Source organism: Novispirillum itersonii subsp. itersonii ATCC 12639 (genome assembly GCF_000381985.1).
Taxonomy (GTDB): Bacteria; Pseudomonadota; Alphaproteobacteria; order Rhodospirillales; family Rhodospirillaceae; genus Novispirillum; species Novispirillum itersonii.
In genome coordinates this window covers 590437-646787 of the sequence record NZ_KB907337.1, presented here as the reverse complement: position 1 = coordinate 646787, position 56351 = coordinate 590437, and the positions used below count along the sequence as shown (strand labels likewise).

53 protein-coding genes and 1 pseudogene (1 of these 54 running past the window's edge) are annotated in these 56351 nt (G+C 63.5%); 30 read left to right on the top strand and 24 right to left on the bottom strand.

Features of this window, described 5'->3' with window-relative positions:
• Positions 1-26 precede the first annotated feature (26 nt).
• The 3 genes from G365_RS22625 (at position 27) to G365_RS20040 (ending at position 2173) form a co-directional block, all read left to right on the top strand.
• Positions 27-737, top strand: coding sequence for a gamma-glutamylcyclotransferase family protein (locus tag G365_RS22625; RefSeq protein ID WP_019644022.1), 711 nt, complete (start codon positions 27-29; stop codon positions 735-737).
• A gap of 120 nt (positions 738-857) precedes the next feature.
• Positions 858-1424 carry a GNAT family N-acetyltransferase gene (locus G365_RS0102990; protein ID WP_019644021.1) on the top strand — a complete coding sequence of 189 codons (567 nt, stop codon included), beginning with the start codon at positions 858-860 and terminating at the stop codon, positions 1422-1424.
• A gap of 95 nt (positions 1425-1519) precedes the next feature.
• Positions 1520-2173: a CHAP domain-containing protein gene (locus G365_RS20040; RefSeq protein ID WP_019644020.1), complete on the top strand. Its 654-nt coding sequence runs from the start codon at positions 1520-1522 to the stop codon at positions 2171-2173.
• Between the two features lie 181 nt (positions 2174-2354).
• Here G365_RS20040 and G365_RS20035 read toward each other — a convergent pair whose 3' ends face one another.
• The gene (locus G365_RS20035) at positions 2355-2726 is read right to left on the bottom strand and encodes a hypothetical protein (protein ID WP_019644019.1); all 372 of its coding nucleotides are present in this window, start codon (positions 2724-2726) and stop codon (positions 2355-2357) included.
• Between the two features lie 14 nt (positions 2727-2740).
• Between G365_RS20035 and G365_RS24440 the strand changes: the two genes are divergently transcribed.
• On the top strand, positions 2741-2869 hold the full coding sequence (locus G365_RS24440) for a hypothetical protein (protein ID WP_281163835.1): 129 nt from the start codon (positions 2741-2743) through the stop codon (positions 2867-2869).
• 196 nt (positions 2870-3065) lie between these two features.
• Here G365_RS24440 and G365_RS0102975 read toward each other — a convergent pair whose 3' ends face one another.
• From G365_RS0102975 to rpsF, 8 genes are all read right to left on the bottom strand, one after another.
• Entirely contained in the window at positions 3066-3497 is a 432-nt protein-coding gene (locus tag G365_RS0102975) for a hypothetical protein (protein ID WP_019644018.1), read from the bottom strand.
• A 32-nt stretch (positions 3498-3529) separates the two neighbouring features.
• Positions 3530-4333, bottom strand: coding sequence for an ABC transporter ATP-binding protein (locus G365_RS0102970; RefSeq protein WP_019644017.1), 804 nt, complete (start codon positions 4331-4333; stop codon positions 3530-3532).
• Positions 4330-5133: an MlaE family ABC transporter permease gene (locus G365_RS0102965; RefSeq protein ID WP_019644016.1), complete on the bottom strand. Its 804-nt coding sequence runs from the start codon at positions 5131-5133 to the stop codon at positions 4330-4332. The genes G365_RS0102970 and G365_RS0102965 overlap by 4 nt, the downstream gene beginning before the upstream one ends.
• Before the next feature lie 30 nt (positions 5134-5163).
• Positions 5164-6246 carry an alanine racemase gene (alr, locus tag G365_RS0102960; RefSeq protein ID WP_019644015.1) on the bottom strand — a complete coding sequence of 361 codons (1083 nt, stop codon included), beginning with the start codon at positions 6244-6246 and terminating at the stop codon, positions 5164-5166.
• Positions 6239-7768, bottom strand: a complete 1530-nt coding sequence (locus G365_RS0102955; protein ID WP_019644014.1) for a replicative DNA helicase — start codon at positions 7766-7768, stop codon at positions 6239-6241. The genes alr and G365_RS0102955 overlap by 8 nt, the downstream gene beginning before the upstream one ends.
• Positions 7769-8159: 391 nt before the next feature.
• Positions 8160-8696: a 50S ribosomal protein L9 gene (rplI, locus tag G365_RS0102950; RefSeq protein WP_019644013.1), complete on the bottom strand. Its 537-nt coding sequence runs from the start codon at positions 8694-8696 to the stop codon at positions 8160-8162.
• 13 nt (positions 8697-8709) lie between these two features.
• Entirely contained in the window at positions 8710-8943 is a 234-nt protein-coding gene (rpsR, locus tag G365_RS0102945; RefSeq protein WP_019644012.1) for a 30S ribosomal protein S18, read from the bottom strand.
• Positions 8943-9413: a 30S ribosomal protein S6 gene (gene rpsF, locus G365_RS0102940; RefSeq protein ID WP_019644011.1), complete on the bottom strand. Its 471-nt coding sequence runs from the start codon at positions 9411-9413 to the stop codon at positions 8943-8945. Before rpsF ends, rpsR begins: the two co-directional genes overlap by 1 nt.
• Positions 9414-9685: 272 nt before the next feature.
• Between rpsF and fabD the strand changes: the two genes are divergently transcribed.
• The 5 genes from fabD to mltG all read left to right on the top strand — a co-directional run bounded on the left by fabD (position 9686) and on the right by mltG (position 14559).
• Positions 9686-10630, top strand: a complete 945-nt coding sequence (gene fabD, locus G365_RS0102935) for an ACP S-malonyltransferase (protein ID WP_026345046.1) — start codon at positions 9686-9688, stop codon at positions 10628-10630.
• A 25-nt stretch (positions 10631-10655) separates the two neighbouring features.
• Positions 10656-11393: a 3-oxoacyl-[acyl-carrier-protein] reductase gene (gene fabG / locus G365_RS0102930; RefSeq protein WP_019644009.1), complete on the top strand. Its 738-nt coding sequence runs from the start codon at positions 10656-10658 to the stop codon at positions 11391-11393.
• A 244-nt stretch (positions 11394-11637) separates the two neighbouring features.
• The gene (locus G365_RS0102925; protein WP_019644008.1) at positions 11638-11874 is read left to right on the top strand and encodes an acyl carrier protein; all 237 of its coding nucleotides are present in this window, start codon (positions 11638-11640) and stop codon (positions 11872-11874) included.
• A 162-nt stretch (positions 11875-12036) separates the two neighbouring features.
• Positions 12037-13296, top strand: a complete 1260-nt coding sequence (fabF, locus tag G365_RS0102920) for a beta-ketoacyl-ACP synthase II (protein WP_026345045.1) — start codon at positions 12037-12039, stop codon at positions 13294-13296.
• A 273-nt stretch (positions 13297-13569) separates the two neighbouring features.
• Positions 13570-14559, top strand: coding sequence for an endolytic transglycosylase MltG (gene mltG, locus G365_RS0102910; protein ID WP_026345044.1), 990 nt, complete (start codon positions 13570-13572; stop codon positions 14557-14559).
• A gap of 244 nt (positions 14560-14803) precedes the next feature.
• On the opposite strand, the gene G365_RS0102905 is transcribed toward mltG, so the two are convergent.
• Both G365_RS0102905 and G365_RS20030 read right to left on the bottom strand, forming a co-directional pair.
• On the bottom strand, positions 14804-15034 hold the full coding sequence (locus G365_RS0102905) for a hypothetical protein (RefSeq protein WP_019644004.1): 231 nt from the start codon (positions 15032-15034) through the stop codon (positions 14804-14806).
• A 242-nt stretch (positions 15035-15276) separates the two neighbouring features.
• Positions 15277-17460 carry a YgiQ family radical SAM protein gene (locus G365_RS20030; RefSeq protein ID WP_019644003.1) on the bottom strand — a complete coding sequence of 728 codons (2184 nt, stop codon included), beginning with the start codon at positions 17458-17460 and terminating at the stop codon, positions 15277-15279.
• Between the two features lie 421 nt (positions 17461-17881).
• Between G365_RS20030 and G365_RS0102895 the strand changes: the two genes are divergently transcribed.
• From G365_RS0102895 to G365_RS0102885, 3 genes are all read left to right on the top strand, one after another.
• Positions 17882-18433, top strand: a complete 552-nt coding sequence (locus G365_RS0102895; protein ID WP_019644002.1) for a hypothetical protein — start codon at positions 17882-17884, stop codon at positions 18431-18433.
• 139 nt (positions 18434-18572) lie between these two features.
• Positions 18573-21227: a hybrid sensor histidine kinase/response regulator gene (locus G365_RS22620; protein ID WP_245554681.1), complete on the top strand. Its 2655-nt coding sequence runs from the start codon at positions 18573-18575 to the stop codon at positions 21225-21227.
• Positions 21228-21323: 96 nt separating this feature from the next.
• Entirely contained in the window at positions 21324-22685 is a 1362-nt protein-coding gene (locus G365_RS0102885; RefSeq protein ID WP_019644000.1) for a TIGR03862 family flavoprotein, read from the top strand.
• A 55-nt stretch (positions 22686-22740) separates the two neighbouring features.
• Here the strand turns inward: G365_RS0102885 and G365_RS0102880 are convergent, their stop codons facing one another.
• The 5 genes from G365_RS0102880 to G365_RS20020 all read right to left on the bottom strand — a co-directional run bounded on the left by G365_RS0102880 (position 22741) and on the right by G365_RS20020 (position 26771).
• Positions 22741-23052 carry a hypothetical protein gene (locus G365_RS0102880; protein WP_019643999.1) on the bottom strand — a complete coding sequence of 104 codons (312 nt, stop codon included), beginning with the start codon at positions 23050-23052 and terminating at the stop codon, positions 22741-22743.
• 113 nt (positions 23053-23165) lie between these two features.
• Positions 23166-24122, bottom strand: coding sequence for a hypothetical protein (locus tag G365_RS0102875; RefSeq protein WP_155976087.1), 957 nt, complete (start codon positions 24120-24122; stop codon positions 23166-23168).
• A gap of 144 nt (positions 24123-24266) precedes the next feature.
• Positions 24267-24896: a nucleotidyltransferase family protein gene (locus G365_RS0102870; protein WP_019643997.1), complete on the bottom strand. Its 630-nt coding sequence runs from the start codon at positions 24894-24896 to the stop codon at positions 24267-24269.
• Complete coding sequence (locus G365_RS0102865; RefSeq protein ID WP_019643996.1) at positions 24893-25588, bottom strand: pseudouridine synthase; 696 nt, start codon at positions 25586-25588, stop codon at positions 24893-24895. Before G365_RS0102865 ends, G365_RS0102870 begins: the two co-directional genes overlap by 4 nt.
• Before the next feature lie 16 nt (positions 25589-25604).
• On the bottom strand, positions 25605-26771 hold the full coding sequence (locus G365_RS20020; protein WP_019643995.1) for an MFS transporter: 1167 nt from the start codon (positions 26769-26771) through the stop codon (positions 25605-25607).
• Positions 26772-27133: 362 nt separating this feature from the next.
• Between G365_RS20020 and G365_RS0102855 the strand changes: the two genes are divergently transcribed.
• Complete coding sequence (locus G365_RS0102855; protein ID WP_019643994.1) at positions 27134-28789, top strand: acyl-CoA synthetase; 1656 nt, start codon at positions 27134-27136, stop codon at positions 28787-28789.
• A 56-nt stretch (positions 28790-28845) separates the two neighbouring features.
• On the opposite strand, the gene G365_RS0102850 is transcribed toward G365_RS0102855, so the two are convergent.
• Positions 28846-29742, bottom strand: coding sequence for a LysR family transcriptional regulator (locus tag G365_RS0102850; RefSeq protein WP_019643993.1), 897 nt, complete (start codon positions 29740-29742; stop codon positions 28846-28848).
• Positions 29743-29865: 123 nt separating this feature from the next.
• Here G365_RS0102850 and G365_RS20015 point away from each other — a divergent pair, with 123 nt between their 5' ends.
• Together G365_RS20015 and G365_RS0102840 are read left to right on the top strand one after the other, a co-directional pair.
• The gene (locus G365_RS20015; protein WP_043741088.1) at positions 29866-31287 is read left to right on the top strand and encodes an MFS transporter; all 1422 of its coding nucleotides are present in this window, start codon (positions 29866-29868) and stop codon (positions 31285-31287) included.
• A gap of 50 nt (positions 31288-31337) precedes the next feature.
• Positions 31338-31544 (top strand): DUF1737 domain-containing protein, encoded by a 207-nt coding sequence (locus tag G365_RS0102840; protein ID WP_019643991.1) that lies wholly within the window; start codon positions 31338-31340, stop codon positions 31542-31544.
• Positions 31545-31644: 100 nt separating this feature from the next.
• Here the strand turns inward: G365_RS0102840 and G365_RS0102835 are convergent, their stop codons facing one another.
• The 4 genes from G365_RS0102835 to G365_RS0102820 form a co-directional block, all read right to left on the bottom strand.
• Positions 31645-32055: a lysozyme inhibitor LprI family protein gene (locus tag G365_RS0102835; RefSeq protein ID WP_019643990.1), complete on the bottom strand. Its 411-nt coding sequence runs from the start codon at positions 32053-32055 to the stop codon at positions 31645-31647.
• 214 nt (positions 32056-32269) lie between these two features.
• A complete protein-coding gene (locus tag G365_RS20010; RefSeq protein ID WP_019643989.1) occupies positions 32270-34918 on the bottom strand; it encodes a glycosyltransferase family 2 protein in 2649 nt (882 codons plus the stop codon).
• A gap of 174 nt (positions 34919-35092) precedes the next feature.
• The gene (locus G365_RS22615) at positions 35093-35668 is read right to left on the bottom strand and encodes a hypothetical protein (RefSeq protein WP_019643988.1); all 576 of its coding nucleotides are present in this window, start codon (positions 35666-35668) and stop codon (positions 35093-35095) included.
• A 320-nt stretch (positions 35669-35988) separates the two neighbouring features.
• Complete coding sequence (locus G365_RS0102820; protein WP_019643987.1) at positions 35989-36462, bottom strand: Lrp/AsnC family transcriptional regulator; 474 nt, start codon at positions 36460-36462, stop codon at positions 35989-35991.
• 188 nt (positions 36463-36650) lie between these two features.
• On the opposite strand from G365_RS0102820, the gene G365_RS0102815 reads away from it, so the two are divergent.
• The 4 genes from G365_RS0102815 to G365_RS0102800 all read left to right on the top strand — a co-directional run bounded on the left by G365_RS0102815 (position 36651) and on the right by G365_RS0102800 (position 44367).
• The gene (locus tag G365_RS0102815) at positions 36651-40199 is read left to right on the top strand and encodes an indolepyruvate ferredoxin oxidoreductase family protein (protein WP_019643986.1); all 3549 of its coding nucleotides are present in this window, start codon (positions 36651-36653) and stop codon (positions 40197-40199) included.
• A 169-nt stretch (positions 40200-40368) separates the two neighbouring features.
• A complete protein-coding gene (locus G365_RS22610; protein ID WP_019643985.1) occupies positions 40369-41121 on the top strand; it encodes a TetR/AcrR family transcriptional regulator in 753 nt (250 codons plus the stop codon).
• Positions 41122-41275: 154 nt separating this feature from the next.
• Positions 41276-42028, top strand: coding sequence for a molybdenum cofactor guanylyltransferase (gene mobA / locus G365_RS0102805; protein ID WP_019643984.1), 753 nt, complete (start codon positions 41276-41278; stop codon positions 42026-42028).
• Complete coding sequence (locus G365_RS0102800; protein ID WP_019643983.1) at positions 42028-44367, top strand: response regulator; 2340 nt, start codon at positions 42028-42030, stop codon at positions 44365-44367. Before mobA ends, G365_RS0102800 begins: the two co-directional genes overlap by 1 nt.
• Positions 44368-44383: 16 nt before the next feature.
• Here the strand turns inward: G365_RS0102800 and G365_RS0102795 are convergent, their stop codons facing one another.
• Positions 44384-44860 (bottom strand): Lrp/AsnC family transcriptional regulator, encoded by a 477-nt coding sequence (locus tag G365_RS0102795; RefSeq protein WP_026345041.1) that lies wholly within the window; start codon positions 44858-44860, stop codon positions 44384-44386.
• A gap of 138 nt (positions 44861-44998) precedes the next feature.
• On the opposite strand from G365_RS0102795, the gene hppD reads away from it, so the two are divergent.
• The 3 genes from hppD to G365_RS0102780 all read left to right on the top strand — a co-directional run bounded on the left by hppD (position 44999) and on the right by G365_RS0102780 (position 47706).
• Positions 44999-46084, top strand: coding sequence for a 4-hydroxyphenylpyruvate dioxygenase (hppD, locus tag G365_RS0102790; protein WP_019643981.1), 1086 nt, complete (start codon positions 44999-45001; stop codon positions 46082-46084).
• Positions 46085-46297: 213 nt separating this feature from the next.
• Entirely contained in the window at positions 46298-47242 is a 945-nt protein-coding gene (gene lhpI / locus G365_RS0102785) for a bifunctional Delta(1)-pyrroline-2-carboxylate/Delta(1)-piperideine-2-carboxylate reductase (protein ID WP_019643980.1), read from the top strand.
• Positions 47243-47382: 140 nt separating this feature from the next.
• A complete protein-coding gene (locus G365_RS0102780; protein WP_019643979.1) occupies positions 47383-47706 on the top strand; it encodes a peptidylprolyl isomerase in 324 nt (107 codons plus the stop codon).
• A gap of 93 nt (positions 47707-47799) precedes the next feature.
• On the opposite strand, the gene G365_RS0102775 is transcribed toward G365_RS0102780, so the two are convergent.
• Positions 47800-48414 carry a glutathione S-transferase family protein gene (locus G365_RS0102775; RefSeq protein ID WP_019643978.1) on the bottom strand — a complete coding sequence of 205 codons (615 nt, stop codon included), beginning with the start codon at positions 48412-48414 and terminating at the stop codon, positions 47800-47802.
• Between the two features lie 48 nt (positions 48415-48462).
• Here G365_RS0102775 and G365_RS0102770 point away from each other — a divergent pair, with 48 nt between their 5' ends.
• Positions 48463-48801 (top strand): DUF1491 family protein, encoded by a 339-nt coding sequence (locus tag G365_RS0102770; RefSeq protein WP_019643977.1) that lies wholly within the window; start codon positions 48463-48465, stop codon positions 48799-48801.
• Here G365_RS0102770 and G365_RS0102765 read toward each other — a convergent pair.
• Positions 48798-49328, bottom strand: a complete 531-nt coding sequence (locus tag G365_RS0102765; protein WP_019643976.1) for a MarR family winged helix-turn-helix transcriptional regulator — start codon at positions 49326-49328, stop codon at positions 48798-48800. The two genes, G365_RS0102770 and G365_RS0102765, sit on opposite strands and share 4 nt — an antisense overlap.
• Before the next feature lie 163 nt (positions 49329-49491).
• Between G365_RS0102765 and G365_RS0102760 the strand changes: the two genes are divergently transcribed.
• The 7 genes and pseudogenes from G365_RS0102760 to G365_RS19995 form a co-directional block, all read left to right on the top strand.
• On the top strand, positions 49492-50616 hold the full coding sequence (locus tag G365_RS0102760; RefSeq protein ID WP_019643975.1) for a homogentisate 1,2-dioxygenase: 1125 nt from the start codon (positions 49492-49494) through the stop codon (positions 50614-50616).
• A 98-nt stretch (positions 50617-50714) separates the two neighbouring features.
• Complete coding sequence (locus G365_RS0102755) at positions 50715-51728, top strand: fumarylacetoacetate hydrolase family protein (RefSeq protein ID WP_019643974.1); 1014 nt, start codon at positions 50715-50717, stop codon at positions 51726-51728.
• A gap of 18 nt (positions 51729-51746) precedes the next feature.
• Positions 51747-52391 (top strand): maleylacetoacetate isomerase, encoded by a 645-nt coding sequence (gene maiA / locus G365_RS0102750; protein ID WP_019643973.1) that lies wholly within the window; start codon positions 51747-51749, stop codon positions 52389-52391.
• 163 nt (positions 52392-52554) lie between these two features.
• Positions 52555-53214 carry a response regulator transcription factor gene (locus G365_RS0102745; RefSeq protein ID WP_019643972.1) on the top strand — a complete coding sequence of 220 codons (660 nt, stop codon included), beginning with the start codon at positions 52555-52557 and terminating at the stop codon, positions 53212-53214.
• Between the two features lie 491 nt (positions 53215-53705).
• Positions 53706-54041 (top strand): hypothetical protein, encoded by a 336-nt coding sequence (locus G365_RS24195; protein WP_211217647.1) that lies wholly within the window; start codon positions 53706-53708, stop codon positions 54039-54041.
• A 106-nt stretch (positions 54042-54147) separates the two neighbouring features.
• Positions 54148-54282 carry a hypothetical protein gene (locus G365_RS24435; RefSeq protein ID WP_019643971.1) on the top strand — a complete coding sequence of 45 codons (135 nt, stop codon included), beginning with the start codon at positions 54148-54150 and terminating at the stop codon, positions 54280-54282.
• A gap of 234 nt (positions 54283-54516) precedes the next feature.
• A pseudogene (locus G365_RS19995) lies at positions 54517-56351 on the top strand (efflux RND transporter permease subunit) (its annotated part continues 466 nt past the right edge of the window); the annotation flags it as partial.

Sequence of the window (56351 nt, the reverse complement as noted above, 5' to 3'; positions counted from 1 at the left end):
GCGCAGCAGCAGGAAAAACCGGGCTGATGCCGACGCTCCTTCCGCCGGACCCCCTTTCGACCGCAGCTCTCCACGCCGCCAACGATGACGCCACCGCACCGGTGACGCTGCCGCTGTTTGTGTTCGGCAGCCTGATGGATGCTGACATTCTGGCGCGGGTGCTGGGGCGGCGGCGGGCGGCGGCCGTGGTGCGGTGCCCGGCGTGGCTGTCGGGATACCGGCGGCAGTGCGCGCGGGAAGACGTGTTCCCGATTTTGGTCCCCGATACCCACACGGTCGCCGCCGATGAGGCCATTGCCCATCCGCCGGTGGAAGGGCGCCTGCTGCTGGGCCTGACTGCCGGGGATCTGGACCGGATTGAATATTATGAAGGGGCGGGCTATGTGCTGCGGCCCCTGACGGTCGAAATTCCGCTGACCGCCGGACAGACTGAAACCCCAGAGACGGAGGCCGGGCCCGGGGCCTGCCCCGGCGAAGGCCGGGCGGAGGCGCGACGACGAACCGGCGCGCAGGTGTTTCTGTCCACCGGCCTGTTTTCCGACAGTGGTGTGGCGTGGGACATCGGTCACTGGCAGCAGACCCAGAAGCGGTATGCCCTGCTGTTGACCGACGCCCTGATGCAGCACTACGGCGTCACGCCAAAGGAAGACATGGAAGGCCCGGTGTGGGCAGCCATCGAAGCGCGCTGCCGCGATCTTCTGGCTGAAGAAGACGCGGTGTTTCTTTCCGCCCGGTAAGGCTGGCCGCTGCCATCCTGCCCGCCGCCCGCCGCCGCCCGCCCGCTGCCCCCGGCCCTTCTGTGCCCCGCCGGGCCCGGCCCTGCTGTCCCGCCCTGTTCCGGGACCGATGAGAGACCGATGACGACCTTTACCATTTCTTCCAATCCGCCGTCTGACCAGACCCCCGCCATCACCCCGCCGCCGGGGCTGGTGATCCTGCCGGAGGAGCCGCGTCACGCCGCGATCATTGAAGCCCTGAATGATGAGGCCTTTGGCCCTGACCGGCAGAAAAAAACCGTCTACCGCTTCCGTGACGGGGTCTCGCACCTGCCGGAGCTGGCGCTGGTTGCCGAGGATGAGACCGGCGAATTCCGGGGGACCCTGCGGTTCTGGCCGGTGCAGATCGGCGGGACACCGGCGCTGCTGCTGGGGCCGCTGACGGTGGTCGGCGGGCTGCGCAAGACCGGGGTCGGCACCCGCCTGATGTGGGCCGGGCTGGAACGGGCCAGAGAGCTGGGGCACCGCATCGTGATTCTGGTGGGGGATGAGCCCTATTACAGCCGCTTCGGCTTCCGGCGTGACCTTGCGGTGCCGCTGGCATTGCCCGGGCCGGTTGATCTGGCCCGGTTTCTGGCGCTGGAACTGGTGCCCGGGGCGATGGATGGCCTGAGTGGCATGGTCGAAAAATGCTCCGGCGGGTTGTAATTCGTCAAAATTGGGGGATTTCCGGGTTGAAATCCCCCTGCACCTTGCATTACCTTGTTGCGACCTTAGAAGTTGGCGCATAGGGGAAACTTCGCATGACTCTGATGACCAGCCGTTTTCTGACCCGTGGCCTCCGGGCCTTGGTTGTGATTGCTGGCCTGTCCTGTGGCCTTTCGGTTGTGTCTTCAGGCACGGCGGAAGCAGCGGCAGGGTGGAGCTGCGTACCGTATGCCCGCTCGATCTCCACCGTTGATCTGCGCGGGGATGCCTGGCGCTGGTGGGATAACGCCAGCGGCGTGTATTCCAAGGGGCAGTCGCCGAAGGCCGGTTCGGTCCTCGTCTTCAAGAAAACCCGTCAGATGAGCCGTGGCCACGTTGCCGTGGTGCGTGAGGTTGTCAGCAGCCGCAAGATCATCATTGACCATGCGAACTGGAGCCGTGACGGCAAGGTGGAGCAGAAGGTCGGGGTGATCGACGTCTCGCCGAAAAACGACTGGAGCAAGACCCGCGTGTGGTATGGCCCGGTGTCTGATTACGGCAACACCACCTACGAAACCTATGGCTTCATTTACTCCGGTGGCGGTGACGCCCCGAAGGTTCAGCCGGATGCCAAGCTGTACCGCGCTTCGACCGGTGCGGCTGCGGTGGAAGAAGAAGCCCCGCGCAAAGGCCCCAAGGCCGGTGCCAAGACCAAGCTGTCGGAAAAAAGCCTGACCGACAAGAAGCTGAGCCGTATCAACGCCCGCTAAGGCGGACGGCTCTCTCCTCCCGACAGGTCTGAAACAGTGAAGGCAGAGCCGGATGGTTCTGCCTTTTGTTTTGCGCCGGGTGTGTCAGAGACACAATCCCTGAACGGAAAAGACCGTGCCCGCTGGTCTGCGGGCACGGCCTGTTTCTGGTGTGGGTGTGGGCTGTGATGCGGGCAAGGGGTTACTGCGCCGGGGCGGTCTTGGTGATCTCCTGACCGTGCTTTTTCTTGGCGTCATCCACCCGGTGTTCCGCCGATTTACCTGCCTTCTGCGCCGTGTCCGGCATCGCCTTGGCATCTTTCGCGGTGCCCTTCAGGTCCGTCTGATGGCCCTGAGCTTTGGCCGCAGTATCGCTGGCTTTCTGATCGGCCTTGGTCTGGCCGGTCTGGGCCGCATCCTGCACGGTCTTCTGGACGGCGTCAGCGGCTGCGCCTGCTGCCGTGGTTGCCGCTGCGGCCGGGGCCGCCGGGACAGCCGCCGGGGGAACCTGTGCCATCGCCGCACCGGCCATGACAGAGACAACAGCGGTGGCAAGGGCGGTGCGGGTCAGCATGCGGGTTAAGGGACATGACCGTAAACTCCGGCAGTGTCAGGGGGCGCGGGGTGGCCTGTGGCCGGGATCCGCTGCCCCGGGTGCCCCGGATCGGGGCGGTTGTTCCGGGAGACTTCAGCGAGGAGGCTGCCGTCGTTCCCTGAGATGTATTAAGCCCCGGTACTGTGTCAGGCCTAAGGCGATGTTTGCCGTAATCTCTGCACACTATGGCAGGTCTGTACCGTGGGGGGCAGGTCTGTACCGTGGGGGCAGCCCACGGGGAAAAAACAAACGCCCCGCAGCAGGGCGGGGCGTGTGATCAGCGGTCAGGACGCGGAAAAGAGCCGGTGCGGCAGCGGCTCAGTTCTTTTTGCCAGTCGCTTTTTTGCTGGTATCCATCCGGTGCTCCAGAGAGGTGCCGTACTTCTGGGCTTTTTCCGGGATGGCTTTGACCGCGTCTTTAGCCTTGCCGCCTTTATTCAGGGCCGCATTGACGGCGGCGTCTTTCAGGGTGCTGTCTTTGGTTGCGGCGTCAAGCGCCTTGGTCTTCGCCGTCTGTTTCAGATCGTTGACCGTGGTTGGCGTGCTGTCCTGCCCCAGACCTTTTTTCACGCTGTCTGCCGCTTTGGTGGCCTGATCGATCGTCTGGGTGGCAGAATTGACCTTTTGGGCCGTGCTGTTGATGGTGGAGGTCACACTTTCCACCGTGGCAGCGGTCTGCGCGACCGCCGCCGACAGCGGCAGCAGCGACAGGGCGACGGCAAGGGACAGGCGGGCGGGCAGGCGCAGCATCAAGGGGAAGCTCCGGGGGAGAAGAAAAAAAATCAGGCGCGGACCGCCATGGTGATCGGGCCGCTGGCCCGGCCATGGACAAACTGGTCAACATAGGGGTTGCCGGAATCAAACACCTGCGCTGCCGGGCCGGTCCAGATCAGGCGGCCCTTGTACAGCATGGCGACGCGGTCAGCGATCTTGCGCGCCGAGGCCATATCGTGGGTGATTGACAGGGCGGTGGCCCCCAGTTCCTTCACGCACTTGACGATCAGGTCATTGATGACGTCAGCCATGATCGGGTCCAGCCCGGTGGTCGGCTCGTCAAAAAAGATGATGTCCGGCTCATCGGCGATGGCACGGGCCAGACCGACGCGCTTCTGCATCCCGCCCGACAGTTCGGCGGGGAACAGATCGGCCACTTCCGGGCCAAGGCCCACCTGCGCCAGCTTTTCGACCGCTTTGTCCCGGGCCGGGCCACGGGCCATACCTTCGCCCTGAATCAGGCCGAAGGCGACATTCTCCCACACCGGCAGGGAGTCAAACAGGGCTGCCCCCTGAAACAGCATGCCGAATTTCCGCAGGACTTTATCGCGCTTGCGACCCCGCAGACCGACGGTTTCCTCGCCATCAATCAGGATCGATCCGCTGTCAGGGGTGATCAGGCCGAGGACGGACTTCAGCAGCACCGATTTACCGGTGCCGGAGCCGCCGATCACCACCACGCTTTCGCCGGGCCGGACATCAAGGGAAATACCGTCGAGGACCACCTTTGACCCAAACGCCTTATGGACGTTGGTCAGGCTGAGCTTCGGCACGGAGGGCGGGGGCTGATAGGCGGGGGTGGTGCTGATCATCGCGCGAAAAACAGTTCCGTGATGAGGTAGTTGAATACCAGGATCAGGATGGAGGCCGAGACCACCGCGTTGCGGGTGGCCTGACCGACGCCCTGCGCGCCACCGCGCGAGGTATAGCCATTGTAGCAGCCCATCAGGGCAATGATGAAGCCGAAGGTGGACGCTTTGACCAGACCGGAAATAACGTCCATCGCCTCCATGAATTCCCAGGTGCGCTGGATGTAGTTGCTGGGGTTGAAGCCCAGCTTGTAGGTGCCGATCAGATAGCCGCCGAACACCCCGATGATATCCCCGACCAGCACCAGCAGCGGCAGCATCAGTGCCCCGGCCAGCAGGCGCGGTGCGATCAGGTACTTAAACGGGTTGGTGGACAGGGTTGACAGGGCATCGACCTGTTCGGTCACCCGCATGGTGCCGATTTCGGCGGCCATCGACGCACCGACGCGCCCGGCAACCATCAACCCGGCCAGCACTGGCCCCAGTTCCCGCGTCATCGAGATCACCACCACGGTGGCGACCGCCCCTTCCGCGGCAAAGCGGGCAAAGCCGGTATGGCTCTGCAGGGCGAGAACCATGCCGGAGAACAGGGTGGTCAGGCCGACCACCGGCAGCGAGTAATAGCCGATTTCGACCATCTGACGCAGCAGGGTGCGCGGATAGAACGGCGGGGTGACGCAGTGAAACAGCGCCAGAGCCGTGAAGGTGGACAGCCGACCGACCCGGTTGAAAAATGCCAGCAGGACCCGCCCGATAAGGGCAAGAAAATCCAGAAAGGCCGTCACCGGGCTGGTGGAGTTCATGCACGGGCTCCTAAAACGAAGACCGGGATCTCAGCTCCCGGTGTAGCGGCGGGCATACCGGCGGGATAGCCCGGTCAGCAACTCATACGAAATGGTCCCGGCATTTCCGGCCTGCGCATCAAGGTCAACACCATCCCCCAGAACGGAGATCCACTGACCGGGCCGCGCAAGCTCTTCCGGCACCGCTGAAACATCGAAGGAAATCAGGTCCATCGACACGCGGCCGACGATAGGAACCGTGATGCCCCCCAGCATCCCCGTGCCGCGCCCCCCGAGTGACCGCAGCAGGCCATCAGCATAACCGGCGGAAACGGTCGCCAGACGCATGCCGGGGGTGACAGCATGGGTGGCACCATAGCCAACAGCCCCCGGAGTGTCAATTCGACGGACCTGAACAATACGGATCCGTAAGGTCGCTGCCGCCCTGACCGGATTGGCCTGACCGGGCACCGGGTTGCCGCCGTAAAGGCCGATGCCGGGGCGGATCATATCAAAATGATAGTCAGCCCCAAGGAAGATGCCGGAGGACGCCGCCAGCGACGACGGCACACCCGGCAGCCGGTCCCGTGCCACCCGGAAGGCGGCAAGCTGGGCCTGATTCATCGGGTGGTCAGGTTCATCGGCGCAGCACAGGTGCGACATCAGCAGCCGGGGGCGCAGGGTCGGGGCCAGTTCGGCGGCGGTCAGGCCCAGACGGTTCATACCGCTGTCCACCTGCAACACATAGTCCCGCCCGCCGCTGTGGGCCAGCCAGTCCGCCACCTGTTCCGGGGCGTTCAGCACCGGGGTCAGAGTGTGGGTGATAAACGGCTCCAGCGATCCAAGCGGGCCGGACAGCACATAAATGGTCTGGTCCGGCAGCGCCCGGCGCAGGGCAATCCCTTCTTCCGGCACCGCGACGAAGAAATCACGGCAGCCCGCCGCCGCCAGCGCGGGGGCAAGCTCTGCCGCGCCGAGGCCATAGGCGTCGGCCTTCATCACCGCGCCGCAGGCACCGGCTGTCGGGGCTTTATCGCGCAGCAGGCGCCAGTTGGCGACCACAGCGGCGGTATCCACGATCAGCAGGCCCCCGGCGGCGGGGTCATCGATGCAGGAAGAAGAGAGATTATTCATCGTCATAACTGCCGTAGTCTGAGGCAATCAGGTTGCCGAATTTGGTGAAGTTGCCGTCGAAGAACAGGCGGACGCTGCCGATCGGGCCATGACGCTGCTTGGCGACGATCACTTCGGCGACATTGTGGGCTTTTTCGCACCGTTCCATCCACGCCCGGTGGCGTTCCATGAACCGGCTTTCGTCTTCTTCCGGCTTGCGGCCGGGCTCGCTGCGCGACAGGTAGTATTCTTCGCGGTACACGAACATCACCACGTCGGCGTCCTGCTCGATGGAGCCGGACTCACGCAGGTCAGACAGCTGCGGCTTTTTGTCGTCGCGCTGTTCGACGGCGCGGGACAGCTGGGACAGGGCAATCACCGGCACGTTCAGTTCTTTTGCCAGTGCCTTCAGGCCACGGGTGATCGCCGACACTTCGTTGACGCGCCCGTCGGACCGGTCGCCGGGGTTGGCGGACAGCAGCTGAAGGTAATCGATGACGATCAGCCCAAGGCCATGCTGACGGGCCAGACGGCGGCACCGGGTGCGCACCGCCGACACCGACAGCGCCGGGGTATCGTCAATAAACAGCGGCATGCTGTGCAGTTCGTGGCTGACCTGCACCATGCGCGAGAAGTCTTCGTTCGCCAGTTCGCCGGTCCGGATTTTGTGAGAGCTGATCTCCGCCTCCTGCGCCAGCAGACGGGTGGCAAGCTGCTCTGCCGACATTTCGAGGGAGAAGAAGGCGACCTTGGCACCGTCCAGCACTTCCCGCTGGCCGGTGGCGTCCATCTTTTCCTTGTACAGTTTGGCGGCATTGAAGGCGATGTTGGTCGCCAGCGCGGTTTTCCCCATCGACGGACGCCCGGCGAGGATGATCAGATCTGACGGGTGAAGACCGCCGAGCTTTTTATCCAGATCGACCAGATCGGTCGGCACCCCGGCCAGCTGACCGGCGCGGCGGTGCGCGGCCTCTGCCATGTGGATGGCGGTGGTCAGCGCCATCCGGAAATCCTGAAAGCCGCCTTCCTGATGGCCGGTGGTCGCCAGATCGTACAGTTTCTGTTCGGCGATTTCGATCTGGTTGGTGGCGGAGCGGTCGAACGAGACCTCGTAGGCTTCGTTGACCATCTGCTGACCAAGGTCGATCAGCTCCCGCCGCAGGGCGAAATCATGAATCAGCCGCCCGTAATCTTCGGCATTGACCACGGTGATGACCGAGTTGGCAAGGTGGGCCAGATAGGCCGGACCACCGGCTTCCTTCAGCAACGGGTCGTTTTCCAGATAGCTTTTCAGGGTCACCGGGGTCGCCAGATGGCCCTGCTCAATCAGGCGTCCGCAGGCCGCGTAGATACGGGCGTGCAGGGCGTTGGCGAAATGATCGGCCTGCAGAAATTCGCTGACGCGTTCATAGGCGCGGTTCGACTGGAAGATCGCCCCGAGAAGGGCCTGTTCCGCCTCCAGATTATGGGGCAGTTCCCGCACCGGCATCGCGTCGCCGTGGCCACCGTCGGGCAGGGGAAGAGACATCTCGTATCCGGTCATGAACCAACCATCCTGAAAAGGCCATCCTGAAACCGGCTGCCCCTGTGTCGGGGCTGCCTGCGTCCCTGATCCCGCATCGGGTCCGGCAGTCTGCCGGGCGGGAGGGGGGAGGGGTCAGTGATAGGGCACCCCCCGGCCTTTTGCAACCATACCAACATCCGGCTGAAAGAGGCGGCGGAAATGAAGGGGGATCAGGGCTGATAATCGCAGGATATTCTTATTTAAAATAAATAAGCCGCATAAAATTATGATTTTTCAGAAAGCCCTGAAAGGGCGGGGGGCTGCCCGGCGTTCTTTGGGGCCTTCTGCCGTCTGTGAGCGGCGCGGGCAAAAACGAACAGGCCGCCCCGGGTGGGGCGGCCTGCCGTAAGGACCGAAGTCGCTGAAGATTTTATTCTTCAGTGGCTTCGTATTCGCCTTCAACGTCGTCTTCAGCCGGCTCTTCGAAGTATTCTTCGGCAGCATGCTGCTCTTCGGCTTCAGCCATGGAGCGGGCGACGATGACGCCGGCTTCGATGGCCACTTCCGGGTGCAGAGACAGACGGACGGTGTAAGAACCGAGCGACTTGATCGGGCTGTTCAGCTCGACCTGACGGCGTTCGATCTTGTAGCCAGCGTCCTTCAGGGCTTCCTGAATGTCACGGGCGGTCACGGAACCGTACAGCTGGCCACCTTCGGAGGCCTGACGGACCAGAACCACACGCACGCCGGACATCTGACCGGCAACGCCTTCGGCTTCCTGGCGGCGCTTCAGGTTCAGCGCTTCCAGTTCGGCGCGCTGACGTTCGAAGACAGCCATGTTGTCTTTGTTGGCGCGCAGGGCTTTCTTCTGCGGCAGCAGGTAGTTGCGGGCATAACCCGACTTCACCCGCACCACTTCGCCCATCTGGCCAAGCTTTTCAACGCGTTCGAGGAGGATCACTTCCATAATTGCGCGCTCCTTACTTCACGACGTAAGGCAGCAGGGCGAGGAAGCGGGCGCGCTTAATCGCGCGGGCCAGCTCACGCTGCTTCTTGGCGGACACGGCAGTGATACGGCTCGGGACGATCTTGCCACGCTCAGAGATATAACGCTGAAGCAGCTTGATGTCCTTATAGTCGATCTTCGGCGCATTGGCACCCGAGAACGGGCAGGTCTTGCGACGGCGGAAGAACGGACGACGGGGCGCGGCCATTAGTTGCCTCCCTCGGTACGGTCGTTACGGTCACGGCCACCACGCGGGCCGCGGTCTTCGCGCGGACCACGGTCTTCACGCGGGCCACGGGGGCCGCGGTCACCACGGTCGCCGCGATCACCACGCGGGGAGCGGGTGTCACGTTCGCCCTTCTGGAGGAGAATGGCCGACTGGCCTTCTTCCAGGGCATCAACGCGCACGGTCATGTAACGCAGGACGTCTTCGTTGAAACGCATGATACGTTCCATTTCGAGGACGGCGTCAGCCGGAGCGTCGATGTTGAACAGGACGTAATGGCCCTTACGGTTCTTGTTGACCCGGTAGGTCAGGTTACGGAGACCCCAGAATTCCTTCTTGGTCACTGCGCCGCCACGTTCGGTGATGATGGCGGCCAGCTCATCGGCCAGGGACTCAACCTGCTGGTTGGTGATGTCCTGGCGAGCGATGAACACGCTCTCATACAAAGACATTAGATGTAGCCCTTATGGATTCTCTCAGCCCGACAGGTCCGTTAAAACCTGTAAACAAGGCATAGCCGGACCATCCGGCAAGGGAGATGAAGGGGCGCACTATACGCATCCAGCCGGGGAATGCAACAAAAGATACGGAAAAAGCGTCTGCCGCCGCCGTCTGCCGCATACGGAATCTTGACAGGGGCGGGCTGCTTCCGCACTTTCGCCAGACTTTTTACTGTCCCGCTGACGGCACCGCGCTGTCGGCAGATTAACTTAAGAGGTCGCCGATGGCGCGCGCATTCGTATTTCCCGGTCAGGGTTCTCAGGCGGTGGGGATGGGTAAGGATCTGGGCGAGGCCTATGCCGTCGCCCGTGCCGTCTATCAGGAAGTTGACGATGCCCTCGGCCAGAACCTGTCCGGCCTGATGTTTGAAGGCCCGTCCGACGATCTGACCCTGACCGAAAATGCCCAGCCCGCGCTGATGGCGGTGTCGATGGCGGTGATCCGGGTGCTGGAGTCGCAGGGCTTTGACCTGAAGACCGCCGGTCAGTTCGTCGCCGGGCATTCACTGGGCGAATATTCCGCCCTGTGCGCCGCCGGGGCGCTGTCTGTCGCCGATACCGCCCGCCTGCTGAAGGTGCGGGGCCGCGCCATGCAGAAGGCGGTGCCGGTGGGCGAAGGGGCCATGGCCGCCCTGCTGGGGCTGGATCTGGAACAGGCGCAGGAAATCGCCGCCGCTGCGGCGCAGGGCGAGGTCTGTCAGGCTGCCAACGACAACGCGCCGGGGCAGGTCGTTGTCTCCGGGGCCAAGGCGGCGGTGGAGCGCGCCATTGCGCTGGCCGCCGAAAAGGGGGCCAAGCGTTCCGTCCTGCTGCCGGTGTCCGCCCCCTTCCATTGCGCCCTGATGCAGCCTGCCGCTGATGCGATGGCCGAAGCGCTGGCCGGGGTGACCATCGCCGCGCCGGTGATTCCGCTGGTTGCCAACGTCACCGCCTCTGCCGTCACCGCGCCGGAAGACATCCGCCGTCTGCTGGTGGAGCAGGTGACCGGGGCCGTGCGCTGGCGTGAAAGCGTGCTGTATATGAAGGCGCAGGGCATCACCACGCTGGTGGAATGCGGTGCCGGTAAGGTGCTGAGCGGTCTGGCCAAGCGCATTGATAAGGAAGTGGCCGGTACTGCCCTGAATACCCCGGCGGATATCGACGCTTTCCTCGCCAGCCTGAACGCCTGATTTTAAGATTTTAAGGAAACAGACCATGTTCGATCTGAATGGTAAGTGCGCGCTGGTCACCGGTGCGTCAGGCGGCATCGGCGGTGCGGTGGCCCGTGCCCTGTATGCCCGGGGTGCCAAAGTGGCGCTGTCGGGCACCCGGCGCGAGGCGCTGGAGGCGCTGGCGGCGGAACTGGGCGACCGTGCCTTCGTGACCCCGGCCAACCTGTCTGACGCTGAGTCGGTGGCGGCCCTGATCCCGGCGGCGGAAGCGGCCATGGGGCAGGTCGATATTCTGGTCAACAACGCCGGTCTGACCCGTGACACTCTGGCCATGCGCCTGAAGGATGAAGACTGGGATGCGGTGATCCGCGTCAACCTGACCTCGTCCTTCCAGCTGGCCCGGGCCTGCCTGAAGGGCATGATGAAGCGCCGGTTCGGCCGTATCATCTCCGTCACCTCGATCGTGGGGGTCACCGGCAATCCGGGGCAGACCAACTATGCCGCCTCCAAGGCCGGTCTGATCGGGATGTCGAAGAGTCTGGCGGCGGAAGTGGCCAGCCGTGGCATCACCGTCAACTGCGTGGCGCCGGGCTTTATTGCCACCGCCATGACCGACGCCCTGCCGGACGCCCAGAAAGAAAAGCTGAATGCCGGTATTCCGATGGGCCGGATGGGTTCTTCGGAAGACATTGCCGCCGCGGTGCTGTATCTGGCTTCGGCTGAAGCCGGGTATGTGACCGGCCAGACCCTGCACGTCAACGGCGGCATGGCGATGATCTGATCGGCCCAAAAAGCCGTTCAAAAGCCGGAAACAGGCTGAAATATCTTTTTGTTTCAGTCTGTTGACGGTTGTGTTGCTGGGCTATGGCGTTGGCGCGGCAAGTGTGTTACCAACAGGCGCTATTTGCGCTCCCGGGTTGGGGAAACAGGTTTTCTCTTGACCGGCGGAGTTATTGAGTTCAAATCGGCCCTGTCTGCTGCCCGTTGTAGGGGATGGCGGGCCAACTGCATCTGAGGACAAACGAATGAGCAACGTCGCTGAGCGCGTGAAGAAGATTGTGGTGGAGCACCTGGGTGTCGAAGCCGACAAGGTGACCGATACTGCCAGCTTCATTGACGATCTGGGCGCTGACAGCCTGGACACCGTTGAGCTGGTGATGGCTTTCGAAGAAGAATTCAGCGTGGAAATTCCGGACGATGCCGCCGAGAAGATCCTGACCGTCAAGGACGCGATCGAATTCATCGAAAAGGCCAACGGCTAATTTCGGTCCTGACAGCGCCGCCTCCGCCAGCCTTGTGTCCGGGTGTATTCCCGGCGCGGTCCGGCGGGGCGGCGTCTGTCTTCCGATCCTGACGGTGCCGCCCCGGTGTCGCTGTCATGCCGCCACACACAACAAAGATAACTGTAACGGGAACGCTAGGTCATGAGGCGAGTAGTCGTCACCGGGCTCGGTATGGTCACCCCCCTCGGCAACGGGGTTGAGGGCACCTGGGAACAGCTTGCGCGCGGAGTCTCCGGGATTCGGGCCATTGACCGGTTTCAGGTTGATGACCTGCCGGCGCGTATCGGCGGGCAGATCCCGACCGAAGCCGACCATCCCTACCGTTTCGACCCCGATGCTGTCGCGGCTGCCAAAGACCGCCGCCGCATGGATGAATTCATTGTTTACGGTCTGGCTGCCGCCATTGAGGCGATCGAGGATTCCGGCTGGAAGCCCGAGGCTGAGGAAGACCGTGAACGCACCGGCGTGATCATCGGCTCGGGCATCGGTGGCCTGCCGAATATCGCTGAAGCCTCCAAGATCATGGAAGCCAGCGGCCCGCGCAAGATCAGCCCGTTCTTCATTCCGTCGTCGCTGATCAATCTGGTCTCGGGCCATGTGTCGATCCGCTACGGCTTCCAGGGCCCGAACCACGCTGTGGTTACCGCCTGTTCCACCGGGGCGCATGCCATCGGTGATGCCAGCCGGATCATCAAGTACGGCGATGCCGACGTGATGGTGGCCGGTGGCGCTGAAGCGGCCCTGTGCCGTCTGGGCATTGCCGGTTTTGCCGCCGCCCGGGCCCTGTCCACCAGCTACAACGATGCCCCGACCACCGGCTCCCGCCCGTGGGATAAGGGCCGTGACGGCTTCGTGATGGGCGAAGGCGCCGGGGTGCTGGTGCTGGAAGAATACGAACACGCCAAAAAGCGTGGTGCCAAGATTTATGCCGAAGTGCTGGGCTATGGCATGTCCGGCGACGCCTATCACATCACCGCCCCGGCGGAAGATGGCAATGGCGGCTTCCGGGCCATGCGCAACGCGCTGCGGGATGCCAAACTGGATGTGTCGGCGGTTGATTATGTCAACGCACACGGCACCTCCACCCCGCTGGGCGATGAGATCGAGCTGGGCGCGGTCAAGCGCCTGTTCGGCGATCATGCCTATAAGCTGTCGATGTCATCGACCAAGTCCGCCATCGGCCACCTGCTGGGTGCTGCCGGTGCGGTCGAGGCGATTTTCTCGATCAAGGCGCTGAATACCGGCATCTGCCCGCCGACCCTGAACCTGAATGATCCGTCTGAAGGCTGCGACATCGATCTGGTGCCGCTGAAGGCCAAGGAGCGTTCGGTGAAGATTGCGCTGTCCAACTCCTTCGGGTTTGGCGGCACCAACGCATCGCTGGTGCTGGGCGCGGTGTAATCCGCGTTCCCGGTCCCCGGTTTTCCGGGCATGTGACCCGATCAGGCCCGCCGGAGTGTCTTCGGCGGGCCTGATCTTTTCAGGGCTCCGGGGTCTGTGTCCTTTTTGTAACGGGGCCGGGATCGCCGTTGCGGATGCCGTTGAACCGCCATATTTTCAGGCTGTTTTAAAGAGCGGCAGACAGGTGCTTTCGCCTGCTCTGTCTGGCTTTGTTCTGGTGCATCGCGTGGCCTGCGGGGTTGCGGGCTGACGGGATGCGTGAAGGAGCGCGGAATGCTCAGGCGTTTGTTGGCGGTGTTTCTTGTGTTTCTGCTGGTCTGTGCCGGGTCGGCGGCAGGCCTGTGGCAGTGGGCGCAGTCACGCTACACCTCCCCCGGTCAGCGGCTGGAAGCGATTGTGGTGCAGATCCCCAAAGGGGCGGGGATTTCGGCGATTGTTGATGTGCTGGCCCGGTCAGGGGTGCTGCGGGATAAGGCGGAACAGACGCTGGTGCCCCTGTTTGCCCGTCTTGACGGGCAGGCGTCTTCGCTGCGGGCGGGGGAGTATTCGGTCCCGCCTGATTACTCGCTGGCCGATATTGTTGCGATGCTGGCCAGTGGCCGCAATCAGGTGCTGTATTCCCTGACCATCCCGGAAGGCCTGACGGTGCATGAGGCGCTGGAGCGGGTGCGCGGGCTGGATGTGCTGGAAGGCGAGATTACCGTCACCCCCAACGAAGGCGACCTGATGCCGGAAACCTATCAGGTGCTGCGGGGGGATAACCGCACGACGGTGGTCCGGCGGATGATGACCGCGCAGGCCTCTCTGCTGACCGATTTATGGGGAAAGCGGGTGCCGGGCCTGCCGCTGAAAAGCCCGCGCGAAGCCCTGACGCTGGCGTCGGTGGTGGAGAAAGAGACCGGGGTGGCGGCGGAACGGCGGCGGGTGGCCGGGGTGTTCATCAACCGGCTGCGGCTGGGCATGCCGTTGCAGTCTGACCCGACGGTGATTTACGGTCTGGCCCGGGATACCGGCTCGCTTGGCCGTCTGCTGACCCGGAAGGATCTGGAAACCGATCACGCGTGGAACACCTATACGCGTCCGGGCCTGCCTGCCGGGCCGATTGCCCTGCCGGGGCGGCTGGCGCTGGAAGCGGTGCTGAACCCTGAAATCAGCAAGGATCTGTATTTTGTCGCTGACGGCAGCGGCGGCCATGCCTTCGCCGAGACGCTGGATGAGCATAACCGCAATGTGGCGCGCTGGCGGAAGATTCAGAAAAACTAATCCCCGGCAGGCAGACGCGCGCAGAAACCTGCGGTGCAGGGCGGTGTGTGAATAAAAAAAGGGCGCGGAACGAGAGATCCGCGCCCTTTGCCGTCATCTGTCGGAGAAACCGGGGTCTCCCCCGGGGTATCAAGCTGCTTCCCCCCCCCAACAGGACGAAATTGTACAGGACCGAACTTTACAGGATTGAGCCGGGCAAAACAGACAGCTCCCGTAGCCGGGAGCGCCTTGGCCGATCCCGGTGTCAGTTGCGGTAATCGGGATAGCGCCGGATGACGTCTTCGGCCATCAGAATAGCGTGTTCGACGGCGTCTGACAGCTGGGTGTCGCCCATCTGTTCCACTTCGTGAGACAGATAGCTGAGGCACTGATGGATGCTGCGGGCCAGTTTCGCAATACCGGCATTGCTGCGGACATCGGGCTCGATGTCATCAATACAGGTGGTGCGGAGATCTACGGCAAGAGCATTGGCCATGGTCAGGGCCTCCCTGTCAGTGCGTCGGCCCCCTGTTCCACTCAGGCCCAGCCTGTGCCGGGGGGCTTGTTTTTGCTGGTCTGACTGTGCCCGAATGACCGTTGTCCGGCCATTCCCCCGAACGGGTGTACCGGGTCCACCTATGGGGGAAATGTCTAAAAACAAAACGCATAAAGGTTTTTACGATGGGTCCGGCCCCAAAAAAAACGGCCCCGTCTGGAAGGGACGGGGCCGGGCCGCGATCAGACACGCGGTGTTTTGGGCAGCGGGCGGGGGTTGGAACGTCGCCCTTTGCCTGCATGCTGGGTCAGGAACACCTGCCCTTTATGCTTGCGGCCGGTGCGTGCCCCTTCGCCGCCGCTCAGGCCGGTTCCGGCGGGCTGGAATGTCGGCACCAGATGGTGCTTGCCGTTGCCGATCAGGTCGGCGCGGCCCATCCGTTTCAGGGCTTCCCGCAGGATCGGCCAGTTCTCGGCATCGTGATAGCGCAGGAAGGCCTTGTGCAGGCGGCGCTGCTTCAGCCCCTTGACGGCGTATACGGTATCCTCCTCGCCACGGGCCTCGCGGTGGACCGGGCGCAGCGGATTGCGGCCGCTGCGGTACATGGCGGTGGCCAGTGACATCGGCGACGGCAGGAACGCCTGCACCTGATCGGCGCGGAAGCCGTTGCGCTTCAGCCAGATCGCCAGATTCATCATGTCTTCATCGGTGGTGCCGGGGTGGGCGGCGATGAAGTAGGGGATCAGGTACTGCTCTTTCCCCGCTTCCTTAGAATACTTGTCGAACATTTTCTTGAAGGCATCGTAGGTGCCGATGCCGGGCTTCATCATCTTCGACAGCGGCCCCTGTTCGGTATGTTCCGGGGCGATTTTCAGGTAGCCGCCGACGTGGTGGCTGACCAGTTCCTTCACATATTCCGGGCTGCGCACCGCCAGGTCATACCGCAGGCCGGACGCGATCAGAATCTTCTTCACACCCTTCAGGTCACGCGCCTTGCGGTAGAGCTGCACCAGAGAATGGTGGTTGGTATCAAGGTTTTTACAGATGTCGGGATACACACAGGACGGACGGCGGCAGACATCCTGAATTTTCGGGTCTTTACAGGCCAGCCGGTACATGTTGGCGGTCGGGCCGCCAAGGTCGGAAATCACCCCGGTGAAGCCGGGTGTTTTGTCGCGGATGTCCTCAATCTCTTTCAGGATCGATTCTTCCGAGCGGTTCTGAATGATCCGCCCTTCATGTTCGGTGATCGAGCAGAAGGTACAGCCGCCGAAGCAGCCGCGCATGATGTTGACCGAAAACCGGATCATCTCCCACGCCGGAATGCGGGCATCGCCATAGGCCGGGTGCGGGGCGCGGGCATAGGGCAGGCCGAACACACAGTCCATTTCCGGGGTCGACAGCGGGATCGGCGGCGGGGTCAGCCACACTTCGCGGTCCCCGTGGCGCTGCACCAGCGGGCGGGCGTTGCCGGGGTTGCTTTCCAGATGCAGGATGCGTGAGGCGTGGGCGTAAAGGATTTCGTCGCCGACCACCGCCTCGTAATCGGGCAGGCGGACGACGGTGCGGTCTTTCGGCAGGGCCCCGCTGCGCACGGCCCGGCGCAGGGCGGTTTCCCCGCTGTCAGACGGTGTCGCCATGGCAGAGGCACCCAGCCCGGTGTCGTCGTGGTCGTCGTCCGGCGCGGCGTCGGGTTCCTGCGGCGGGGTGGTGGTGTCGATGGCCGATGCATCCAGCACCACCCAGTCTTCCGGCACCCTGGCGCGGACAAAGGCGGTGCCACGGATATCGGTGATATCCTGCACCTTTTCGCCTTTGGCGAGGCGGTGGGCGATATCAATGATGGCCCGCTCGGCATTGCCGTAGCACAGCAGGTCAGCCTTGCTGTCCATCACGATGGAGCGGCGGACCTTTTCCGACCAGTAATCGAAGTGGGCGATACGGCGCAGCGACGCTTCAATGCCGCCCAGCACAATCGGCACATCGCGGTAGGCTTCGCGGCAGCGCTGGGAATAGACGATCACGGCCCGGTCGGGGCGTTTGCCGCCTTCGTCATTGGGGGTATAGCTGTCGTTATGGCGCATCCGGCGGTCAGAGGTATAGCGGTTGACCATGGAATCCATGTTGCCGCCGGTGACACCGAAAAACAGGTTGGGCTTGCCAAGCGCCTTGAACGGATCCGGCCCCGACCAGTCGGGCTGGGCGATGATGCCGACACGGAAGCCCTGTGCTTCCAGCGTGCGGCCGATCACCGCCATACCGAAGCTGGGGTGATCGACATAGGCGTCCCCGGTGACGATGATGATATCGCAGCTGTCCCAGCCGAGCTGATCCATCTCCGCCCGGGACATGGGCAGGAACGGGGCGGTGCCGAAGCGGTGGGCCCAGTGTTTGCGATACGAATAAATCGGCTTGGCGGCGTCCATGGCGGCGTCGTGACCAGTCTGCAGAATAGGGATATGGGGTGCGGCGGTGCGGTGGCCTGAACGGTGGCAGGCGGCGCGCGGCCTTCTGGATGTTGTCTTACCCCAGTTCGGCGCGGACCTAAACAGATAAAAGGTTTAGGGATTCATCTCTGCTCTATCCGGCCCGCTCCCCTGCGGTTGTCCGCAGGCCGGGACATGGTGCTAAAGAAGCAGCCCCGCTGGCATGTGGTCTGCATGGTACTGTCCCGGCATGGCGACCATGCGATGTCTCCGATCCTGCGCAGCAAGGGTTTCTTCCCCTGTCGTGCTGCGGATGGGGGCGGAACAGCTCAGCGGCAGCCCGGACGGGCTTTGCAAATTGCGTCGCAAACTGCAGCCAGGCAGGGCGTGCGACCGCGTTTTGGTGAGAAGGAATTGCAGAATGAACCGTGGCTTGACCGATGGGGGCCGCTTTTGGGCGAAAGTACTGGGTGCCGTTGTCCTGATCTGCGGGCTGGCATTGGGTGGGGCCACGGCGGCACTGGCGCAGGACGGTATTCTGCCCAAGCCGGCCGGTGCGGTGATTCTGACGCTCAAGGGCAACATCAAGTTCACCAACACCGGCGATAAGGCCGAGTTCGATCTGGCGATGCTGGAAAAACTGAAGGGCCGCGTCGCGCCGGTTAAAACCCCGTGGGCGGATAAGGAAACCACCTACGAAGGCCCGCTGATGTCTGCGATCCTTGATGCGGTGGGGGCCACCGGCACCACCCTGATGGTCAAGGCGATCAACGATTACGTCGCCGAAGTGCCGATGGAAGACATGACCCGCTATCCGGTCATTCTGGCCACCAAGCGCGACGGGAAAAAGATGACCGTCCGCGATAAGGGGCCGCTGTTTATCATTTATCCGTTTGATCTCGACCCCGCCCTGCAGAATGAGAAAATCTACAACCGTTCTGTCTGGCAGGTGAAAGAAATTACCGTAAACTGATATATGGGGTCCCAGTCAGCAGGCGGTTGCGCGGCTGCTGACCGGGTGATGACGTTGGTTCTCCTGCGGGATGAGCCCCTGTTCCGGGGGCGGGGTGGGCCGGGCGCTGCGGTGCCCGGCATTGGGTGGAGTGCATGGTATGAACTGGAGACTGCGCGTCGGGCTTGCGATGTCCATCATGGGCCTGCTGTTTGTCAGCGCGCTTGCCTGCTTTGTGCTGCTGCTGGACCGGAAGACAGAGGCCATGGGCTCGGTCAGCGAGGATATGGTCTGGAGCACCTATCAGTTCGACCGTGAGGTGATGAAGGTTGAACTGGCGATGCGCGAGGCCGCCGCCGACCCCAGTGAAGCCCATATGGAAGCCCTGCGCCTGAATGTTGACATCCTGATCAGCCGTCTGATGATCCTGCGCGAAGGCCAGATGGTGAAGCTGCTGGCCGAAGCCGGGCTGTATCCGCAGCTGATTGACGTGGTGTCGCGGGCTGACCGCATCGTTGCGGAATTTGACAGCATTGATCAGGACGGCAAGCTTGCGGACCGCACCCTCTATCTGGCCGGGCTGCTGAAGCGCCTGCGCAATGACACCTCGGAGATCACCGCGCTGGCCAATCAGGCCCGTGCCGACCACATTTCCGACAGCCGCGCGCAGGATGTGCGGATCTATCTGATCATGGGCGGTCTGGTCGCGGCGATGATGGTGGCGATGCTGGGGGTATCCTGGCTGCTGTTCCGTCAGATCCGGGAAATTGAAAATTCCCGCACCAACCTGACCCTGCTGTCAGACAAGCTGCGCGACGCCGCCGCCCGGGCCGAGGCCGGATCACGGGCGAAGAGCGAGTTTCTGGCGACAATGTCCCACGAAATCCGCACTCCGATGAACGGGGTGATCGGTATGACGGACCTGCTGCTGGAAGGGCAGCTGGATGCCCGCCAGCGTCACCGGGCGCTGACCATCCGCAAGTCGGCGGAGCATCTGCTGGACCTGATCAACGACATTCTCGACTTCTCCAAGCTGGAGGCCAACCGCGTCATCCTGCAGGAAAGTGATTTCAGCCTGACCGATCTGGTGGAAAGCGTGCCGGAGATGCTGGTCGCCCGTGCCGCTGAAAAAGATCTGGAGCTGGTGGTAACCCTGTACCCCGAGGTCTGCCGTGATGTGCGGGGGGATGCCAGCCGCCTGCGTCAGGTGCTGGTCAATCTGGTTGGCAATGCCATCAAGTTCACCGATTACGGCGGGATTGAGGTGGTGGTCCGCCCCGGCGAGAGTGATATCGACCGCATCCGCTTCGAGGTGATCGACACCGGGATCGGCATTCCGGAAGAGGAACAGATCCGCCTGTTCCAGCTGTTTACCCAGATTGACGGCTCTGACACCCGCACCCGTGGCGGGACCGGTCTCGGGCTGGCGATCAGCAAGCGCATTGTTGACTGCATGGGCGGGCGTATCGGCGTCAGCAGCACCCCGGGCAGCGGAAGTGTCTTCTGGTTCGAGGTACCGCTGCCGCCGACCGGGGCCATTCACCAGATGGTTCCGCCGCAACTGCGCGGCCGCTCGGTGGCGCTGGTCAGCCCGCGCGATTTTCTGGGCCGGACCCTGCATCATCAGCTGCGGGTGATGGGGTTCAGCGTTGATCTGATGAATACCGATGCTGCCGCACAGCTCAGCTATGGCGGGCAGCATGACCTGCTGATCACCGATGGCCTGCTGCTGCTGCCCCCGGCGCTGCAGTCGCTGCCGTGGCTGACCCTGCCGGAAGCCGGGGCCGAGGCCGAGGCCCTGAAAAGAGTGGCCCAGCAGCAGGGGCGGGTGGTTCTGGTCCGCCCGCTGACCCCCCGCCATGTGCTGCGGGCCCTGTCTGAAGTGATGGGGCTTGAGCCGATCGAGCTGGATGAGCTGCCGCGTGTCCGGGCCCCGGCGGCGGCGCTGTCAGCCCCGGCGGCGGCACAGCCTGCCGCCCCCCGGGTGCTGGTGGCGGAAGATAACCCGGTCAATCAGCAGGTGATCGCCGGATTTCTGGAGCTGGTCGGCTGCGATCTCGAAATCGTCGGCAACGGGACCGAGGCGGTGGCTGCGGTGCGGCGCGGCCCGTTTGATGTGGTGCTGATGGATGTGCAGATGCCGGGCATGGATGGTCTGGAAGCGACCCGGCGCATCCGTGCCCTTGGCGGGCATGGGATGACGGTGCCGATTGTTGCCCTGACCGCCAATGCCATGCCGGGGGACGAGCGCCGCTGTCTGGAAGCCGGAATGAACGGCTATGTCGCCAAGCCGGTTGACCGGGTACGGCTGTCTGCCGCCCTGCGCCCCTATATCCCCCTGCGGGGGGATCTTCCGGCCCCGGGGTCGGTCGGCGATCTGATCAACCTGTCGCAGCTGGGCGGTCTGGTGGAAACTCTGGGCGAAACGGCGGTTGACCGGCTGCTTCAGACCTTCACCAAAGACAGTCTGATGCGGGTGCGGGCCATGCGCCTGTCGTGGACGCAGGGCGGGGCCCAGGGCGGCGGCGACCATGTGCGGGCAGAGCTGCACAGCATTGTCGGGGCTGCGGTGGGCATTGGCATGAAGCGGGTGACGCTGCTGTGCGAGCAGATCCGCGATGCGGTGATTGCCAATGTCGGCAGCGAGGTGGAGCGCCTGCTTGACCTGCTGGAGGCCGTGCTGAATGCCCTGCCGGTGACGTGGAAGGCGATCAACGATGCCGTTGCTTCTGCCGAAACCGTTCTGCCGCCATCCTCTTCTTCTTCCGGGGATAGAAACGGGCAGGTGATTCCGCTGCGCAAGCCGGGGGCCTGAGGCTGACGGCCCCCCTTCGGCTGTTGCGCCCGGCCGCGAAACCGCTATGGTGCGGGCCATTCTCAGCATCGGGATATGGGGCGGAAAGGATCAGGGGTGGTGTCAGAGCATCCGCAGCAGGGCCGGTGTCGTGGGGTTTCCGGTGATCCGGCCCGCCTTGTCCCGGCCCGCCTTGTCCCCGCCCGCATTGTCATTGTCGGCGGCGGCCCTGCCGGGCTGTATGCGGCGGAGCTGCTGGCCGCGGCGCTGCCGGGACGGGCGGTGGTGACGCTGTATGATGCCATGCCGTCCCCGGGCCGGAAATTCCTGCTCGCCGGGCGCGGCGGGCTTAACCTGACCCATTCAGAGCCGCTGGAGCGGTTTGTCACCCGGTATGCCCCGCAGCAGGACTGGCTGACGCCAATGGTGCAGGCCTGCCCGCCGCAGGCCCTGCGGGACTGGGCCGCCGGTCTGGGCATTGAGACCTTTGTCGGCACCTCCGGGCGGGTGTTCCCCACCGATTTTAAGGCGGCCCCGCTGATGCGGGCCTGGCTGCGGCGCCTGCGGGCGCTGGGGGTGCAGATGATGGTCCGCCACCGCTGGACCGGCTTTGCCCCGGCCCCGGCCCCGGCCCCGGCCCCGAATGGCCTGACCGGGGTCACCTTTCAGGCTCCCGACGGGCCGGTGACGGTACAGGCCGATGCGGTTCTTCTGGCGCTGGGGGGCGGAAGCTGGGCCCGGCTGGGGTCTGACGGGGCATGGATGCCCCTGCTGGAACAGGCGGGGGTGGCGGTCCGTCCGCTCCGGCCCGCCAACTGCGGTTTTCTGCGGGTCTGGACCCCGGATTTTGCGGCCCGCTTTGCCGGGACCCCCCTGAAAGCCATTGCGGTGCGGACCTGCGGGGATGACGGCACCCTGACGCCGTGGCGGAAGGGTGAGGCTGTGGTCAGCGCTGACGGCCTTGAAGGCAGCGTGATTTATGCGGTGTCCCGCCTACTGCGCCAGCAGCTGGAACAGGCGGGGGCCGCCCGCCTGCATCTTGACCTGCTTCCTGACCGTCCGGCCGGGGCGGTGACCGCTGCGGTATGCCGCCCGCGCGGCAGCCGGTCATGGTCCACGCACCTGAAGAAAGAGCTGGGGCTGGATGGCGTCAAACTGGCATTGCTGCGGGACTGTACCGGGCCGGATCTGTGGGCCGATCCGCGCCGGGTCGCCGCAGCGCTGAAAGATCTGGCGGTGGATCTGTCGGGCCCGCGCCCGATCGACGAAGCGATCAGCACCGCCGGGGGGGTCTGCCGGGATGCCCTGACAGACGATCTGCAGCTGAAGGCCCTGCCGGGGGTGTTCTGCGCCGGGGAAATGCTGGACTGGGAAGCCCCGACCGGCGGGTATCTGCTGACCGGCTGCTATGCCACCGCCCGCCGTGCGGCGGACGGGATTGAGCGGTTTCTCTATCCATTATCCCAGTGTTCTGCCTGAAAAGGGAAAGGTATCAAGGGAAGATACCTTTCCCGGGGTATCTGTTCAGGCGTCATCAGATGATGATGGAAACTACTTTTGTAATAGCGCCAATTATTTTTGAGGCACCGTTGATTACGTTGCAAAGTCTTTCAACGTTCCTCTTGACGGTCTCGAGGTCGTCGATGATGGATTGAACATCGACGGACGGGGTGTATTTTCCCCCAATTTCTTGGCTCTCTATTCTGATCAGTTCTTGGTTGAGTCTGTGGATGCATCGATGGACGCGCGCTTTCTCGTCAGCGCTGTCAGCGGCATTAAAAGCGGCCTCAAGGGCAGCAAGGCTTTGTTGGATGCTCTCTTTTGCGTCTTTAACACTGCACGACATGGTTTTTCTCCTGTAAATGCATGCCGGAGAGTTTGTCGAGTGAGCGGAAGCTGACCGGATAAAACGGTTGCCCGTAAAAACGGAGTGTCTGCGGCTGGCAGAAAGGCTCTGGCTCAGTGAGCGAAGGCATCCCGGTACGCTGAGGATGCCCGGTTCGCAAAGGCAAGAAAGCTCTGCACTTTCGCGGCAGTGCCCGGGCCATCGGGGGTCTTCAGGGCCTCGTGGGCCGCGACCATTTTATCCAGAGCATTTTTGACATCGGAAAAAGCGGCATCTGCTGCGGCTGCATCGGTTTCGGCGGTGTAGGCTGCATTGAACATATCGAAGAGCTGGGCTTTTCCGGGAGATCCGCGTTTTGTACTTTCTTCGCGGGCGTAAGTCAGGACCGTTTCGCGGGCCATCCTCTTTTCAACCACCACCCTGCAAAGGATTAAGCGCAGTCCTGCCCCCGGGAAGCATTCGGGAAGGCCACCGCTGAAGGTAGCTGAGCCAATCGCAGTATTCAGATAGGCTGCGGTCTCGCGGATCGCAGGGTCCATTCTGATCACGGCTTCGGTGATTTTTAGGGTGACGTATTCCTGCGTGAGGAATGTTCCGAGAGCGGATGCAGCCTTGACCCCTTTATCAACAGCGGCCTCGCTCAGCATTCCTGTCCCAAGCAGCAGTGACGATTGACTGAAGCCTTTGAGGCTGTCACCAAGGGTATTGATGGCGGGGCCAATCTTCTTCTGCGACTCTCCCTCGGTCAGGTCGGCCAGTATTTGGGCATAGGCCTGTAGGGCGGAAACCATCTTCAGGTGGTTCTGAAGGGCCTGAGGGTCAAATGCCGGTGCCGGTGGCCGTAAGGTAAACTGCTGGCCGCTGATGTAGGCGAGAGCGGCATCATATCTGTTGGCTTCTCGCTCGGCGGCAGCCGTTTTGTCGACAGCGGCCTGAAAGGTGGATGTTGTTGCGTCGAGTGCAGATGAAAATTTACTGATATTTTCTGCCGTCGGCGAGGAACTGCAGGCTGACACGCTTAATGCTAAAGCCAACGCTATGGCTGGCGTCCTTCCATTACGACCTGTCATTCTCATATCCCCTGATGGTGCTATTTCAGATTCCCGACATGGGTGATCCATCCTCCCTTTATTGATCTCAGGGTAGCGCGAATTTAAATCGCTAATAAGGGGATATTTTTATATAGAAATCTTTTTAGTAGAAAATGGGGCGGATTACAGTTTTTCTTGCCGGGCGCAGCGGGCCCGCAGGGCGGCCAGATCCTCCGGGGTGTCGATATCGGTGAAGATGGCGCTGCCGGTGCTTTCCACCATCCGCACATGCGCGCGGTGCCGCTGCAAGACCTCCCGCCCGCCGGTATCGCCGGTGACGGCGCACAGATCTTCAAAATAGGCGCGGTCCCACAGAACCGGATTGCCCCGCTGCCCGTTGCGGGCCGTCACGGCAATTGCCGGGGGCGGGCCCTGACGCCAGCCGTCATACAGTGCCCGCAGGGTCTCTGCCGTGACTTCCGGCATATCCGCCAGCAGGATCATCGCCCCGGCACAATCGGGCGGGCAGGCGCGCAGCCCGGCCCGCAGCGACGCTGACAGGCCATCAGAATAGTCCGGCGCATGGATCACGGTCAGGGGCAGACCATGCAGGGCGGTGCAGACGGCATCCGCCTGAAAGCCGGTGACCACGGTCACAGGCCCCAGCCCGCTGGCCAGCGCCGTCGCGGCACTGTGGCGGACCATCGGCAGGCCGTTGATCTCTTCCAGCAGTTTATGCCGCCCCTGCATCCGGCTGGAGCGACCGGCCGCCAGCACGATCAAAGCGACGGAAGGCGGGGGCGACGCGGTCACAGGCCAATCTCTTCCGGTGTTACATCGCGCCACTGGCCGGGGGCCAGCGTGCCAAGCGGCAGGGCACCGATGGCAACACGGATCAGCCGCAGGGTCGGGAAGCCGACGGCGGCGGTCATCCGCCGCACCTGCCGGTTCTTGCCTTCGGTCAGGGTCAGGCGCAGCCACGCTGTCGGGATGGCGGCACGGTAGCGGACCGGCGGGTCACGGGGCGGCAGATCAGGTTCGGCGGGGTCCAGCACGGCCCGGGCGGGCAGGGTATGATGATCCTGCTTGTTGATGCGGATGGTGACGCCATCGCGCAGGGCCTGCAGCGCCTGTTCGGTCGGTATGTTTTCCACCTGCGCCAGATAGGTGCGGGGGTGGCCGAAGCGGGGTTCCAGCAGGTGCTGGATCAGGCGGCCGTTGTTAGACAGCAGCAGCAGCCCCTCGCTGTCCTGATCCAGCCGCCCGACCGGATACAGCCCCGGCGGCAGGTCAAAATCAGCAAGGGTCTTCTGCCCCGGCTGATCGGGGGTAAACTGGCACAGCACGCCATAAGGCTTATGGAATGCCACGGTCCGGCTGGGGCCGGTGCGCACCGGCTCGGCGGGCCGTTTCGGCGGGCGCGGGCGCTGCCGGGGGGCCTCAAGGCCGGGCAGTCCGCGCAGGATCACCGGGCGTTTGCGGGCGGGGCGGGGCGGGGTGGTCATGGTGCAGGACAGCTTTCTAGGTCGGAGTGGTCCGGGTGAAGGCGGTGGCCGGGATCATCCGCAGCAACAGATAACCCCCGCCCGACAGCAGGGCCGAGGTCAGAAAGGCCCAGCCGCCGAAATGGTTATATAGCGGCCCGGCCCCCAGCATCAGAATACCCGGAATCACCCCGGCGGCGATGGAAGAATACAGAGACTGCGCCCGCGCCGTCAGGCCGGGGCTGACCATCCGCCCGACACTGTGCATCGCCCCCAGATGGGCGCAGCCGAATGTCAGGGCGTGCAGGCTCTGCAGCGGAAACAGCACCCACAGCGACGTGGTGAAGGGCATCACGGTCCAGCGCAGCACCCCGCCGAAGGCGGCCAGCGCCAGCAGATGCCGGGGCCGCAGGTGACGCAGGATCTGCGGCGAGAAGGCGAACAGCAGGATTTCGGCAATGACCCCCACCGCCCACAGCCCGCCGATGGTGACGGGGGAGATCCCCGCCGCCCGCCAGTGCAGGGTGCCAAAACCGTAAAACATGGTGTGACTGCCCTGAAAGCAGCCAAGGACGCATAAAAATAGAATGAACGGTCTGTCTTTGAAGAGTTTGCTCCACGGTTCGCGCGGCCCCTTCGGGCGTCCGGCATCAATCTTCGGCGGCAGGAAACAGGCGGCGCTGGTGATGACGGCGCAGCCGATCACCAGCCATACGATCACCTCGGCGGTCGGGCTGTGATCAATCGCCAGCCCGGCAATACCGGCCATAACGATAAAGGTGGCAGACCCCCACATGCGGATGCGGCCGTATTCAACCCGCCCGGCCGTGGTCAGGGCCATGGTGATGGTTTCGCTGATCGGCACAATACCGGCATACAGGGCCGAGGCCAGAAGCGACACGAGCAGGATCGGCCAGAACCCGTCAGCCACCAGATACGACGCCATCAGCAGCGCTGAAACGATGCCAAGGATCGCCAGCATCCGGTCGCGCCGCCCCCACAGATCGACCGCGCTGCCGATCAGCGGGTTGCTGATCACCCGCGCCCAGTACACCGCCCCCAGCACGATACCGATATCAACCGCCGACAGCCCGCGGTGCTGCAGCCAGACCGGCCAGAACGGCAGCTGGATTCCGGGAACACAGAACCACGCCCCGTACAGCAGGGACAGGCGCAGGGCATCAGAAGACAGAAAGCGGGGCACGGTGATCGGATCCGGCAGCGGGGAGGGACGGGGGGAAACTGTCAGGTGGCACTGTGCGCCGGAATGGCTGCGGATGACAAGAGGGGCCGATGGCAGGCCGGGCCGGGGCTGGTGCCGGTTCTGTGAAAGCCTGCCGGCGTCTTTGCCCGCGTCTCTGCTGACGGGCGCGGCTGGTTCCGGTACGCTTTTTTGGCGTGGCAGGTCTTCCGTGTATCATCATGACATTATGTTGCGATGCACGCTGCCGCAGAGTACGCTTCGTTCGCCGCAGGGGGAAATCAGGCGACAGACCGGAACACTCACGACCCCCGATGGCACACACTGGGACCGAAAATTGACAGGATCGACGGAGGAACGCGATCGTGGGCACGACGACCAACCCTTATGAGCTGCATCTGGACCAGAACCCGGCCAATTATGTGCCGCTGACCCCTGTGTCTTTCCTGCAGCGGGCGGCACGGGTTTTTCCGGATTATACTTCGGTGATTCACGGGCAGCGCCGCTTCACCTGGAAAGAGACGGATGCGCGGTCACGCCGTCTGGCCTCGGCGCTGGCCCAGCGTGGCATCAGCACCGGGGATACTGTCGCCTTTCTGGCCCACAACACCCCGGAAATGTACGAGGCGCATTTTGGCGTGCCGATGATCGGCGCGGTGCTGAATGCGATCAACACCCGGCTGGATGCTGACGCCATCGCCTTCATCCTCGATCACGGCGAGGCCAAGGTCCTGATTGCCGACCGTGAATTCGGCGAGCTGGTCACCCACATTCTCGGCAAGGTGTTCTACAAGCCGCTGGTGATTTATATCGACGATCCGGAGTGTGAGAACCCCGGCCCGAAGATTGGCGAATGCGATTACGAAGCCTTCATTGCCGCCGGTGATCCGGCCTATCAATGGGCGCTGCCCGCCAATGAGTGGGATGCGATTGCGCTTAACTACACCTCCGGCACCACCGGCAACCCGAAGGGTGTGGTCTACAGCCACCGTGGCGCTTACCTGACCGCCGTTTCCAACTCGCTGGACTGGGGCATGGGGCCGCATCCGGTCATTCTGTCCAACGTGCCGCTGTTCCACTGCAACGGCTGGTGCTTCCCGTGGACGGTGGCGATGACGGCAGGCACGTTCGTCTGTCAGCGCCGGGTGTCGGCCAAGGTGATCTATGACGCCATTGCTGACCACAAGGTCGCTTACGTCAACGGGGCCCCGATCGTGCTGGGGATGATCCTGAATGCGAAGGAAGAGGAAAAACGGTCCTTCGATCACATCGTCAACGTGATGACGGCAGCCGCCCCGCCCCCGGCCAGCGTGCTGGCCAGCATGGAGCAGCAGGGCTTCCGCGTTACCCACGTTTACGGGCTGACCGAAACCTATGGCCCGTCGGTGGTCTGCGCGTGGAAAGAAGAGTGGGACCACGGCGATATCGAGGAAAAAGCCCGCCTGAAGGCGCGGCAGGGCGTGCCCTATACCCTGCAGTTTGATCTGATGGTGGCCGACGCCACCACCATGCAGCCGGTGCCCGCCGACGGCGAGACCATCGGCGAAGTGTTCTGCCGGGGCAATCAGGTGATGCGCGGCTATCTGAAAAACCCGCGTGCCTCTGACGAAGCCTTTGCCGGGGGCTGGTTCCATACCGGCGACCTTGGCGTGATGCATCCCGATGGCTACATTCAGCTGAAGGACCGCTCGAAGGACATCATCATCTCGGGCGGCGAAAACATTTCGTCGATTGAGGTCGAAGGTGTTCTGCACAAGCACCCGTCGGTGGCGCTGGCTGCCGTGGTCGCCAAGCCGGATGCCAAGTGGGGCGAAACCCCCTGCGCCTTCGTCGAGCTGAAGCCCGGCCACAGCCTGACGGTGGAAGAGATTGTCGCCCATTGCCGGGCCAATCTGGCCGGCTTCAAATGCCCGCGTGATGTGCGCTTCGGCGACCTGCCGAAGACCTCCACCGGCAAAATCCAGAAGTATGTGCTGCGCAAGCAGCTTCAGGATGAGGCCGGGGACAGCGTGCCGCTGTAAAGGCGGGCCGGATCTGAGACTGACGGGGGGCTCCGGTGTGACCGGGGCCCCTTTTCTTATGATCCCGCCATACACAGGGCCCGGACACAGCCGCGCAGCCAGCGGTGGGCGGGGTCGGCCTCCAGCCGGGGGTGCCACAGCAGGGACAGGGTCAGGCCCGGCATCGGGAACGGCAGCGGAAAGGTGATCATGCCGTCCCGCAGGGCTGCGGTAAAGCGGTCGGGGACCGTGGCGATCAGGTCACTGCGGCGGGCCAGCGCCAGCGTTTCGGAAAAGCCGCCGACCGTCACCACCACCCGCCGCCGCAGGCCAAGGGCGGCAAGGGCGGTGTCGGTCAGGCCCTGACTGACGCCCCGGCGCGACATCAGCACATGGTCCCCGGCGGCAAAGCGTTCTGCCGTCACCGGGCTGTCCAGCAGGGGGTGGCCGGGCCGCACCGCCCCGACCATCCGGTCCTGAAACAGGGCCTGTGTGCGCAGCTCCGGCCCGGTTTCCTCTGTCACCACGCCGATCTCCAGATCCACCGCCCCGGTGCGCAGGGGCGTCGTGTCCTTCTGTGGTTTGGGCAGAAACCGCAGGCGCGCCAGCGGCGCTTCGGTGCTGACGAGGGCCAGCAGCGCCGGGCCGAAGGTTTCTACAAAGCCATCGCTGGCCCGCAGGGTAAATGTCCGCTCCAGACGGGTCAGATCAAGGGTGGTCTCCGGGCGCAGCACCTGTTCCGCCGTTTCCAGCAGGGTCTGCACCTGATCGCGCAGGGCCAGCGCCCGGGGGGTGGGCACCAGCCCGCGCCCGGCCCGCACCAGCAGCGGGTCGCCGGTCACCTCCCGCAGCCGGGCGAGGGCGCGGCTCATGGCGGACGGGCTCAGGTGCAGGCGGGCGGCGGCCCGGGCGACGCTGCCTTCCGTCAGCAGGGCATTCAGGGGGATCAGCAGGTTCAGGTCCGGCAGCGGCATCGGGGGAGGGATCCTGATAAGGCGTCACATGCAGCATTATACTGCAAAGGGTGCGTATTCCGCCATATCAGGCCTGGGGATAGTCTTGTGGTCCTGCACGGACCGTATTCAGGAGAGATCTTCATGGCAGCGACATCCCCTTTAACGCACAGGCCCCCTTCTTCCGGCCGGGCGGCACTGATGGCGCTCGGCCTGTGTGTGCTGCTGTCGGCGCTGGGCGGCAGCATTGCCACGGTCACCCTGCCGTCGCTGGCACAGGGCTTCAGCCAGCCGGTGGCGGCGGTACAATGGGTGGTGGTGGCGTATCTTCTGGCCCTGACCACGCTGGTGGTCGGGGCGGGGCGGCTGTCTGACCTGTGGGGCCGCCGCCGTCTGCTGCTGACCGGAACCGGCCTGTTCCTGCTGGCTTCCCTGCTGTGTGCCGCCGCCCCGGACCTGTGGGGACTGGTGGCGGCGCGGGCCCTGCAGGGGGCCGGGGCGGCGGTGATGATGGCGGTCAGCATGGCGCTGATCGGCGATGTGATCCCCAGCGGGCGCACCGGGCGGGCAATGGGGCTGATGGGCACGCTGTCGGCGGTCGGGACGGCCTCTGGCCCGTCTCTGGGCGGGCTGCTGATACAGGCGTGGGGCTGGCCGCCGGTGTTTGTCGCCGTTGCCGCCGTGGCGGCCGTGGTCTGGGGGCTGGTGGCGCTGTCTGTACCGGCGGACCGGCGGACCGCAACGGCCCGCCCGCCGTTTGATGGCCGCAGCATGGCGTTGCTGGTGGTGATGCTGACCGGATATGCGCTGGCGATGACGGGGGCCGGGGAGATGGGGCTGGCCCTGCGGGGTGGATTTCTGGCCATCGCGGTGGTGTTCGCCGGATTGGTGCTGTGGTCGCTGCGGCGCAGCCCGTCACCGCTGATCCGGCTTGATCTGCTGGGGGATCCGGCCCTGCGGGGCAGCCTGCTGGCAGGCTTTCTGGTGTCGGCGGTGATGATGGCCACGCTGGTGGCCGGGCCGTTCTATCTGACGCAGGGGGTCGGCCTGACGGCGGCACAGGTCGGTCTGGCGATGTCATCCGGCCCGGTGATGTCGGCCCTGTCGGCAGGCCCGGCGGGGCGGCTGGCCGACCGTTTCGGGGCGGACCGCGTCACCCGCTGGGGACTGGCCGGTATGGTTGCCGGGTGCGCGGCGCTGGCGGTGCAGGCCGGATCCGGCGGCTGGGCAGGGTATGTGCTGGCGCTGCTGGTGCTGACCCCAGGCTATGCCCTGTTTCAGACCGCCAATAACACCGGCGTGATGCGGGGGCGGGCCACCGACCAGCGGGGGGTGGTCTCCGGGCTGCTGAACCTGTCGCGCAATCTGGGGCTGGTCACCGGGGCATCGGCGATGGGGGCGGTGTTTCTGTGGGGGGCCGGTGGGGCGGTGACGTCTGCCGCCGCTGCCGCATCAGGGCTGCGGGTGGCGTTCGGGCTGGCGCTGGGGCTGGTGGCGGTGGCCCTGCTTCTGGTCCGGGGTACCGGAAAATCTGCCTTGCCTGCGGATGATCCTGCTCTACAGTGACATCCCCAGAACGGACCGCCGGAGCCCGGCGGCAAAGACGGAGTAAGGGAATGAAGCTGTATCGTTACCTGACCGGCCCGGATGATTCCGCCTTCTGTCACCGTGTGACAGCCGCGCTGAACAAGGGCTGGCAGCTGCACGGCACCCCGACCCTGACCTTTGATGCCGAGCAGAAGCGCGTGATCTGCGGTCAGGCGATTGTCAAAGAAGTTGAGGGGGTTGAGTATACCCCTGACCTAAAGCTGTCTGAGTTCTGATCCGCCTTGCTAGCGGGACCGCTGACAGCGTTATGACGGAAAAAGGGGCCACTGCGCCCCTTTTTCCTTGACCGGGTTCAGGGGAGTTCAGCGTGGGGCCTCAGGGCCCGCCGATGCTGGCCTCCAGCTCGTCAATCCGGCTGGCGGTCAGGTCAGACATGCAGGTCAGGCGGCTGAGTTCTATTGTGCTGCCGTTATCAAGATCCAGCGCATTCCACGCGCATTCTGCATCGCGGTAGGCCATCCAGGTGGTCTGGGCGGCCCGAAACAGCGGCAGTGCGGAGGCGGGGATCTGCTTTTCCCCGCGCTTCATCAGGGCATCCAGTTTCTTCTGATTGCTGTTCAGATCTTTCTGGGCACAGGTCAGCAGTTCAGCCGGGTTAATGGTGCGTTCGCAGTTGATGGCTTTATCGGCGGCAAAGACAGCCGGGCTGAAGCCGCAGAGGACCCCGGCAAGCAGCGGCAGGGCGCAGGCGCGGACCAGTGCTGACGCGGTGTTCTGTCGGATCATGCCGGGTCTCTCCGTTCCATCCGTCTGGTTCATCGGTCTGCCTTCTTCCGCAGTGCGGAAAATGACGGACAGCACTGTACACATTTTTTGCCAAAGATGCAGGGGATGGATTGTCCCGCCTGCTGTTTCGCGAGTGGCGTGTGGCACAAATACGTCAGGAGGGGCCAAAAGGCCCCTCCTGCATCGTTTTGTCCGGTACGTGTAAGGGCGTGTCTCAGCCCGGGCGGTGGGTGGTGCTGCTGCCCGGTGCCCCGGCGCGCACCGGGATCCCCTTGAAGCGGTCCTTGTTCTTTTCCACCCAGCGCATGACACGGGCGGACAGGAACGGGATCGCCTGTACTGCCACGGTGGCGGCGAAGATATCCTGCTCGGTGATGTTCAGCGGGTTCATTACCCACAGCAGGGTGGCGGAGGCCAGCAGGGCCACCCCCAGCACGGTTTCCCAGAACACCGGGCTATCGGTCATCTTCTTTTTGGCAGCCTGCGCCGGTTTGGCGGTGTTGCCGCCCTTCTCCGTCCGGGCGAAGGCCAGATTGTCCTTCACCAGACCGGTGTAAACGGCGTTGCCGACGGTCAGCTGCAGGCTCATCGCGGCGACCGCAGCCCCCAGAATTTCCGGCAGGGCGGCCTTCACACGGGTGCGGTACAGCAGCACGCAGTGCAGCACGTTGATGACGAAGCTGGTCAGAATCGGGATGGTCAGGGACATCATCGGCAGCACCATGCCGACAAACACGATCATCGGCACCCACACCAGATTCAGCATCGCCACGGCGACACCCAGCGCGTCCGACAGCCAGAAGATCCAGCCGGAGACGAACTGTGCCTTCTGGGCCGAGGTCAGGGTCTTCGACTTGGGCAGCATATGCCGCCAGTGATGCTTGATGATCTGGATCGCGCCATAGGCCCAGCGGTGACGCTGGGTTTTAAACGCCTTGAAGGTATCAGGCAGCAGACCCCAGCCATACCGGCGGTTGGTATAGGTGGCGTCGTATCCGGCCTCAAACAGGCGCAGGCCGAGTTCGGTGTCTTCAACGATGGTGTCAGACGACCAGCCGCCGACTTCCTCAAACGCCGAACGGCGCAGCATCAGCATGGTGCCGTGGGCGACGATGGCGTTGTCTTCGTTCCGCTGGACCATGCCGATATCGAAGAAACCGGCGTACTCCCAGTTCATCATCGTCTTGAACAGGCTTTCCTCGCCGTCGCGGTGATCCTGCGGGGCCTGTACCAGCGCGATCTTGGGGTCAGCAAAGGCGGGCACCATGTCGCGCAGCCAGTGCTTGTCAACGGCATAGTCGGCGTCGATGACGGCCAGCACTTCCGCCTTCGGGTCGGTGAAGCCGTAGGCCATCGTCATCGCCCCGGCCTTAAACCCTTTGACCTTCGGCAGATAGATAAACTTGAAGACTTCTTTCCCCAGCCGTTCGTTCAGAACGGCACAGTGATCGGCCACCGGACGCCAGTAGTATTCGTCGGTGGTGTTGTTCATGATCACCAGAACTTCAAAGTTCGGGTATTCCAGCGCCGCGCAGGTATCCAGCGTGTACTTCATCATTTCCGGCTGCTCTTTGTAGCCGGGAACGTGAATGGACACCATCGGCTGATAGTCAGAGGCCGGGCCTTCCGGGTCGGCGACGATCAGGCGCTTGGGGGCGTGGCCCAGCAGCACTTCGCTGATTTCGTTGACCTTGGCCAGTGTCATGATGGTCAGCGGGATCACCATGATCACGCCGGTGGCCCACATGACGCCGGTACCGAAATTGATGTAGTTGCCGAAGGGATAGGCAATCGCCAGCGCGATACCGGCGGCAAAGCCGTTGGCGGCCAGCGCATAGATGAGGGCGTGCGCCAGTGTCGGGCGGCGGCGGCGCAGGCCGATCACCGTCAGCAGGGCGCCGATGGCCAGTGCCCCGAAGGCAATCGGGGTGTAGACAACCTTGAACTCACCTTCCAGCGGGAACTTCAGGCGGCGTTCGGAATCGAAGACCCCCCAATAGGCCCCGACGGACCCTTCGTTGACCTTCCACGGCTGGTCGAAGGCTTCGATGATGTTGTATTCGATGCCCCGGCGCTTGGCTTCGCGGATGAAGCCACGGATGATTTCCGCCTGAACGTGCTTGCCGGTGGTGGCGGCCTTGAAGTTATAGCCCTGGCTCGGCCAGCCGAATTCGGCAACGACGATCCGCTTGCCGGGATAGGCCTTGCGCAGCATGTCAAGGCGCTCATAGGCGACCTTCACCGCCTCTTCCCACGGCACCCCTTCCCAGTAAGGCAGAAGGTGGGCGGCGATAAAGTCGGTTTCGCTGACCAGTTGCGGGTACTTCAGCCAGATGTCCCAGGTTTCCCCGGTGGAGACCTGTACGTCAGGCTTAACGCGGCCACGCACTTCCCGCAGATAGATGATCAGCTGCTCGACCGTCACTTCCGCACGCAGCAGGGATTCGTTGCCGATATACAGCGAGCGGACGTTCCAGTTGTTGTTGGTCAGCTTCAGGGCGCGTTCGATTTCGGCACGGTCTTCCTCCACCTCGCCGGACAGCCAGGCGGCGGTGGTCACGTACATGCCGTGGGCGCGGGCCAGTTCCGGCACCTTCTCCAGACCGAGGCGGCTGGAGTACAGACGGATGTTCCGGGTGTACTTCGACAGCAGCGTCAGATCCTGATCGATGCGCTCAACGGGAACGACAAAGCCGTCCACCGGGTCTTCCCCCGGCTTGAAAGGGCTGAACGACAGCGAGTGGATGGGCATTTCCATGCCCTTTTCCGTCACGTCCGGCGGCAGAACGCTGACGTTGGCATGCAGCCAGATGCCGAAATGAAGGGCGGCAGCAAGGACGGCGGCGAAAAGGATGCGCACCATGGCCTCTGATTCCAGAAGTCCCGCAGGGGCATCCCGCAGGGCATGTTGAAGAACCGGACCCCGCAGCGGGGGTAATCCGACTGCGGGGTCCGGCTGTGAAGCGTCGCGTCGGAAGACGGAAAGAAAGAAGGGGCCAGACCGCTGACGGCCTGACCCGCTTACAGTGCCTTAACCTTAGTCCTGCTTGGTCCAGCAACGGTCAATGCGGGCAGCGATATCTTCAGCCGAGGCGTTGACGGTGCTGTCATTCACCAGGCAGCGGAAGGTCGGGCCGATGTGCTTTTCATCGCAGCTGAACAGACGGTAGAAGTCCATGAACTTGCGGGCCTGATCGACGTCGTCGCGGGCCAGCAGCCCGACAATGCGCTTGCCGGTGTAGGCGCATTCGCCCGACAGATTGGCCGGCAGCGGCTTTTCTTCAGCCTTGGCGACCGGGGCAGCGGCTGCGGCAGTGGCAGCCGCTGCGGCCGGGGCGGCGGCCTTGGGGTCAGCCTTCGCGTCAGTGGCCTTCGCGTCAGTCTTGGGTTCGGGCTTGGGTTCGGGCTTGGTTTCAGCCTTGGCCGGGGCCGCCTTCGGCGCTTCGGCGGGCTTTTCCTGCTTTTTGGCCGGGGCGGGCTGCTGTTCGGCGGTGGCAGCCGGCTGGGCCTGCGCCACCTGCACGGCAGGGGCGCTCAGATCAGCGGCATGGGCCGCAGCGGCAGCAAGTACCACGACAGAGCCAACGGCAAGAGCGCGCAGGGCAACGTTCATTCTTTTTTGTCCTGACTGGATGACCAAGATCCCGATAAGGATGCACGTAAGCCCGCGCGAATCATACCCTGAATCATACCCTTGTATGGTCCCTGTAGGGGCCGCTGCGGGCGCATGCCTCCCTTGAAGTTTGCAGATGTTAGCCTAAACGCCAAAAAACTCAACAGCTTGTGGAGGTGTATTCCTCCAATTGAGCAGATGCGGGAAACTCATTGAAATTCCATCGCTCTTTGACTGCGGCGGTTGAATTTTCCCGCCGGGGCGGTCCGACTCTGGTTCTTTCGGCCTATTTCAGCCCGGCCCGGGGCCGGGGCTGACGGCTATGGGCGTGGCAGGGGCAGGGCGGTTTCGTACTTGATTTCGCGCAGCGCGAAGTTGGATTTGACGTGGGCGATGCCGGGCAGCCGGAACACGAAATCCTGCAAAAAGCGGTCGTAGGTCCGCACCTCATCGACCACCACCCGCAGCAGATAATCGTAATCCCCGGTCATCGCGTAACACTCCATGATTTCCGGGCGGCGGCGCACTTCCTGCTCAAAGCGCTCGACCGCGCCTTCGGTCTGCCGTTCCAGCGTGACATTGCAGAACACGCTTTCACCGATGCCGACCTTATGCGGGTCGAGCAGGGCGACATAGCCGCGCACCACGCCGCTGTCTTCCAGCGCCTTGACCCGCCGCCAGCACGGCGAGGCCGACAGGCCGATCCGTTCCGCCAGATCGTTATTGGTCAGCCGCCCATCCTGTTGCAGCTCGGAAAGAATGCGGATTTCAGTCGGGTCCAGAGATGTCGTCATGCGGGTAAAAAATCCTGAAAAATCGGTTCTGGGGGAAAAGTCTGCCCCAGAATGCCATGTCGAAGGGTAAAATAGGGAAAAAATTCCGCCTCCCCGGATCTAGAATTGGTCTGAATTGAAGAATACCCGACCCCGGCGCTGCTGTATCGCCGCCGGAGGATCGGGCCACACACCGGGAGGCCCCTGCAATGACCAACGCCCTGACCGCCGCACCCGTGCCGCAGACGTCACTGGCTGATCCGTCCTACACCCTTCAGGACCGCTACCTTCGCCCCCATGGCCGGGTTTACCTGACCGGCACGCAGGCGCTGGTGCGGCTGCCGCTGATGCAGGCGGCGCGGGACCGGGCGGCGGGCCTGACCACGGCGGGTTATATCTCCGGTTACCGGGGCAGCCCGCTGGGGGGCTATGATCAGGCGCTGTGGCAGGTGAAAGATCTGCTGGCCGAAAATGCGGTCACCTTTCAGCCCGCCATCAACGAAGATCTTGCCGCCACTGCCGTCCTTGGCAGCCAGCAGGTGGAACATGGCGGCGAGGGCACGGTGGAGGGTGTGTTTGCCATCTGGTACGGCAAAGGGCCGGGGGTGGACCGTGCGGGGGATGCACTGAAGCACGGCCACGCCTTCGGGTCGTCACCGCATGGCGGGGTGCTGGTGGTGGCGGGGGATGACCACGGGGTGGTCAGCTCGTCGATGCCGCATCAGTCTGACCATGCCTTCATCGCGTGGTCGATGCCGGTCCTCAACCCGGCGAATATTCAGGAGTATCTTGATTTCGGCCTGTATGGCTGGGCGCTGTCGCGCTTTACCGGGGCGTGGGTCGGCTTTAAGGCGATTTCAGAGACGGTGGAAAGTGCCGCCTCGGTGGAGGTGGACCCACACCGCCTGACCCTGACCGCCCCCAGCGGTTACACGGTGCCGGTCGGTGGCCTGCATTACCGCTGGCCCGATCTGCCGAGCCTGACCATCGAAGAACGGATGGCCGCCAAGCTGGAGGCCGTGCATGCGTTTGTCCGGGCCAATCCGGGCATTGACCGGCTGCTGGTCGATGCGCCACAGGCGCGCTTCGGCATCGTCACCACCGGCAAGGCATCTCTGGACCTGATGGAGGCACTGGCCCGACTGGGGCTGGATGAGGCCGGGCTGGCCGCGCTGGGGGTGCGGGTGCTGAAGCTGGGTCTGACATGGCCGCTGGAGCCGCAGGCGATGCGCCGTTTTACCGCCGGGCTGGATGAGGTGCTGGTGGTCGAAGAGAAAAAGGGCATCATCGAAGATCAGATCAAGACCCTGCTGTACGGCCAGCCCGGCGCGCCGAAGGTCTCCGGTAAGACGGCCCCGGATGGCCGCGCCCTTCTGGCCTCGCTGGGGGAACTGCGTCCGTCACGGATTGCCCCGGCGCTGGTGGAGCGCCTGTCCGCCGCTTTCCCGTGGCTGGCCCCGGATCTGGCGGAGCGTCTGCCGCAGGTGGCCCCGGCGCTGCGCCGGTTCGACCTGCCCGCCGATGTCAAGCGGACCCCGTATTTCTGTTCCGGCTGTCCGCACAATTCCTCGACCAAAGTGCCGGAGGGCAGCAAGGCTTACGCGGGCATCGGCTGTCACTTCATGGCCAACTGGATGGACCGCTCCACCGAAGGGCTGGTGCAGATGGGGGGCGAAGGCGTCAACTGGATGGCGCAGTCGCTGTTTTCCCGGCGCAGACATGTGTTCCAGAATCTGGGCGATGGCACCTATTACCATTCCGGGCTGATGGCGATCCGGCAGGCCATCGCGGGCAAGACCAACATCACCTATAAAATCCTGTTCAACGACGCGGTGGCGATGACCGGCGGCCAGCCGCACGACGGGCCGCTGACGGTGCAGGAAATCTCGCGGCAGGTCCATGCCGAAGGGGTGCGGCGCATCGCCGTGGTCAGTGACGAGCCGGAAAAGTACACCGACCGCAGCGGCTTTGCCCCCGGCTGCACCTTTCATCACCGGTCAGAGCTGGATCCCGTGCAGCGCGGTCTGGCCGCCACCCCCGGCGTCACCGTGCTGATTTACGATCAGGCCTGCGCGGCTGAAAAGCGCCGTAAGCGCAAGCGGGGCAAATTCCCCGATCCGGCCCGGCGTCTGTTCATCAACGAAGCGGTGTGTGAGGGCTGCGGCGACTGTACCGCCAAATCCAACTGCCTGTCGGTGCAGCCGGTGGAAACCGAGTTCGGTCGCAAACGGCAGATTGATCAGTCGTCCTGCAACAAGGATTTTTCCTGCGTCGAGGGCTTCTGCCCCAGTTTTGTCTCGGTGCGCGGGGGCGCGGTGCGCAAACCCCAGAGCGCCGGGGATTTCCCCGGCTTCCGGGAGCGGGTGGCGGCCCTGCCGCTGCCTGCGGTGCCATCGGTCAGCGCTGAACCGTGGGAAATTCTGGTCACCGGCATCGGCGGCACCGGGGTGGTGACGGTGGGGGCGCTGCTGTGTATGGCGGCGCATCTTGAAGGCAAGGGCGCCAGTGTGCTGGACTTCATGGGGTTCGCTCAGAAGGGGGGCGCGGTGCTTAGCCATGTCCGCATCGGCGCGTCGCCGCAGGCGTTGCGGCAGGTGCGGATTGATATCGGTCAGGCAGAGGTTCTGCTGGCCTGCGACATGGTGGTGGCCACCACGCCGGAGGCGCTCGGCGTGCTGCGGCAGGGCCACAGCCGGGTGATCTGCAACACCGCCGAGGTGCCGACAGGCGCGTTTATGCGCAACCGCGATGCCACCCTGCAACCGCAGCGGCTGACGGTGGCGCTGGAGCAGGCTGTCGGGGGCGATAACCTTGATCTGGTTGACGCCAGCCGTCTTGCCACCGCCCTGCTGGGCGACAGCATCGGGTCCAACCTGTTCCTGCTGGGCTACGCGTGGCAGAAAGGGCTGCTGCCGGTCTCGCTGGAGGCGCTGGAAAAGGCGATTGACCTGAACGGCGTGGCGCGGGATGCCAATAAGCGGGCGCTGGCGTGGGGCCGGATGGCGGCGGTTGATCCGGCCTATGTGACGGATGTTGCCGCCGGGTTCGGCACCGTGCGGCCTAAGCTGGCGCAGGATGTGGACAGCGTGATCGCGGCCCGCGCCGATGATCTGGCGGGGTATCAGGATGCGGCTTACGCTGAGCGCTTCCGCCGGATCATCGCGCAGGTCCGGCAGGCGGAGGCCGCGGTGTCTTCCGGCCATGCCCTGACGCTGGCGGCGGCGCGGGGCCTGTACCGGCTGATGGCCTATAAGGATGAGTACGAGGTGGCGCGCCGCTATGCCGATCCGGCATTCCGGGCCCGGCTGGATCAGGTGTTTGACGGTGACTATAAGGTGTCGCTGCATCTGGCCCCGCCGCTGCTGCCGCTGGGCCGCACCCCGGGCGGAGAGCCGCGCAAGCACGAATTCGGGCGCTGGATTTTCCCCGTTCTGGGGGTGGTGGCCCGCCTGAAAGGGCTGCGCGGCACCCGGTTCGATCCGTTCGGCTGGACGGCAGAGCGCAGGATGGAACGCGCCCTGATCGCAGAGTATGAAGCGCTCCTGCGGGATCTCTGTGCCGGGCTGACGGATGCGGCCCGGCTGGCGACGGCGGTGGAGATTGCGGCGGCAGCCGATGACATCCGTGGCTTCGGCGCGGTGAAGGAAAAGGCGGCGCAGTCCGTCAGGCAGCGCTGGGCTGATCTGCTGGCGGTTTTCCGCTCCCCGGCGCCGCAGACCGGGCAGGGGCGTGAAGCTCGCCTGCTGGCTGCTGAATAATCTGTTGAACACCCGTGAGAAACTGGAAAAAGGAGACGCCGGAGCCTGCGGTCTCCTTTTTTCGGCCTCAATCATGGGGTGAATGACCCGAATATGCTTTTTCCGTATGGCCCATAGTCGGGAATGCTGTCAGAACGACAGCATAGAAATGACTCGGGGAACTCGGCCCATGGTCTTCACCTATCCGCAGAACGGCAGAACCGGCGCGCAGCCCGCAGATCCGGCACTGTCAGAACGGGATGACGTTTCTGACATTCCGCCGGGGCCGGTCCCCCCGCGCGACGGGCGGCGGCGGGCGCGGACCCCGCAGGAGCAGGAGCGGGTCCGGCGGCAGTTTCTTGACTGTGCCCGCCGGGTCCATGCCCGTGACGGTGTTGCCGGGCTGACCATGCGGCGGCTGGCGGCAGAGGCCGGGTACAGCCCCGGCACCCTCTATCTCTATTTTTCCGGGCGGCAAGACCTGCTGCGGGAACTGTGGTCAGAAGATCTGTCAGCCCTTCTGGAGACCATGCGGACGGCGGTTTCCGCCGTCGGCGAAGCCCCGGCCAGTCGCCTGACCGCGCTGTTTTCGGCCTATGCGGATTTCTGGTGGCAACGGCCCGATCCGTTCCGGGCCATGTTTCTGGAGGCGGATCACCAGTTCGTGCAGGAACGGGAGGCTTTTGCCGCTGATCCGGTGGTCCAGCGGGTCAATGTCTTCATCCTTGATCAGGTCCGGCTGGCGGTTCCGGCAGGGACGGGGCCGCAGGATCTTGACGTGATCGCCCACGGCATGCTGGCGGCGGTGCACGGGGTCATCAGCCTGCATATCGGCAACAGCGGCTTTCCGTGGGCGGACCGGGCACAGATGACCGGCTTTGTGCTGAAGGCCCTTACCGGAGCCCTGACTGCCGGAGCCCTGACTGCCCCGCCGGCCCGGTAGGAAGAGCGGTATTTCCGTCCGGCCATAACGGACCATCGGTATGGTGGTAATGCGCGACAGCGGCAGGGACTGCAGTATAGTCACCGGATAACACGCCCCGGTCATGTCACCGGGGGAACGACCGGGACAACAGAGACCTGAGGCAAATCACGACGTGACCGACGCAGCGGCAGAAATCCGGCAGCAGGGGGCCCCCCGGTTTTCCACCGGGGATCCCGGCGCTGTTCCCGACCGTATTCTTGGGGTGGTGCTTGCCGGGGGGCAGGGCCGCCGTATGGGCGGGGCAGAGAAGCCGCTGCTGCCGCTGGCCGGTGTGCCGATGGCCCTGCGGGTGGCGGAAACCCTGCGGGCGATGACCGGGGCAGTGGTGCTGGCAACCGGGCACGAGACCGCCCGCTATCAGGCAGTCGTGCTGCCTTGTCTGCCTGATCCGCTGCTGCCGCTGACCGTGGCGGATGAAGGCCGGGCCGGGCCGCTGGCCGGAATTCTGGCCGGTCTGGAGGAGGCGGGCCGCCGTGGGTATGGCTGGGTGCTGACCTGTCCGGCCGATGTGCCGCTGGTGCCGCCGGGGCTTGGGGCGGCGATGGCTGCAAAGCTGGCTTCAGACGCCGCTGTCTGTTCGGGCGTGACGGTCGAGGCCCCGGCGGCGGATGGCCGCCTGCGCTGGCATCCGGCGATCGCCCTGCTGCCGGTCTCTCTGGCTGCCGATCTGCGCCGGGCTCTGACCGCGGGGGAGCGCCGGGTCGGGGGCTGGATGCAGCAGGCCGGGGTCTGCCGTCTGCAGTGGGCGTCCCCGCCGGAAAAGTCTGCGGGCGCCCCTGATCCTTTCAGCAATATCAATACCCCGGATGATCTGGCGCGGGCTGAGGCGGCACTGGCTGCCCGCCGTGGGACGGAGTGTGACTGATGCCGGTGACGCCGCTGCTGATGGTCAGTCTGGTGATGGCCGGGGGTGGTCTGGCACTGGCCCTGTATTTTGGCGCTCTGGCGGCGCTGCGGCGCTCGGGGGAGTTTTATCTGCTGAGTGCGCTGCTGCTGCTGGCAGCGGCGCGGGCCCTGCTTCCCGCGCTGTCGGGCGTTGGTCCGCTGGCCGGGCAGATTGGCCCGGATGGCCTGCGCCGTTTTGACGGTGCCAGTCTGTTGATGATCGGGGCGCTGTACGGGCAGTTTCTGCGGGCGCTGTTTCCCGAAGATGTGTCGGCTGCCGCTGTCCGGGCCGGATCCGCCGGGTGCGGTGCGGCGTTGCTGGTGGTTCTGCTGCTGCCGCCGTCGGCGCTGCCCGGGATCATGGACTGGGTTCGGGTTCTGTTAATGGTGGTGCTTCTTGCGGCGGCGGCCCTGTCCGTTGTGCTGATGCGGCGCTGGCGGGACGGGGCGCTGTGGGTGGCCGGATCGGTGCTGATTCTGGTGGTGGCGGTGCTGACCGATCTGTTCCTGCGGCACCGGTCGGTGCCGGAGATCGAGATCCCGGGGACCCTGGGGGTGATTTCGACCGGCTGTGTTCTGTTTGCGCTGGGCCATGTCTTCCTGATGGGGGTCCGGCTCAACCGCGTTTATCAGACGTCACAGACCCTGTCCCGGCATGTGGTGGCCCTCAACCGGTCGCTCGAAAAGCGGGTCACGGAAGCCTCGCGGGAAACCAATGCCACCCGCGAACAGCTGGAGGCGATCCTGTCCTGCGTGCCGGATGGGGTGATCACCCTGACCGTTGACGGCACCATTGATATTTTCGGGCCGGGGGCGGAGCGGGTCTTCGGCTGGCGCGGGCATGAGGTGTCGGGTCTGCCGGTGGTGACCCTGCTGTCGCCGGAATGGGGGGAGCGGCTGCTGAAGTCGCTGCGGCGTTTTGTCACGGAAGGGGTGCTGACCTATACCGGGCAGGGACCGGTGGAGATGGAGGGACGGCGACGCGACGGGGCGCTGTTTCCGATGATCTGTACGGTGACCCGGATTGATATCAACGGTCAGCCGGTGTTCGTGGCGACGATCCGCGATGCCTCTGCCGATCTGGCGCAGCAGCAGCAGGTGACGGAGATGCAGCGCCAGTGCGAGCGCCGCCGTCAGGATCTGGCCCTGATTGAGGCCCGTGGCGGTGTCGGCCACTTTGTGGCGCAGCGGGGCAGGCAGGGATACCGGTATGAATGGTCTGACGGGTTTGCCGCCGTCTGGGGGCTGGACCGTCAGGCGATGCCGTCCACGCTGGCCGGTGTGCTGGGCATGGCCCGGCCTGACGATCAGCGGGCGCTGTTCCCGTGGCTTGACCGGCAGGACTGGACCAGCGGCAGCCGGGTGCTGCGGGTGTGCGCCGATGTGGAAGAAGAACGGGTGATTGAACTGTCCCTGAGCCGGGAGCGGGATGCGGCCGGTCAGGTGACGCGGGAGCTTGGCGTTGTCCGGCTGATCGGTGTGGGGACCGGCGGCGGACAGAGCGGGGAGGACGCAATGGAAACAGTATCTGCTGCCGGTGCCGGGGTTGACGGGGTACGGACCATTCTGCTGGTCGAGGATGTCGAGGTGAACCGCCGGGTCGCCGTGACCTTTCTGGAGCGGGAGGGATACCGTGTCGAGGTTGCCTCCACCGGGCTGGAGGCGGTGGAGATGGCCGGGCAGGGCGATTATGACCTGATCCTGATGGATATCCGGCTGCCCGATGTTGACGGGGTTGAGGCAACCCGCCGGATCCGTGCGCTGCCGGACCCGGCGCGGGCGGCTGTGCCGGTGCTGGCACTGACGGCCAATGTCTTCGGTGATGATGTCAGCCGCTATGAGGCGGCGGGCATGTCCGGCGTGGTGGCTAAACCGATCCGTATGCCGCAGTTCCGTACCGTGCTGAGCGGCCTGCTCAGCCGCCGCAAAACCGCTGCTGCGGGCGGGCCGGGCTGGACATCGCTGGATCTGCCGCTTGATGAGGCCTTTATCCGGGAACGGCAGGCCGCACTGGGGGCAGACAGCTTTGCGGTGATCCTTGACCTTGGCCGCCGCAGCTCCGGTTTTGCGGCGGAAGAGCTGGAACGGTCGGTCATGACCGCCGCGCCGGTGGCGGCGGATGTGGCGCGGGCGGCCCACAAACTGGCCGGTGCCGCTTCCAACTTCGGCTTTGCCGCCCTGTATGCGCTGGGCCGTCAGGTCGAGGCCCTGTGTGAGGCCGGGGATCTGGCGCAGGCCCTTCAGCTGGGGCAGCGGGCCGGTGACCTGCGGCGGCAGACCGATGCGGCGCTGGACCGGTGGCTGGCAGAATCCCGCTGAGGTGGCCGGTGCCGGGTTATGGCACCGGCAGTCCTTTCCAGCGTTTCAGGCATTCCAGCGCGATGGACGACTTAACACTTTCCACGAACGGGAAAGCCATCAGACGGTGCATCAGAAAGTCAGAGAAAGACTTCAGATCCGGCGCGGTCACCCGCAGCAGGTAATCGGCCTCGCCGCTGACAGAATGGCATTCCAGAATTTCAGGGATTCCCTGCACCGCTTCAGCAAAGCGGGTGGCGGGGCTTTCCCCATGTTTGCCCAGTGACACGCTGACAAAGGCGGTGACGCCCAGCCCGATTTTCTCCGGGTTCAGGCGGGCGGAATACCCGTCAATCACCCCCAGTTCTTCCAGCCGTTTCAGGCGGCGGTGGCATTGTGACGGCGACAGATGGGCCTGTTCCGACAGCTCGACATTTGACAGGCGGGCATCCTCCTGCATGGCCCGCAGGATGCGGCGATCAATGGCATCAAGACTGCTGTCATGCTCGGTCATTGCAAAATCATCTTCATAAGTGGCGGAACCGTGAATCAGGATGCCGTCGCGGGGCCACCTTTGCAAGCCCCGTGCGGGGGTATTTTGGTATGATTCCAGACAGAACAACACCACGGTCTCCGGGGAGGACACCACGCCATGAACGCCATTCACCAGCCCGCCCGGTCAACAGCCCGTCTTGACCTGTGGGATAATCCGCAGGGCACCGATGGCTTTGAATTCGTTGAATATACCGGCCCGGACTGTGCGGCGCTGGATGCCCTGTTCCGGAACATGGGGTTCACGGCGGTGGCGAAGCATAACAGCCGCCCGGTCACGCTGTACCGGCAGGGCGATATTTCGTTTCTGCTGAATGCTGAGACCGATGGCCACGCCGCCCGCTTCCGGTCCGCGCACGGACCGAGCATCTGTTCCATCGCCTTCCGGGTGGCTGATGCGGCGCAGACGCAGGCCCATGCGGTCAGCACCGGTGCGGTGGTGCCGGGTGTCGCCCCGGTGGTCGATGCCCCGGTGATTGAAGGGATCGGTGGCAGCCTGCTGTATCTGGTGGACCGCTACGGGGCCAAAGGCGATGTCTATGGCGATTTCACCTTCTTCCCCGGTGTGGATGCCCATCCGGCAGGGCACGGCCTGACCGACATTGATCACCTGACCCACAACGTCATGCGGGGCAACATGGAGACGTGGGCCGGTTTTTACGAGCGCATCTTCAACTTCCGTGAAGTGCGGTACTTCGACATCGAAGGCAAGCTGACCGGCCTGAAGTCGAAGGCGATGACCAGCCCGGACGGTAAGATCCGTATCCCGATCAATGAAAGCTCTGACGATAAGAGCCAGATTGAAGAGTATCTGCACGCCTATAATGGGGAAGGAGTGCAGCACGTGGCCCTGAGCAGCGGCGATATTGTCGCCACTGTTGAGAGCATGAAGACGGATATCCGCTTCCTTGATACCCCGGAAACCTATTACGAGCTGGTTGATGCCCGGGTGCCGGGGCACGGGCTGGATCTGGAGCCGTTCCGCCGCAACCGCATTCTGATCGACGGTGCGCCGACGCAGGATCAAGGGCTGCTGCTGCAGATCTTCACCGAGAATGTCATTGGTCCGATTTTTTATGAAATCATCGAGCGCCGGGGCAATCAGGGGTTTGGTGAAGGTAATTTCCGCGCCCTGTTTGAATCGATCGAGCTGGATCAGATCCGCCGGGGTGTGCTGGAAGGATAAGTTTGTTTCTGTTTTGTTCCCTCCGATACGGTATCAACTCCCTCCGGGCAGGCTGCGGTCTGCCCGGTTTTTTTGTGCGGCTTGTTTATTCTGGATCCAAAATCCTGTTCGCGCTGGCGGGCGGTTTCTGTCACTGTGGGGCACAGAGAGAAAGCCCCCGGCCTCTCCCCATCCCCAGAAATCCTATCCCCAGAAATCAAGGAGCGTCCGTTCATGCAGTTTGCCGATGCCGCCGCCGTTGCTGCCGCCCTGACCCCCGCCGCGCTGGTGGAAGCCCTGCGGGACGGGTTCCGTCAGGGGTGCGAGATGCCGGTCCGTCATCATCATACCATGCAGGTGCCCGGCGAGGCCGCCGCCACCCTGCTGCTGATGCCGGCGTGGATTGAGGGGGGCTTTGTCGGGGTCAAGGTGGTGTCGGTGTTTCCCGGCAATGCCGACCGGGGGCAGCCGTCGATTTACGGCAGCTATCTGCTGTCATCGGGCAAAACCGGCGAACTGCTGGCGGTGATGGACGGGCCGGAGCTGACCAGCCGCCGCACCGCTGCGGCGTCAGCGCTGGCCGCTGATTATCTGGCCCGGAAGGATGCCGCCACCCTGCTGGTGGTCGGCACTGGCCGCCTGTCGGCACATATGGCCCGCGCCCATGCTGCCGTCCGGCCTTTGACCCGGGTGCTGATCTGGGGTCGCAACCCGGAAAAAGCGGCGGCAACCGTGGCGGAGCTGGCGGATCTTGGCGTGACGGTGGAGGTTGCGCCCGCGTCGCTGGAAGCGGCGGTCGGGCAGGCCGATATCATTTCCTGCGTGACCCTGTCGACCCAGCCGCTGATTCAGGGGGCGTGGCTGCGCCCGGGGCAGCACCTTGATCTGGTCGGCGGCTTTACCCCGGCGATGCGTGAAGCCGATGACGAGGCGGTGCGCCGGGCCCGCGTGTACGTCGATACCCGCGCCGGGGCGACCAAGGAAGGCGGCGATATCGTCCAGCCGCTGGCCAGCGGCGCACTGACGGCAGACGGCATCCACGGCGATCTTTACGACCTGTGCCGGGGCACCGCTGCCGGACGGGGCAGCGATCAGGAGATCACTTTCTTCAAGTCGGTCGGCTGTGCGCTGGAAGACCTGATGGCGGCGGTGCAGGTCTACCGCGTGCTGTCAGCCTGACGGTCCCGGATGATCCGGTCTTGCATCCGTCACCGGATCATCCTCCGGTCTTGCATCCGTGAACGGATCATCCTCTGGTCTTGCATCCGTGAACGGATGCGGGCATATCAGCGGCAGCTTTGATCTAAGGAGTAACTTCCATGGCCGCCACCATTCGCGCGTCCCACATCCTTCTGATGCACGCTGGCGTGCCGGAATCCTCCAGCGACCGGTCGCGCGCCGCCGCGCTGGAAGCGATGACCCGCCTGCGCGATAAGATCAAGTCGGGTGATGTCGATTTTGCCGAAGCGGCGCAGACCCTGTCTGACTGTCCCTCGGGCGAAGACGGTGGCGATCTCGGCCGCTTCTCCCCCGGGATGATGGTGCCGGAATTCGACAAGGCCTCCTTCGCGCTGGAGGTGAACGAACTGTCAGATATCGTGGAAACCGCTTTCGGCTTCCATCTGATCCTGCGGACTGAATAAGTCAGACTGAGCGGGTAAGGCTGACCGGCCTGAAACAGAACGGCCCGGCGGGGAGACCTGCCGGGCCGTTCTGCTGTTCTGTTGTCCCCGGCGTCAGGTCGCCTGAGTGTTGGCAAAGGCGGGCAGGGCATTCAGCCGGGCAGAGTATGCGGCCAAAGCCGGGAAGCTGACCTCGGGGGTCAGCCGCTCTTTCAGGGTCAGGCAGGCAAAGTCATAGGCGATGACGGCGGAAATATCGGCCTGTGTCAGTCGGGTCCCGAACAGCGGTGTCGCGGCGGCGGCGGTCTGGTCCAGCACCGTCAGGGCGGCGCGGGCCTGATCCTCGCACTGCCGGGCCCAGTCTTCGTACAGAAACTCTGCCGGGCGGCGGGTGCGTTCGTAATACGCGGTGACCATCTTTTCACAGGCCCCGACCGCCAGCGCAACCAGCTTCAGCACGGTGCGGCGGTCTGCGCCGCCTGCGGGGATCAGGGCCCGCTGTGGCCCTGCCATCTCGTCAATGGCATCAAGAATGGCGGCACTGTCAATCAAGGTTTCGCCATCGTCGAGCACCAGTGCCGGAACCCGCACCAGCGGACTGTATCCTTTGACTGTTTCCCGATCGGTGATGACGGACAGCTGCTGATGCTCAAACGGAATGTCGAGCAGGGTCAGCGTGGTGGCGACGCGGCGGACGAAAGGGGAGTAGTTGCGGCCAATCAGCTTCACGGGTATCTCCATGAGGATGAGCAAGAGGGACTGGAAAAGGGGGCTGGCATGACCGAACTGCGGCTGAACACCAAACTGCGGGTACAGGCCCTGATCCGGAGCTGCGCCGCCCGCGATGTCTTTGCCGCCGTGGTTGCCTCCGGCGATCCTGACAGAGGGGCGGTGCTGGTCAAGCTGAACCTGTTTGCCGAAGGCTGTCAGGTGCTGGTGCAGGCCCGCACCGTGGACGGTGTGACCCACTGGCGTCTGGGGACCGGGCCGGACCCGGTGCCCGAGGCTGAGGCCGACGCTTTCATCGACCGGCAGCGCACCTATGACGAAGACCTGTGGGTGGTCGAGCTGGAAAATCCGAAGGCCGTCTTCGATCTGTTTGTGGTCGAAGGTTAAGGCGTTTCGGCGGGCTGGAAGCTGGCGGACAGGCCGCGCGCGGTTTTGGTCAGTTTATCCAGCAGCCGTTCCAGCATCATCAGTTCATCGGTTTCCAGCGTATCCAGCAGTTCCCCTTCATATTGCAGGGCCAGCGGAACAATCTGCTGATACACCGCATAACCGGCATCGGTCAGGGTCAGATTGGCCTTGCGGCGGTCGGCCTTATCCACCGTGCGGCCCAGCAGGCCCAGCGTCAGCAGGCGTGAGACGGCGCGGCTGACCTGCACCTTATCCATTTCCGTGCGCTGGGCGACGGCATTGGCACACATCGGCGTGCCCTGATGCTGCGCCAGCCCCAGCACCGCCATCACCCGCCATTCCGGGATCGCCAGCCCGAACCGCTCGCCATAGATCGTCGCGACGGTATGGCTGATCAGGTTCGACAGCACCGACAGGCGGTACGGCACGAACAGATCAAGCTGAAGCGGGTCGCCGGGATTGGCCGGGGCGGCGGGAGAGGGGAGACGGGACGGTTTTTTCGACATGGGCCGCCTTTTTGGAAAAATTCCGCTTGGAAATAGTTTCAGGTGAAACTAAATTGGTTTCAGAAGGAACCATCTTAGCACGGCAATGCCGGATGGCCATCTCCACACAACGCTGTCGGCGGCCACAGGCGCGCCGTGACGCACCATAAGGAGTTCCGGGAGGATGAAAAACTGGATTCAGTTCCCCATCGTTGAGGGAACCGCCAGCCGACAGGCCCACTGCGATATGCCCGCAGGCACCTATGAGCAGGAAATGGGCCGGGAAGGCTTCTTCGGCCCGGCGTCGCAGCTGCATCACCGCCACGCCCCGACCGGCTGGGTCAAGTGGGAAGGCCCGCTGCGCCCCCGCGCCTTTGACCTGAACACTGCCACGGCTGTCTCCGGTTCGCCGTGGGATGCCCGGCTGGTGCTGTTCAATGCCGCCACCAAGATCCGCATCTGGAAGACCGAAGGCAAAATGCCGGCTCTGGCCCGCAATGCCGATGGTGATGATCTGCTGTTCTTCCATACCGGCAGCGGCCATTTTTACTGCGATTTCGGCCATATGCCGTTCCGGGATGGCGACTATATTCTGGTGCCGCGCGGCGTGCAGTGGCGGCTGGAATGTGATGAACCGGCAATGGTGCTGATGATCGAGGCCACCGGCGACAGCTACAAGCTGCCGGGCAAGGGGCTGGTCGGCACCCACGCCATTTTTGATCCGGCGATCCTGGATGTGCCGCGCATCGACGAAGCGTTCAAAGAACAGTATTCCGAAGCTGAAACCCTGTGCGAAATCAAGCGGCAGGATGCGCTGTCCTACGTCACCTATGGCTTCAATCCGCTGGATGCCATCGGCTGGCATGGCGATCTGGCCCCGGTGAAGCTGAACTGGCGTGACATCCGCCCGCTGATGAGCGCCCGCTACCACGTTCCGCCGTCAGCCCACTGCACCTTCCTGTCCAACCGGGTGGTGATCTGCACCTTCTGCCCGCGCCCGATCGAGTCTGACCCCGGTGCGCTGAAGCTGCCGTACTTCCATTCCAACGTCGATTACGACGAGTTCATTTTCTATCATAAGGGTGAGTTCTTCTCCCGCGATAACATCCGGCCGGGGATGACCACCTATCACCCGATCGGCTTCCCGCACGGGCCGCACCCCAAGGCCTATGACACGGCGATGGAATACGCCCGTAAGGAAACCGACGAAGTGGCGGTGATGGTCGATACCCGCGACATGATGACCCCGGCAGAGCTGCCGGAAGGCGTGGAATGGACCGAATACTATAAGTCGTGGCAGAAGAAATAAGCTCTGCCTGCCCGTGCCCCGGCGGGATCAGTCCCGACCGGGGCCGGACTGTCTTTATCTGACAGTCTGGAATTATTCTGATTGATGGATGGACCCCGATGAAATTCGCCTCCCTCAAGCATGGCCGCGACGGCCGTCTGGTGCTGGTGTCCCGCGATCTCAGCCGCTGTGTGGCGGTGGCTGATCTGGCCCCGACCCTGCAGGCGGCGCTGGATGACTGGGACCGGCTGGCCCCGCTGCTGCAGGCCCGGTCTGACGCCCTGAACGCCGGAACCCTGCCCGATACGATGGCGTTCGATGAGGCGGCCTGTGCGTCACCGCTGCCGCGTGCCTATCAGTGGGCCGACGGCTCGGCCTATGTGAACCATGTCGAGCTGGTGCGCCGTGCCCGCGGGGCAGAGCTTCCGGCCAGCTTCTGGACCGATCCGCTGATGTATCAGGGCGGGTCCGATACCTTCCTCGGGCCGCGTGATCCGGTGGTGATGGCGGATGAGGCCTATGGGATCGACTTTGAAGGGGAAGTGGCGGTCATCACCGGCGATGTGCCGATGGCGGCAACCCCGGATCAGGCGGCTGAGGCAATCCGGCTGGTGATGCTGGTCAACGATGTGTCGCTGCGCGGCCTGATCCCGGAAGAACTGGCCAAGGGCTTCGGCTTTTTCCAGTCCAAGCCGTCCAGCGCTTTTTCGCCGGTGGCGGTGACCCCGGATGAGCTGGGCGACGCCTGGGCTGACGGCAAGGTGCATCTGCCGCTGCTGGTTACCCTGAACGGCGCACCGTTCGGCAAGGCCAATGCCGGGGTGGATATGACCTTTAATCTGCCGACACTGGTGGCGCACGCCGCGAAAACCCGCCCGCTGGGGGCCGGGGCGATCATCGGCTCCGGCACCGTGTCCAACAAGCAGGATACCGCGTTCGGCTCGGCCATTCAGGATGGCGGCGTCGGCTATTCCTGCATTGCCGAGGTGCGGATGATTGAAACCATCAACACCGGCAAACCGTCCACGCCGTTTATGCGGTTTGGCGACACCGTGCGGATTGAGATGCGCGATGCCGCCGGTCAGTCGGTCTTCGGGGCGATTGACCAGACCGTGCAGCCGTACCGCCGCTGAGGAAAAGGGCTGACCGTCATGAAGCTGTATGGATACTTCCGCTCCTCCACCTCCTACCGGGTGCGGATTGCCCTGAACCTGAAAGGTCTGCCCTGCGAACAGGTGCCGGTCCATCTGGTCAGGGATGGCGGTCAGCACCTGTCGGATGCCTACCGGGCGATCAACCCGGCGGCGGCGGTGCCGTCGCTGGTGCTGGCCGATGGCACGGTCCTGACCCAGTCGCTGGCCATCTGCGAATACCTTGATGAGATCTGCCCACAACCGCCGCTGCTGCCGCCGGACGCCTTGGGGCGGGCGCGGGTGCGGGCCTTTGCGCAGGGTATCGCCTGCGACATTCATCCGGTTGATAACCTGCGGGTGCTGAAATACCTCGGGGCGCTGGGCCATGATGAAGACGCCCGCAACACCTGGTACCGCCACTGGGTGACGGAAGGCTTCCGGGCGCTGGAGGCGATGGTGGCCGGGCACCCGTCCACCGGGCGGCACGTGCAGGGCGATGCGCCGACGCTGGCCGATATCTGTCTGGTGCCGCAGATGTACAACGCCCGCCGCTTTCATGTTGATCTGGCACCGTACCCGACCCTGTGCCGGCTGGATGAAGCGGCACGCGCACTGCCGGCCTTTGCCGCCGCCGCGCCGGAGGTGCAGCCCGACGCAGGCTGACAGACGGGCAGGCTGACAGGCTGTCTATGATTGTTGCAACGGGGTGGGGCGGTGGCTCCGCCCCGTTTTCCTGTCCGGACCGTTTATTCTGCCCCTCTAACGCTTTCGTATAAGCAACGTTTAATGGTAGAGTTCGCCGGAGATCGACAAGACTGGCAAAACAATGCGCATTCTACTTGCTGACGATCACGAGCTGGTCCGGGGTGGCCTGAAGCCGTTTCTGGCAGAACTGAGCCCGGATCTGGACCTGCTGGAGGCTGACTCCTACGCCAGCGCCCATGCGGTGGTGGAGGCCGGGCCGGTGCCGGATCTGGCCATCCTCGACCTGCGGATGCCGGAAGGGGACAGCGGCGGGCTGGAAGCCCTGTGCCAGAATTATCCCGGTCTGAAGGTCGCGGTGCTGTCCGGATCGACAGATCTTGAGGATGTTCGTTTTGCACTGCACTGTGGCGCGGTCGGCTATATTCCCAAGACATTCGGCGGCCCGGTGCTGCTGCAGGCTCTGCGGTTGATCCTGGCGGGCGAAAGATTCTTTCCTGCTTTTGTGGTCGATGCCCTGCTGCTGGATGGTCTGCCCCCGCCCGGCCCGGTGGTTGCCGAAGGGGAAGGGGGCTCTAAGCTTCTGGAAAGACTGTCAACCCGCGAGCGGGAAATTCTGGCGCATATGATTCAGGGGGGCACCAACAAAGAGATTGCCCGTCTGCTGCATGTTCAGGAAATCACCGTAAAAGTTCATTTACGCAACATTTACCGCAAGCTTGGCGCGGCAAACCGCGCACAGGCGGTCAGAATCGCGCTTGAGAGCGGATGGACCGCACCCTGATACCGCAGGGTATCCGCAAAATCCCCGCATCTATGTAATTTAATGTCGCGCTTTGACAGTCCGGAGCAACGGACTGTCGAATTTTCACTTTTTGCGTCTTTCCCCTTTACAGTCGAACGTTCTCTTGCGATATATCGCATCGCAACATGGCGTGTCCCTCCCGTTTCGGTGAGGCTGTGTTGTCTTTCTTGGACGTTTCCTCCCTAGACTTGGGCCGCACCTGATGCGGCCCTTTTTTTTTGTGCAAAATCAATAAATCATAACAACACTTAAAATAGTGTGCAATTCTCCAAAATGTTAGCTGCGCCGTGCGGCCATTGCCATTGCCATTGCCATTTGCCACAACTTACAGGCTGTAAGCTTGTGGTTGGCGGGCTATTTGAATGGGATGAGGGGGCGGCATGATGAATATGCGGAAATTTGAATGATATTGCACTGGCAATGTGCTGCCATAAAGTCTATAAACAAATAGTCAGGTTATGGAGGTTATTGTGAGTGATTCGTCCAAAGAAACAAAATACATAGAATGTGTAAGTGATGCATTACTTGAGATGGAAAGGGTGAAGGACGGAAAAATTTTGACATTTAACTTCACATCAACATCTGATGAATGCCATATGCAATTTCCAAATAAAACTCATATTATGATTAATGAATTTGCAGACAAGTTGTGGTTTGATTTTGATGTATTATTGATTTCGGAGAAAAATAAATTTAGACTACATGTATTGACTAAATTTGCAGATCTCTATGCATCTGGTTCATTTAGTTCTGATATGAGAAAAAATTGCCTAAAATTGATTCATTCTATTTTCCAAAATCTCTAGATGCCTCACCCGGACCACTGCTATAGCAGTGGTCCGGGCGCAAGCCCTTCCGCGCATGCGCCCTTCCGCCACGCTGAAGCTGAAAGCCGGAATGTCGGAGAGGTTGATGGCGCTGAACATGGGCACAAGCCCCGAGATGATCCGTAAACATTATGGTCATGACGACACAGTGACCCGTGCCAACGAGTTCGTGGATGATCTTGAATGGCAGCTTGGGAAGCGGAACGACGGCTTGCTGTGATTAGGCATTGTTTCGACGAAACATCAGAAAAAATGCTCGCAGGCCCGTAACCTAGGTGTTTAGTTCAGGATATGGCATCCACGCAAATTGCGAACAGGATGGCCTAAAGCCTTGTTCCACGTAGATTAAAAAATCAGCGCCCCCTTGCGCACACAGCAATTAGAGTGTTTTCAAATTGAGTGTGTGTAACCCGCAGCTTTGAAGAAATTTTGACCCTAGCCCTACAGCTTTTCCAACCGTGAGAACGGGCGCGTTTCCACCGTCGCCGCCGTGCAGCTGTCGCCGGGGGCCAATGCCGTGCGGACAGCCGAAAGCGTGAAGGCGCGGCTGGCCGAGCTTAGCCGGGCGATGCCCTTGGGGATGAGTTACGCCACGCCGTTTGACACCGCACCCTTCGTCAAAATTTCCATAGAGCAGGTTATCCAAACCCTGGCTGAGGCCATGGTGCTGGTGTTTCTGGTCATGCTGCTGTTTCTGCAAAACATCCGCTATACGCTGATCCCCGCGATTGTGGCCCCGATTGCCTTGCTGGGGACCTTCACCATCATGCTGCTGGCTGGGTTTTCGATCAACGTACTGACCATGTTCGGCATGGTTCTGGCCATCGGCATCATCGTTGATGATGCCATCGTGGTGGTGGAGAACGTTGAACGCCTGATGGTGACCGAAGGGCTGTCACCCAAAGAGGCAACGGTCAAGGCGATGAAGGAAATCACCGGCGCGGTGGTCGGCATTACTCTGGTCCTGACGGCGGTTTTCATTCCCATGGCCCTTGCCGGGGGATCGGTTGGGGTGATCTATCGGCAGTTCACCCTGTCGATGGCGGTATCGATCCTGTTTTCGGCCTTTCTGGCGCTCAGCCTGACACCGGCCCTCTGTGCCACTTTGCTTAAACCGGCTGATCCTGCCCATCATGCCAAAGGCGGATTTTTTGGCTGGTTCAATCGCAGGTTTGACCGCTTCACCGGATCTTACGCAAACTGGGTCACCGCCTTAGTCCGCCGCTGTGGCCGCATGATGGCTGTCTTTGCCGTCCTCGTCGCCCTGCTGGGGCTGGCCTTTTCGCTCCTCCCTTCGGCCTTTCTGCCAGAGGAAGATCAGGGCTATTTCATGACCTCGTTCCAATTGCCGTCGGATGCCACGCAGGAACGTACGCTTGATCTGGTGCGCCGGTTCGAGACCCATGTTTCCGCACGGCCAGGTGTGGACTCGACCCTGTCAATTCTGGGTTTTGGCTTCTCCGGCTCGGGGGCGAACACCGCGATGGCCTTCACCATGCTCAAGGATTGGGACCGGCGCGATGGTGCTACCGCCGCCGCCGAGGCCGTATCGGCGCAGGAAGCGATGGCCAACATCACGGAAGGCACGGTGATGAGCCTTCTGCCGCCTGCGATTGAGGAAATGGGAACGTCGTCCGGTTTTAACCTGCGGCTTCAGGACCGCGCCGGTCATGGTCAGGCCGCCTTAAAGGCCGCAGAGGCCAAACTGCTGGATCTGGCCAGACACAGCAAGACCGTTGCCGACGTCTATTCCGACGACCTGCCCGACGGTCCCGGCGTCCGCCTGAACATCGACCGGCAGAAAGCCGAGGCGCTGGGGGTTCCGTTCAGTGCCATCCGCGACACCCTGACGGCGGCCATGGGGTCTCTCTATGTCAACGACTTCCCCAATGGCGGACGGATGCAGCAGGTGATCATTCAGGCTGACGCCCCGGCCCGTATGCAGGTGGACGACGTGCTGCGGCTGTTTGTGCGCAATACCGACGGCGGCATGGTGCCTCTGTCCGAAGTGGTGACGCCAGTATGGCAAGACACTCCTTTGCAACTGGTGCGCTATCAGGGTTTCCCTTCGGCGCGTATTTCCGGCAGGCCCGCCCCCGGCGTGTCCAGCGGTGAAGCGATGGCTGAAATGGAACGGCTTGTCGCTCAGTTGCCCGCCGGTTTCGCCATGGAATGGGCCGGTCAGTCACTGCAGGAACGTCAGTCGACCGCGCAAGCCCCGCTGCTGATGGCGCTGTCCATGCTGGTGGTCTTTCTGGTGCTGGCGGCGCTTTATGAAAGCTGGTCGAT

Excerpts from the sequence above, each read along its gene's own strand:
- G365_RS0102880 (WP_019643999.1), bottom strand. The coding sequence starts at position 23,052 with ATGTCGTGCAGTGTTAAAGACGCAAAAGAGAGCATCCAACAAAGCCTT.
- G365_RS0102970 (WP_019644017.1), bottom strand. The coding sequence starts at position 4,333 with ATGATCAGCACCACCCCCGCCTATCAGCCCCCGCCCTCCGTGCCGAAG.
- G365_RS0102965 (WP_019644016.1), bottom strand. The coding sequence starts at position 5,133 with ATGAACTCCACCAGCCCGGTGACGGCCTTTCTGGATTTTCTTGCCCTT.
- G365_RS0102815 (WP_019643986.1), top strand. The coding sequence starts at position 36,651 with ATGACCAACGCCCTGACCGCCGCACCCGTGCCGCAGACGTCACTGGCT.
- G365_RS0102835 (WP_019643990.1), bottom strand. The coding sequence starts at position 32,055 with ATGATCCGACAGAACACCGCGTCAGCACTGGTCCGCGCCTGCGCCCTG.
- G365_RS0102755 (WP_019643974.1), top strand. The coding sequence starts at position 50,715 with ATGAAATTCGCCTCCCTCAAGCATGGCCGCGACGGCCGTCTGGTGCTG.
- G365_RS24435 (WP_019643971.1), top strand. The coding sequence starts at position 54,148 with ATGGCGCTGAACATGGGCACAAGCCCCGAGATGATCCGTAAACATTAT.
- G365_RS0102875 (WP_155976087.1), bottom strand. The coding sequence starts at position 24,122 with ATGACAGGTCGTAATGGAAGGACGCCAGCCATAGCGTTGGCTTTAGCA.
- alr (WP_019644015.1), bottom strand. The coding sequence starts at position 6,246 with ATGAATAATCTCTCTTCTTCCTGCATCGATGACCCCGCCGCCGGGGGC.
- G365_RS20010 (WP_019643989.1), bottom strand. The coding sequence starts at position 34,918 with ATGGTGCGCATCCTTTTCGCCGCCGTCCTTGCTGCCGCCCTTCATTTC.
- G365_RS0102780 (WP_019643979.1), top strand. The coding sequence starts at position 47,383 with ATGGCCGCCACCATTCGCGCGTCCCACATCCTTCTGATGCACGCTGGC.
- G365_RS0102905 (WP_019644004.1), bottom strand. The coding sequence starts at position 15,034 with ATGGCCAATGCTCTTGCCGTAGATCTCCGCACCACCTGTATTGATGAC.
- rpsF (WP_019644011.1), bottom strand. The coding sequence starts at position 9,413 with ATGTCTTTGTATGAGAGCGTGTTCATCGCTCGCCAGGACATCACCAAC.
- G365_RS20035 (WP_019644019.1), bottom strand. The coding sequence starts at position 2,726 with ATGCTGACCCGCACCGCCCTTGCCACCGCTGTTGTCTCTGTCATGGCC.
- G365_RS0102795 (WP_026345041.1), bottom strand. The coding sequence starts at position 44,860 with ATGACCGAGCATGACAGCAGTCTTGATGCCATTGATCGCCGCATCCTG.
- maiA (WP_019643973.1), top strand. The coding sequence starts at position 51,747 with ATGAAGCTGTATGGATACTTCCGCTCCTCCACCTCCTACCGGGTGCGG.
- G365_RS0102955 (WP_019644014.1), bottom strand. The coding sequence starts at position 7,768 with ATGACCGGATACGAGATGTCTCTTCCCCTGCCCGACGGTGGCCACGGC.
- fabG (WP_019644009.1), top strand. The coding sequence starts at position 10,656 with ATGTTCGATCTGAATGGTAAGTGCGCGCTGGTCACCGGTGCGTCAGGC.
- G365_RS0102770 (WP_019643977.1), top strand. The coding sequence starts at position 48,463 with ATGACCGAACTGCGGCTGAACACCAAACTGCGGGTACAGGCCCTGATC.
- G365_RS0102925 (WP_019644008.1), top strand. The coding sequence starts at position 11,638 with ATGAGCAACGTCGCTGAGCGCGTGAAGAAGATTGTGGTGGAGCACCTG.
- hppD (WP_019643981.1), top strand. The coding sequence starts at position 44,999 with ATGAACGCCATTCACCAGCCCGCCCGGTCAACAGCCCGTCTTGACCTG.
- G365_RS22625 (WP_019644022.1), top strand. The coding sequence starts at position 27 with ATGCCGACGCTCCTTCCGCCGGACCCCCTTTCGACCGCAGCTCTCCAC.
- G365_RS0102745 (WP_019643972.1), top strand. The coding sequence starts at position 52,555 with ATGCGCATTCTACTTGCTGACGATCACGAGCTGGTCCGGGGTGGCCTG.
- G365_RS0102850 (WP_019643993.1), bottom strand. The coding sequence starts at position 29,742 with ATGCCGCTGCCGGACCTGAACCTGCTGATCCCCCTGAATGCCCTGCTG.
- mltG (WP_026345044.1), top strand. The coding sequence starts at position 13,570 with ATGCTCAGGCGTTTGTTGGCGGTGTTTCTTGTGTTTCTGCTGGTCTGT.
- G365_RS0102760 (WP_019643975.1), top strand. The coding sequence starts at position 49,492 with ATGAAAAACTGGATTCAGTTCCCCATCGTTGAGGGAACCGCCAGCCGA.
- G365_RS22610 (WP_019643985.1), top strand. The coding sequence starts at position 40,369 with ATGGTCTTCACCTATCCGCAGAACGGCAGAACCGGCGCGCAGCCCGCA.
- G365_RS22615 (WP_019643988.1), bottom strand. The coding sequence starts at position 35,668 with ATGAACGTTGCCCTGCGCGCTCTTGCCGTTGGCTCTGTCGTGGTACTT.
- lhpI (WP_019643980.1), top strand. The coding sequence starts at position 46,298 with ATGCAGTTTGCCGATGCCGCCGCCGTTGCTGCCGCCCTGACCCCCGCC.
- G365_RS22620 (WP_245554681.1), top strand. The coding sequence starts at position 18,573 with ATGAACTGGAGACTGCGCGTCGGGCTTGCGATGTCCATCATGGGCCTG.
- G365_RS20040 (WP_019644020.1), top strand. The coding sequence starts at position 1,520 with ATGACTCTGATGACCAGCCGTTTTCTGACCCGTGGCCTCCGGGCCTTG.
- G365_RS20015 (WP_043741088.1), top strand. The coding sequence starts at position 29,866 with ATGGCAGCGACATCCCCTTTAACGCACAGGCCCCCTTCTTCCGGCCGG.
- G365_RS0102800 (WP_019643983.1), top strand. The coding sequence starts at position 42,028 with ATGCCGGTGACGCCGCTGCTGATGGTCAGTCTGGTGATGGCCGGGGGT.
- rplI (WP_019644013.1), bottom strand. The coding sequence starts at position 8,696 with ATGGAAGTGATCCTCCTCGAACGCGTTGAAAAGCTTGGCCAGATGGGC.
- G365_RS0102840 (WP_019643991.1), top strand. The coding sequence starts at position 31,338 with ATGAAGCTGTATCGTTACCTGACCGGCCCGGATGATTCCGCCTTCTGT.
- G365_RS0102820 (WP_019643987.1), bottom strand. The coding sequence starts at position 36,462 with ATGACGACATCTCTGGACCCGACTGAAATCCGCATTCTTTCCGAGCTG.
- rpsR (WP_019644012.1), bottom strand. The coding sequence starts at position 8,943 with ATGGCCGCGCCCCGTCGTCCGTTCTTCCGCCGTCGCAAGACCTGCCCG.
- G365_RS0102975 (WP_019644018.1), bottom strand. The coding sequence starts at position 3,497 with ATGCTGCGCCTGCCCGCCCGCCTGTCCCTTGCCGTCGCCCTGTCGCTG.
- G365_RS20030 (WP_019644003.1), bottom strand. The coding sequence starts at position 17,460 with ATGGACGCCGCCAAGCCGATTTATTCGTATCGCAAACACTGGGCCCAC.
- G365_RS0102765 (WP_019643976.1), bottom strand. The coding sequence starts at position 49,328 with ATGTCGAAAAAACCGTCCCGTCTCCCCTCTCCCGCCGCCCCGGCCAAT.
- G365_RS0102865 (WP_019643996.1), bottom strand. The coding sequence starts at position 25,588 with ATGACCACCCCGCCCCGCCCCGCCCGCAAACGCCCGGTGATCCTGCGC.
- fabD (WP_026345046.1), top strand. The coding sequence starts at position 9,686 with ATGGCGCGCGCATTCGTATTTCCCGGTCAGGGTTCTCAGGCGGTGGGG.
- fabF (WP_026345045.1), top strand. The coding sequence starts at position 12,037 with ATGAGGCGAGTAGTCGTCACCGGGCTCGGTATGGTCACCCCCCTCGGC.
- G365_RS0102990 (WP_019644021.1), top strand. The coding sequence starts at position 858 with ATGACGACCTTTACCATTTCTTCCAATCCGCCGTCTGACCAGACCCCC.
- G365_RS0102895 (WP_019644002.1), top strand. The coding sequence starts at position 17,882 with ATGAACCGTGGCTTGACCGATGGGGGCCGCTTTTGGGCGAAAGTACTG.
- G365_RS24440 (WP_281163835.1), top strand. The coding sequence starts at position 2,741 with ATGACCGTAAACTCCGGCAGTGTCAGGGGGCGCGGGGTGGCCTGTGGC.